This window comes from Allomuricauda sp. d1, assembly GCF_039592695.1.
GTDB lineage: Bacteria > Bacteroidota > Bacteroidia > Flavobacteriales > Flavobacteriaceae > Flagellimonas_A.
The window spans coordinates 1,150,860-1,208,530 of the sequence record NZ_JBBUTK010000001.1 but is presented as its reverse complement, the minus strand read 5'-3'; the positions used below and the strand labels follow the sequence as shown (position 1 = coordinate 1,208,530).

49 protein-coding genes and 1 tRNA gene (2 of these 50 cut by a window edge) are annotated in these 57,671 nt (G+C 42.5%); 34 read left to right on the top strand and 16 right to left on the bottom strand.

Features of this window, described 5'->3' with window-relative positions; translation table 11 throughout:
* Both AAAH86_RS05605 and bshB1 read left to right on the top strand, forming a co-directional pair.
* Nucleotides 1–788: the 3' portion of a PLP-dependent aspartate aminotransferase family protein gene (locus AAAH86_RS05605; RefSeq protein WP_343486532.1), read on the top strand. Its footprint begins 379 nt before the window's first position; only the last 788 of its 1,167 coding nucleotides appear in the window; the start codon falls outside the window, past its left edge; it ends in the stop codon at nucleotides 786–788.
* Nucleotides 788–1,504, top strand: a complete 717-nt coding sequence (bshB1, locus tag AAAH86_RS05600; protein ID WP_343486531.1) for a bacillithiol biosynthesis deacetylase BshB1 — start codon at nucleotides 788–790, stop codon at nucleotides 1,502–1,504. The genes AAAH86_RS05605 and bshB1 overlap by 1 nt, the downstream gene beginning before the upstream one ends.
* Here the strand turns inward: bshB1 and AAAH86_RS05595 are convergent.
* Nucleotides 1,501–3,468: a tetratricopeptide repeat-containing sensor histidine kinase gene (locus AAAH86_RS05595; RefSeq protein ID WP_343486530.1), complete on the bottom strand. Its 1,968-nt coding sequence runs from the start codon at nucleotides 3,466–3,468 to the stop codon at nucleotides 1,501–1,503. The genes bshB1 and AAAH86_RS05595 overlap by 4 nt on opposite strands.
* A gap of 446 nt (nucleotides 3,469–3,914) precedes the next feature.
* Here AAAH86_RS05595 and AAAH86_RS05590 point away from each other — a divergent pair.
* Nucleotides 3,915–3,990, top strand: a tRNA-His gene (locus tag AAAH86_RS05590).
* A 53-nt stretch (nucleotides 3,991–4,043) separates the two neighbouring features.
* Here the strand turns inward: AAAH86_RS05590 and AAAH86_RS05585 are convergent.
* Nucleotides 4,044–5,609 carry a M28 family peptidase gene (locus AAAH86_RS05585; RefSeq protein WP_343486529.1) on the bottom strand — a complete coding sequence of 522 codons (1,566 nt, stop codon included), beginning with the start codon at nucleotides 5,607–5,609 and terminating at the stop codon, nucleotides 4,044–4,046.
* Between the two features lie 119 nt (nucleotides 5,610–5,728).
* On the opposite strand from AAAH86_RS05585, the gene AAAH86_RS05580 reads away from it, so the two are divergent.
* The 5 genes from AAAH86_RS05580 (at nucleotide 5,729) to AAAH86_RS05560 (ending at nucleotide 11,519) form a co-directional block, all read left to right on the top strand.
* Nucleotides 5,729–6,643: a dihydrodipicolinate synthase family protein gene (locus AAAH86_RS05580; protein ID WP_343486528.1), complete on the top strand. Its 915-nt coding sequence runs from the start codon at nucleotides 5,729–5,731 to the stop codon at nucleotides 6,641–6,643.
* On the top strand, nucleotides 6,640–8,223 hold the full coding sequence (locus AAAH86_RS05575; protein WP_343486527.1) for an aldehyde dehydrogenase (NADP(+)): 1,584 nt from the start codon (nucleotides 6,640–6,642) through the stop codon (nucleotides 8,221–8,223). The genes AAAH86_RS05580 and AAAH86_RS05575 overlap by 4 nt, the downstream gene beginning before the upstream one ends.
* A 10-nt stretch (nucleotides 8,224–8,233) precedes the next feature.
* Nucleotides 8,234–9,244 (top strand): 4-hydroxyproline epimerase, encoded by a 1,011-nt coding sequence (locus tag AAAH86_RS05570; RefSeq protein ID WP_343486526.1) that lies wholly within the window; start codon nucleotides 8,234–8,236, stop codon nucleotides 9,242–9,244.
* A 1-nt stretch (nucleotide 9,245) separates the two neighbouring features.
* Nucleotides 9,246–10,496, top strand: coding sequence for an FAD-dependent oxidoreductase (locus AAAH86_RS05565; RefSeq protein ID WP_343486525.1), 1,251 nt, complete (start codon nucleotides 9,246–9,248; stop codon nucleotides 10,494–10,496).
* A gap of 87 nt (nucleotides 10,497–10,583) precedes the next feature.
* Nucleotides 10,584–11,519, top strand: coding sequence for a hypothetical protein (locus AAAH86_RS05560; protein ID WP_343486524.1), 936 nt, complete (start codon nucleotides 10,584–10,586; stop codon nucleotides 11,517–11,519).
* 155 nt (nucleotides 11,520–11,674) lie between these two features.
* On the opposite strand, the gene AAAH86_RS05555 is transcribed toward AAAH86_RS05560, so the two are convergent.
* Nucleotides 11,675–12,319 carry an esterase gene (locus AAAH86_RS05555; protein WP_343486523.1) on the bottom strand — a complete coding sequence of 215 codons (645 nt, stop codon included), beginning with the start codon at nucleotides 12,317–12,319 and terminating at the stop codon, nucleotides 11,675–11,677.
* A 55-nt stretch (nucleotides 12,320–12,374) separates the two neighbouring features.
* Between AAAH86_RS05555 and AAAH86_RS05550 the strand changes: the two genes are divergently transcribed.
* The 9 genes from AAAH86_RS05550 to AAAH86_RS05510 all read left to right on the top strand — a co-directional run bounded on the left by AAAH86_RS05550 (nucleotide 12,375) and on the right by AAAH86_RS05510 (nucleotide 22,011).
* Nucleotides 12,375–12,797, top strand: coding sequence for a PaaI family thioesterase (locus AAAH86_RS05550; protein ID WP_343486522.1), 423 nt, complete (start codon nucleotides 12,375–12,377; stop codon nucleotides 12,795–12,797).
* Nucleotides 12,778–13,839, top strand: a complete 1,062-nt coding sequence (locus tag AAAH86_RS05545) for a chorismate-binding protein (RefSeq protein WP_343486521.1) — start codon at nucleotides 12,778–12,780, stop codon at nucleotides 13,837–13,839. The genes AAAH86_RS05550 and AAAH86_RS05545 overlap by 20 nt, the downstream gene beginning before the upstream one ends.
* Nucleotides 13,791–15,611: a 2-succinyl-5-enolpyruvyl-6-hydroxy-3-cyclohexene-1-carboxylic-acid synthase gene (menD, locus tag AAAH86_RS05540; protein ID WP_343486520.1), complete on the top strand. Its 1,821-nt coding sequence runs from the start codon at nucleotides 13,791–13,793 to the stop codon at nucleotides 15,609–15,611. Before AAAH86_RS05545 ends, menD begins: the two co-directional genes overlap by 49 nt.
* Nucleotides 15,612–15,640: 29 nt before the next feature.
* Entirely contained in the window at nucleotides 15,641–15,985 is a 345-nt protein-coding gene (locus AAAH86_RS05535) for a DUF2853 family protein (protein ID WP_343486519.1), read from the top strand.
* Between the two features lie 146 nt (nucleotides 15,986–16,131).
* Nucleotides 16,132–16,962, top strand: coding sequence for a S1-like domain-containing RNA-binding protein (locus AAAH86_RS05530; protein WP_343486518.1), 831 nt, complete (start codon nucleotides 16,132–16,134; stop codon nucleotides 16,960–16,962).
* Between the two features lie 154 nt (nucleotides 16,963–17,116).
* On the top strand, nucleotides 17,117–17,716 hold the full coding sequence (locus tag AAAH86_RS05525; protein ID WP_343486517.1) for an SPOR domain-containing protein: 600 nt from the start codon (nucleotides 17,117–17,119) through the stop codon (nucleotides 17,714–17,716).
* A gap of 1 nt (nucleotide 17,717) precedes the next feature.
* Nucleotides 17,718–18,626 (top strand): 1,4-dihydroxy-2-naphthoate octaprenyltransferase, encoded by a 909-nt coding sequence (menA, locus tag AAAH86_RS05520; RefSeq protein WP_343486516.1) that lies wholly within the window; start codon nucleotides 17,718–17,720, stop codon nucleotides 18,624–18,626.
* A gap of 34 nt (nucleotides 18,627–18,660) precedes the next feature.
* Nucleotides 18,661–19,419: a response regulator gene (locus AAAH86_RS05515; RefSeq protein WP_343486515.1), complete on the top strand. Its 759-nt coding sequence runs from the start codon at nucleotides 18,661–18,663 to the stop codon at nucleotides 19,417–19,419.
* A gap of 627 nt (nucleotides 19,420–20,046) precedes the next feature.
* Nucleotides 20,047–22,011, top strand: coding sequence for a histidine kinase dimerization/phosphoacceptor domain -containing protein (locus tag AAAH86_RS05510; RefSeq protein ID WP_343486514.1), 1,965 nt, complete (start codon nucleotides 20,047–20,049; stop codon nucleotides 22,009–22,011).
* On the opposite strand, the gene AAAH86_RS05505 is transcribed toward AAAH86_RS05510, so the two are convergent.
* A complete protein-coding gene (locus AAAH86_RS05505; RefSeq protein ID WP_343486513.1) occupies nucleotides 21,998–22,807 on the bottom strand; it encodes an SDR family oxidoreductase in 810 nt (269 codons plus the stop codon). The genes AAAH86_RS05510 and AAAH86_RS05505 overlap by 14 nt on opposite strands.
* Nucleotides 22,808–22,856: 49 nt before the next feature.
* Between AAAH86_RS05505 and AAAH86_RS05500 the strand changes: the two genes are divergently transcribed.
* The 8 genes from AAAH86_RS05500 to AAAH86_RS05465 all read left to right on the top strand — a co-directional run bounded on the left by AAAH86_RS05500 (nucleotide 22,857) and on the right by AAAH86_RS05465 (nucleotide 33,999).
* On the top strand, nucleotides 22,857–23,909 hold the full coding sequence (locus tag AAAH86_RS05500) for an o-succinylbenzoate synthase (RefSeq protein WP_343486512.1): 1,053 nt from the start codon (nucleotides 22,857–22,859) through the stop codon (nucleotides 23,907–23,909).
* Nucleotides 23,900–24,838, top strand: coding sequence for a CPBP family intramembrane glutamic endopeptidase (locus AAAH86_RS05495; protein ID WP_343486511.1), 939 nt, complete (start codon nucleotides 23,900–23,902; stop codon nucleotides 24,836–24,838). Before AAAH86_RS05500 ends, AAAH86_RS05495 begins: the two co-directional genes overlap by 10 nt.
* Nucleotides 24,819–25,889 carry an AMP-binding protein gene (locus tag AAAH86_RS05490; RefSeq protein ID WP_343486510.1) on the top strand — a complete coding sequence of 357 codons (1,071 nt, stop codon included), beginning with the start codon at nucleotides 24,819–24,821 and terminating at the stop codon, nucleotides 25,887–25,889. Before AAAH86_RS05495 ends, AAAH86_RS05490 begins: the two co-directional genes overlap by 20 nt.
* A gap of 33 nt (nucleotides 25,890–25,922) precedes the next feature.
* A complete protein-coding gene (locus AAAH86_RS05485) occupies nucleotides 25,923–27,266 on the top strand; it encodes a M24 family metallopeptidase (RefSeq protein ID WP_343486509.1) in 1,344 nt (447 codons plus the stop codon).
* A gap of 168 nt (nucleotides 27,267–27,434) precedes the next feature.
* The gene (locus AAAH86_RS05480) at nucleotides 27,435–29,150 is read left to right on the top strand and encodes a carboxypeptidase-like regulatory domain-containing protein (protein WP_343486508.1); all 1,716 of its coding nucleotides are present in this window, start codon (nucleotides 27,435–27,437) and stop codon (nucleotides 29,148–29,150) included.
* Between the two features lie 11 nt (nucleotides 29,151–29,161).
* Nucleotides 29,162–30,868 (top strand): DUF2135 domain-containing protein, encoded by a 1,707-nt coding sequence (locus AAAH86_RS05475; RefSeq protein WP_343486507.1) that lies wholly within the window; start codon nucleotides 29,162–29,164, stop codon nucleotides 30,866–30,868.
* 139 nt (nucleotides 30,869–31,007) lie between these two features.
* A complete protein-coding gene (locus tag AAAH86_RS05470; protein ID WP_343486506.1) occupies nucleotides 31,008–32,795 on the top strand; it encodes a DUF2135 domain-containing protein in 1,788 nt (595 codons plus the stop codon).
* Nucleotides 32,776–33,999, top strand: a complete 1,224-nt coding sequence (locus AAAH86_RS05465) for a carboxypeptidase-like regulatory domain-containing protein (RefSeq protein ID WP_343486505.1) — start codon at nucleotides 32,776–32,778, stop codon at nucleotides 33,997–33,999. Before AAAH86_RS05470 ends, AAAH86_RS05465 begins: the two co-directional genes overlap by 20 nt.
* A 1-nt stretch (nucleotide 34,000) precedes the next feature.
* Here AAAH86_RS05465 and AAAH86_RS05460 read toward each other — a convergent pair whose 3' ends face one another.
* The gene (locus AAAH86_RS05460) at nucleotides 34,001–35,629 is read right to left on the bottom strand and encodes a carboxyl transferase domain-containing protein (RefSeq protein ID WP_343486504.1); all 1,629 of its coding nucleotides are present in this window, start codon (nucleotides 35,627–35,629) and stop codon (nucleotides 34,001–34,003) included.
* Between the two features lie 109 nt (nucleotides 35,630–35,738).
* Between AAAH86_RS05460 and AAAH86_RS05455 the strand changes: the two genes are divergently transcribed.
* Together AAAH86_RS05455 and ettA are read left to right on the top strand one after the other, a co-directional pair.
* Nucleotides 35,739–35,915 carry a CAL67264 family membrane protein gene (locus AAAH86_RS05455; protein WP_343486839.1) on the top strand — a complete coding sequence of 59 codons (177 nt, stop codon included), beginning with the start codon at nucleotides 35,739–35,741 and terminating at the stop codon, nucleotides 35,913–35,915.
* 120 nt (nucleotides 35,916–36,035) lie between these two features.
* Nucleotides 36,036–37,727, top strand: a complete 1,692-nt coding sequence (ettA, locus tag AAAH86_RS05450) for an energy-dependent translational throttle protein EttA (RefSeq protein WP_343486503.1) — start codon at nucleotides 36,036–36,038, stop codon at nucleotides 37,725–37,727.
* A gap of 131 nt (nucleotides 37,728–37,858) precedes the next feature.
* On the opposite strand, the gene AAAH86_RS05445 is transcribed toward ettA, so the two are convergent.
* The 3 genes from AAAH86_RS05445 to AAAH86_RS05435 form a co-directional block, all read right to left on the bottom strand.
* Entirely contained in the window at nucleotides 37,859–39,247 is a 1,389-nt protein-coding gene (locus AAAH86_RS05445) for a pitrilysin family protein (protein ID WP_343486502.1), read from the bottom strand.
* Nucleotides 39,248–39,257: 10 nt separating this feature from the next.
* Nucleotides 39,258–40,652: a pitrilysin family protein gene (locus tag AAAH86_RS05440; protein ID WP_343486501.1), complete on the bottom strand. Its 1,395-nt coding sequence runs from the start codon at nucleotides 40,650–40,652 to the stop codon at nucleotides 39,258–39,260.
* A 72-nt stretch (nucleotides 40,653–40,724) separates the two neighbouring features.
* Nucleotides 40,725–41,435, bottom strand: a complete 711-nt coding sequence (locus tag AAAH86_RS05435; RefSeq protein ID WP_343486838.1) for an MBL fold metallo-hydrolase — start codon at nucleotides 41,433–41,435, stop codon at nucleotides 40,725–40,727.
* 197 nt (nucleotides 41,436–41,632) lie between these two features.
* Here AAAH86_RS05435 and AAAH86_RS05430 point away from each other — a divergent pair, with 197 nt between their 5' ends.
* Complete coding sequence (locus AAAH86_RS05430; protein WP_343486500.1) at nucleotides 41,633–42,520, top strand: hypothetical protein; 888 nt, start codon at nucleotides 41,633–41,635, stop codon at nucleotides 42,518–42,520.
* Between the two features lie 53 nt (nucleotides 42,521–42,573).
* Here the strand turns inward: AAAH86_RS05430 and fumC are convergent, their stop codons facing one another.
* Nucleotides 42,574–43,980 carry a class II fumarate hydratase gene (gene fumC / locus AAAH86_RS05425; protein ID WP_343486499.1) on the bottom strand — a complete coding sequence of 469 codons (1,407 nt, stop codon included), beginning with the start codon at nucleotides 43,978–43,980 and terminating at the stop codon, nucleotides 42,574–42,576.
* Between the two features lie 117 nt (nucleotides 43,981–44,097).
* On the opposite strand from fumC, the gene AAAH86_RS05420 reads away from it, so the two are divergent.
* Complete coding sequence (locus AAAH86_RS05420) at nucleotides 44,098–44,277, top strand: hypothetical protein (RefSeq protein ID WP_343486837.1); 180 nt, start codon at nucleotides 44,098–44,100, stop codon at nucleotides 44,275–44,277.
* A gap of 30 nt (nucleotides 44,278–44,307) precedes the next feature.
* Here the strand turns inward: AAAH86_RS05420 and AAAH86_RS05415 are convergent, their stop codons facing one another.
* The 5 genes from AAAH86_RS05415 to AAAH86_RS05395 all read right to left on the bottom strand — a co-directional run bounded on the left by AAAH86_RS05415 (nucleotide 44,308) and on the right by AAAH86_RS05395 (nucleotide 49,280).
* Nucleotides 44,308–44,718, bottom strand: coding sequence for a hypothetical protein (locus AAAH86_RS05415; protein ID WP_343486498.1), 411 nt, complete (start codon nucleotides 44,716–44,718; stop codon nucleotides 44,308–44,310).
* Between the two features lie 104 nt (nucleotides 44,719–44,822).
* A protein-coding gene (gene prfB / locus AAAH86_RS05410; RefSeq protein ID WP_343486496.1) for a peptide chain release factor 2 occupies nucleotides 44,823–45,918 on the bottom strand; the annotation gives its coding sequence in 2 pieces (ribosomal slippage) (nucleotides 44,823–45,854 and nucleotides 45,856–45,918; 1,095 coding nt in all).
* Between the two features lie 41 nt (nucleotides 45,919–45,959).
* Nucleotides 45,960–46,817 (bottom strand): transglutaminase family protein, encoded by an 858-nt coding sequence (locus AAAH86_RS05405; protein WP_343486495.1) that lies wholly within the window; start codon nucleotides 46,815–46,817, stop codon nucleotides 45,960–45,962.
* Between the two features lie 39 nt (nucleotides 46,818–46,856).
* Nucleotides 46,857–47,804, bottom strand: coding sequence for an alpha-E domain-containing protein (locus tag AAAH86_RS05400; protein WP_343486494.1), 948 nt, complete (start codon nucleotides 47,802–47,804; stop codon nucleotides 46,857–46,859).
* A gap of 3 nt (nucleotides 47,805–47,807) precedes the next feature.
* Entirely contained in the window at nucleotides 47,808–49,280 is a 1,473-nt protein-coding gene (locus AAAH86_RS05395; protein ID WP_343486493.1) for a circularly permuted type 2 ATP-grasp protein, read from the bottom strand.
* Between the two features lie 181 nt (nucleotides 49,281–49,461).
* Between AAAH86_RS05395 and AAAH86_RS05390 the strand changes: the two genes are divergently transcribed.
* Nucleotides 49,462–51,864: a zinc-dependent metalloprotease gene (locus AAAH86_RS05390; protein ID WP_343486492.1), complete on the top strand. Its 2,403-nt coding sequence runs from the start codon at nucleotides 49,462–49,464 to the stop codon at nucleotides 51,862–51,864.
* 72 nt (nucleotides 51,865–51,936) lie between these two features.
* Nucleotides 51,937–52,959, top strand: a complete 1,023-nt coding sequence (locus AAAH86_RS05385; protein WP_343486491.1) for a GntG family PLP-dependent aldolase — start codon at nucleotides 51,937–51,939, stop codon at nucleotides 52,957–52,959.
* 3 nt (nucleotides 52,960–52,962) lie between these two features.
* Here the strand turns inward: AAAH86_RS05385 and AAAH86_RS05380 are convergent, their stop codons facing one another.
* The gene (locus AAAH86_RS05380) at nucleotides 52,963–53,274 is read right to left on the bottom strand and encodes a YegP family protein (RefSeq protein ID WP_343486490.1); all 312 of its coding nucleotides are present in this window, start codon (nucleotides 53,272–53,274) and stop codon (nucleotides 52,963–52,965) included.
* Between the two features lie 35 nt (nucleotides 53,275–53,309).
* On the bottom strand, nucleotides 53,310–53,636 hold the full coding sequence (locus AAAH86_RS05375; RefSeq protein WP_343486489.1) for a YbaB/EbfC family nucleoid-associated protein: 327 nt from the start codon (nucleotides 53,634–53,636) through the stop codon (nucleotides 53,310–53,312).
* A 64-nt stretch (nucleotides 53,637–53,700) separates the two neighbouring features.
* On the opposite strand from AAAH86_RS05375, the gene AAAH86_RS05370 reads away from it, so the two are divergent.
* The 3 genes from AAAH86_RS05370 to AAAH86_RS05360 form a co-directional block, all read left to right on the top strand.
* Entirely contained in the window at nucleotides 53,701–55,839 is a 2,139-nt protein-coding gene (locus AAAH86_RS05370; RefSeq protein ID WP_343486488.1) for a S9 family peptidase, read from the top strand.
* 70 nt (nucleotides 55,840–55,909) lie between these two features.
* Nucleotides 55,910–56,950 carry a cysteine synthase family protein gene (locus AAAH86_RS05365; RefSeq protein ID WP_343486487.1) on the top strand — a complete coding sequence of 347 codons (1,041 nt, stop codon included), beginning with the start codon at nucleotides 55,910–55,912 and terminating at the stop codon, nucleotides 56,948–56,950.
* A gap of 121 nt (nucleotides 56,951–57,071) precedes the next feature.
* On the top strand, nucleotides 57,072–57,671 hold the 5' end (the start) of the coding sequence (locus AAAH86_RS05360; protein WP_343486486.1) for an aminotransferase class I/II-fold pyridoxal phosphate-dependent enzyme. 660 nt of this gene lie beyond the right edge of the window; 600 of the gene's 1,260 nt are visible here — the first part of the coding sequence; its start codon is at nucleotides 57,072–57,074; its stop codon lies off the right edge, out of view.

The window sequence follows — 57,671 nt, the reverse complement described above, 5'->3', positions numbered from 1 at the left end:
CTGCGGATTTCGAACGTGAAATAAAGCCAAACACAAAAGTCATTTATATTGAGACGCCATCCAATCCGCTGTTGACCATCACCGATATGCAGGCTGTCGCTGATTTGGCAAAAAAACATGGGCTCGTGACGATGATTGACAATACTTTTGCAAGTCCTATAAACCAAAATCCGATTGATTTTGGGATTGATATCGTCATCCACAGTGCTACAAAATATATGGGCGGCCATTCCGATTTGTGTGCTGGTGCGGTGGCCACATCCAAAGAGAAGATGGAAAAGATATGGCAATCTTCCATTTGCTTTGGCGGTAGTTTGAGCGACCAGACCGTTTGGTTGCTAGAGCGCAGTCTAAAGACCATGGGGCTGCGAGTTAAAGCCCAAAGTGAGAATGCGATGGACTTGGCAAAGCATTTGGAATCACATTCAGATATAGAAAAAGTGTACTATCCGGGGCTTGAAAACCATCCTGATCATCAATTGGCCAAAAGCCAGATGCATGGGTTCGGGGGCATGCTCTCCTTTGAATTGAAAGAAGGGCGTGATGCCTCGCAGTTCATGAAGTCATTACAATTGATAAAGCCTTCGATGAGTTTGGCGGGGGTCGAGAGCACAGTGACTTCGCCCGTATTGACATCCCACGCACTGATGAGTGCAGCAGATAGGGAAAAACAAGGAATAAAAGATGGGCTGATTCGTTTTTCCGTAGGAATTGAAGAAGTTGAGGATTTGGTTGAAGATATTGAACAGGCGCTCAAAAAAGTAAAATCAAATACGGTTTTGGTTTGATGAAATTGGATCTATTGGTTTTCGGGGCGCATCCTGATGATGCAGAACTGGGCGCAGGTGCAACCATTGCAAAAGAAGTAGCTACTGGTAAAAAAGTGGGTATTGTCGATTTGACACGAGGAGAGTTGGGTACACGTGGTTCTGCCGAAATCCGTGATGAAGAAGCAAATAAGGCAGCACAGATTTTAGGGTTGGCAGTACGGGAAAACTTAAAGTTTGCCGATGGTTTTTTTGTAAATGATAAAACGCATCAATTAAAGGTCATCGAAGTCATCAGAAAGTACAGACCTGAAATAGTATTGTGCAACGCCGTTGAAGACCGGCATATTGATCATGCCAAAGGTGCTGAACTGGTCAGTGATGCCTGTTTTTTAAGCGGATTGGTCAAAATCGAGACCACTTTTGACAAGCAGCAGCAGCGAGCATGGCGACCCAAAGCGGTGTACCATTACATTCAATGGAAAAATCTTGAACCTGACTTTGCTGTCGATGTCTCAGGATTTATGGATAAAAAAATGGAAGCCATAAAAGCGTATTCCTCTCAGTTTTATGATGAGAAAAGTGATGAGCCCGAAACCCCCATAAGCAGCAAAAACTTTTTTGACAGTGTTGATTATCGTGCCAGAGATTTGGGAAGGCTTATCGGAACCAAACATGCCGAAGGCTTTACCATTGAACGAAAAATAGGGGTAAGGGGTGTTTTTGACCTGATTTAACCCGCTTTTTTGTATTTTTTGCAACCTTTTGGGATGGTGAAATAAAATGTAGAGCCTTTTTTCAATTGGCTCTCGACCCAGATTTCTCCTTTGTTCTTTTCAACCATTTCTTTGCATAGCGAAAGTCCTAGACCGGTACCTTTTTCATTGTTTGTGCCATAAGTTGTATGGGTGCTCAATTCGGTGAAAAGTTTTTCTTGGGTTTCCTCATCCATACCGATGCCTGTGTCACGAACTGAAACCTGCCAAACGTTCTTTAACTCTTTTGCCTCTATGGTCACCAAACCATTTTCTGGGGTAAATTTCAACGCATTGCTTATCAGATTTCGAACCACAATGTCTATCTGGTTCAAATCAGCCCAGACGGTCACATTTTCGGGCATTTGATTGAGAAGTTTGATTGATTTTTTGTTTGCGATTTCTTTGAGCAGGTTGATATTTTCATCGACTATGGTTTCCAAAGTGATGCTCTTTGGCTTGGTCACGACACCGTTCATCTGGGTTTGGCCCCAAGACAAGAGATTGTTCAATGTGAAGTGTATATGGTCAATATCTGATTTCAGTTTGGGTAAAAGACCAAAGAACTCTTTTTCGTTGATCTCTTTGGAAAGGAACATTTTCAATAAGCCCTGCAATGCACCCACGGGCCCTCTCAAGTCATGGCCTATGATCGAAAAAAGTTTGGTCTTGGTCTTGTTGTTTGTGCTTAATTCTACCTCTCTCTGTTGAAGTACCTTTGACTTTTCTTTCAACTCTTTATTGAGCTTCTTCTGTATTTTTTCATTCCGGTATACTAAGAGGGTTACGACCCCTAAAATCAACAGAATGACAAAGGCAAGATAGATGTAGTTACGTTGCTTGGCCAGCGCTTTTTGGTTTTCCGCTATAAGGTTTTGCTGTTGTTTCTCATACTCAAGTTTTGCTTCAAGTAGCGAAAGACTTCGACGGTTTTTGTCTTTTGAAAGTGAATCAGACAATTCTTTGAAAAACTCTAAATATTGGAGTGACTTATCAAATTGCCCTTGCTTTTTATGAATGTGGTACAGTGTTTCAGAGCAATCTATTTGGCCCTGTATGGAATTCAGTTGCTGGGCAATGGTGTAGCCTCGTTTTGAAAGAGCCAATGAAATAGAGTCGTTGCCAAGCTTGAAGTGTGTCTTGGCCATACCGTTCAGCAAATCAATCTCCCCCCTTTTGTCATCTAAATTTTCATGCAATCTTGAGCTTTCATTGTACCAGTACAGCGCCCAATTGTATTTTTCTTGTTGAAGATAGATTCGTCCTTTTACCTCATAGGCAAAAGCCAACCAATCAAGAATTTGAAGCTTTTCAAAGATTCCGATACTCTTATTGATGCTGAACATCGCATAATCAAATTGTTTAGTATCGGTATAAAGACTGGCTAGGTTGCTCAATGTTTCGGCGATATAAATTTCATTGCCTAGTTCTTCGTTATACTTTTTGGCTTTTTTGTAAAACTCAAGAGCTTGGTCATAGTCTTTTTGTGATGCATAAATGCTACCAATATTTTCATTGATTATCGACAACATATCTTTGTTATCGTATTTTTTGGCGAGATCTATACCTTTCAAGAAACTTTCAAGTGCCTGTGCATAATCACCTAAGTAGTCGTATTCTTTTCCCAAATCATTTAAGAGCGATAATTCAAGATCCAAATGGCCGATTTTTCTGGTAAGTGGTAGGGCCTCTTGGTAATATTTGATGGCCTCTTTTGAATCTCCCCGATCAGAGTAAAAATCCCCTAAATTGTCCATGGCCTCACACTGGCCATACTTATAGTCAATTTGTTTGCTCAACTTTAAAGTGACTTTAGACATTTGGTAAAGGCTATCGCTGTTCACAAAACGATAACGATCTGCCAATAGATTGCTTAAGTTGATGTAGAGTGTATCAGTAGGTTTGAAATCAGGCTTGGCTTTAACTTCTTGGATTTCGTAGGCCAAGCTATCCCTAAGATTCTTTTGGGCGTTTAGAGAAATTGATGATAATAACAGTGTGCAAGAAAAAATCAGAACGCTTTTCTTGCGATAGCATAGTAAATTCTTAAAGGTTTTAATTTGGGGCATTGACCTTTAAATCATTAGGTTGGTAAAACTACGGATGCAATCACTCAAAGACCAATTAATGTTGTGAACCATCATTTTTTGTCGGTTTATCTAAGAAAACGTACCGTTCATCGATATATTTGAGAAAATATAGCAACAAAGAAGCCAGGGATAAAATATCGGTTTTGATATGAAAAGAAAATTTAAACATCCAATTATTTGGAATGAAGGTCTAAAAAAAATTACCTTTGCATCCGCTTTAAATGGTGGTTATAGCTTCCCGAATCGCTTTGCTCTCGGGATAAGCAACTTCGCCGCACAGTGTTTGTGGCAAAATGAGACATGGTGGTTGTAGCTCAGTTGGTTAGAGCGCTAGATTGTGGTTCTAGAGGTCGCCGGTTCGAACCCGGTCTTCCACCCAATGAAAAGGGCTCTGAAAATTTCAGGGCCCTTTTTTGTAAGCTAGTGCTCGACTATTTTGTTGCCCTGTCGACCATCACTTTACTCGCTCTGTTGGCCACTTCCCAAGCAGTATAAAACACCAATTGTGTTCTGTTTTTGAGTAAGTCGTACTCAATTTTGTCAGGAGTGTCGCCTGGCTTGTGGTAATCGGCATGGGTGCCATTGAAATAAAAAATAATCGGAATATTATTTTTTGCAAAGTTGTAATGATCGCTACGATAGTAAAATCGGTTTGGGTCATTTTCATCGTTGTACTTGTAGTCAAGTTCGATGTTCGTGTGCTTGGCATTGATTTCTTCTGAAAGTTCATGGAGCTCAGTACTCAATTTATCTGAACCAATGAGGTAAATGTAATTTCTGTCGCCCTCACGTTTGGGGTCTATTCGACCGATCATGTCAATATTCAAATTGGCCACCGTGTTCTCTAATGGAAAAATGGGGTCATGGTCTGTATAGTATCTCGAGCCCAACAAACCCTTTTCCTCACCAGTCACATGTAGAAACACTATAGAACGTTTCGGGCCATTGCCCTCATCCATCGCTTTTTTAAAGGCCTCGGCCATTTCCAATAAAGCCACACTGCCCGATCCATCGTCATCGGCACCGTTGTTGATTTGTCCATCGGCTGTAACTCCAATATGGTCTAAATGTGATGAAATGATCACATATTCATTGGGTTTTTCTGATCCTTTGATGACAGCAGCAACATTTTCGGTATCCACAGCCTCATTGCTGCTTTTGACATTGAGCTTTAAATCGGCCTTTATTATTGATGGTTCGTTGGTCTCATCAATATTTGGTATCAAAGCTGTTGCGGCATCTAGGTTGAGCAAAATCACAAAGTTTTCGGTGGCCTCATCTGAGAGTGCCATGCGACCACTGTTGTTGGTCTTCATGAATTCAAAATAGCCCTTGTATCGATTAAAATTGGTTGGGTCAAAATACAGCAGCCCTTTGGCTCCTTTTGAAATTGCCAATTCTGTACGTTTACCCAAAGATTCTGACCTATTGCTCCAAAGAGATTTTTCAGAAGTACCCGAAATGACATAAGTGCCATCGTCTTTTTTAGGTTCGCCATATTTTGCGAAAACCACTTTTCCAGAAACGTCCAAACCCGAATAGTCAGAGTATTCACCTTCTTCAATGCCATATCCTACATAGACAACTTCGTCAACAGATGCTTCCGCTGCCGAAAATGTCAAAATGTCTTCGCCCAACTCGAATGTCTTTTCGCCGATTGCAATGTTCCCCACGGGAACTTTACCCACTTCTAAAGGCACTTTTTGAAAATAGTTTCCATCGGCTTTAGCTGCCGGAATGTTCATTTCTTGATACTGTTTTTTCAAATATTCAACGGCCTTTTTTTGCCCTGGTTCCCCAGTTTCCCTTCCCTCAAAATCATCCGAAGCATATATAAAAAGATGTTCTCTGAGCTCTTCTTCGGTGATGGTCTGTGCATAGGTCACAGGGTCGACCATCTTCTTTTGAGGAGTCTCATTCTGGGCCTCGCCCATCGTTTTCTGTGATGAATTACAGGCCAATGTGAGCCCCAAAGCCAGTAGAATTATTTTTTTCATGCTATGTCTAAATTTAATGGGTCTAAAATAGGTAAAAGATTATGAATGTGTGAGTTGAAACCAGACATACTTTTACTGCGCTTTTACATATCTTAGATATTTAATTGTAAAATCATTTTATGAAAGTGGAATGGAAGGGGGTCATGCCCGCGGTCACCACAAAGTTCACTGATGATGACCGTCTTGACCTGAACATGTTCTCGGTCAACATCAAAGCACAATTGGATGCTGGCGCGAATGGAATAATTTTAGGCGGTACCCTTGGTGAGGCAAGTACCTTGATACAAGAAGAGAAAAAAATTCTTGTTGAGCTGACTGTTGAAATTGTTGGGAAAAAAGTACCTGTTGTCATCAATATCGCTGAGCAATCTACCAAAGATGCCATTCGTGCTGCTCAAAATGCCCAAGAATATGGGGCGGATGGTTTGATGGTGCTCCCGCCGATGCGCTACAAATCCACTGACCATGAAACTGTTGAGTATTTCAAAGCGATTGCAAAAAGCACCGACCTGCCCATCATGATCTACAACAACCCTGTGGACTATAAAATTGAGGTCACCCTACCGATGTTTGAGGACCTTTTGAAAATCAATACCATTGAGGCCGTTAAAGAATCCACGAGGGATATTTCCAATGTTACCCGAATAAGAAACGCTTTCGGAAACCGATTAAAAATTCTTTGTGGGGTCGATACCCTGGCTCTGGAGAGCCTTTTAGTTGGGGCTGATGGCTGGGTGGCCGGTCTTGTATGTGCATTTCCTGCTGAAACGGTGACCATATATAAATTGGCAAAGGCAGGACGAATTGATGAGGCCGTTGAAATTTACCGTTGGTTCATGCCGTTGTTGGAGTTGGATATCAATCCACAATTGGTGCAGAACATCAAGTTGGCCGAGGTGGCAACTGGTATTGGCACCGAAAATGTACGCCCACCACGGCTGCCATTACAGGGAGATGAAAGACAACGGGTATTAAAAATCATTGAAGCGGGTGTCGCTGCACGACCAAACCTTTCAGATTATAAAATAGTATGATTACAGGAAAAAATTATATCGGAAATCATTTGTCTGCGGAAGGAAAAGAAACGTTCAAGACTTTCAATCCGCAGCTGAACATAGAAACGGAACATACTTTTTTTGAGGCCTCTGAAGACGAGATACGGCTGGCAGTAAACTTGGCGTGGGAAGCCTTCCAAAAGTTTAAGGAAGTCTCGGGCGCAAAAAAAGCAAATTTCCTAAGGGAAATTGCCCATCAAATTGAAAATTTGGGCGATGAACTGGTCAAAACATACTGCCAAGAATCGGGCCTGCCCGAAGGCAGGGCAAAAGGCGAGCGTAACCGCACCTGTTTTCAACTGCGTACTTTTTCAGATTTGGTCGAAGAGGGGTCTTGGGTGAATGCCACAATAGATACGGCCATACCCGATAGAAAACCACAGCCCAAATCAGATTTACGGAAAATGTCAATTCCACTTGGGCCGGTGGCGGTTTTTGGGGCCAGCAATTTTCCATTGGCATACTCGACGGCCGGTGGCGACACGGCGAGTGCTTTGGCAGCTGGATGCCCTGTGGTCGTGAAAAGCCACCCCATGCATGCAGGCACGGGTGAATTGGTGACCTCGGCCATTATCACCGCAGCCAAGAAAACAGCCATGCCAAATGGTGTGTTTTCAAATTTGAACAGCAGTGGCATCGAAGTGGGGCAGCAGTTGGTCAAGCATACAAAGATAAAGGCGGTCGGCTTTACAGGAAGCATTAGAGGAGGGCGAGCTCTATTTGATTTGGCTTCTCAGCGCAGAGAACCGATACCGGTCTTTGCAGAGATGGGCAGTATCAATCCCGTTGTACTGCTTCCCAAGGCGTTGAAGAAAAAAGGCACGGTATGGGCAAAAACGTACGCCTCGTCCATCACTTTGGGCACGGGGCAATTCTGCACCAATCCTGGATTGTTGCTGGCCTTAGATGGTGACGGCCTGGATGGATTTATTCAAACCCTATCCGAAGAAATCCTGAAAATTGCACCTTCCAGTATGCTGCATCCAAACATCCATACCAAATATCACGAGCATAAGCGCATGATGTTTGATCAAGGGGGATTGTCCGTTACCGCAAATTATGAAGCCGCTGTTGCCGAAAATTATGCGCAACAGACTGTAGTTTCAGTTTCAGGGAGTGACTTTTTGAAAAATTCAAAACTGCACCAAGAAGTTTTTGGGCCATTTTCAATGGTGGTGAAATCTAAAGATGTTGATGAGTTGGCAAATATCATCACACAACTGGAAGGACAGTTGACAGGCACCATTATCTCCGAAGAAAGTGAAATTGAAAGCTATGACAATGTGGTCAACGCTTTGCAGGGCAGGGTTGGGCGGTTGATTTTCAATGGTGTTCCCACGGGTGTTGAGGTATGCCCAGCGATGCAGCATGGGGGGCCGTACCCTGCTTCCACCGACAGCCGTTTTGGTGCCGTGGGCATCCATGCCATTCAGCGTTGGGTACGGCCAGTAAGTTTTCAAGATTGGCCCAACACATTGCTGCCCGACGAATTGAAAGATGAAAATCCGTTGAATATTTCACGTTTGGTCAATGGGGCTCAGACCAAAGAATGTCTTTAAACCTTTTTTGATGGCCATTCATACGTTCAAATGCATCGATGCCCATACTTGCGGAAACCCCGTTCGGTTGGTGGTTGAAGGTGGCCCCCAATTGGTGGGCAAGAACATGAACGAAAAGCGCCTTCATTTTTTAAAGGAATTTGATTGGATACGAAGGGGGCTCATGTTCGAACCTCGGGGCCATGATATGATGAGCGGTAGTATTTTGTACCCTCCCCACAATCCAGAAAATGATGTTGCCATCTTGTTCATCGAGACCAGTGGCTGTTTGCCCATGTGCGGCCATGGTACCATTGGCAGTGTGACAATTGCGTTGCAAGAAGGCTTTTTGCAGCCAAAGGTGGAGGGAAGAATAAAAATGGAAGCCCCTGCGGGATTGGTGGAAATCGAATACCAAATGACCAAGGGCAAAGTGGATTGGGTCAAATTGACCAATGTAAAAAGTTATTTAGCGGGCGAAGGTCTGCAGGTTGAATGCCCCGAATTGGGACTATTGAATTTTGATGTGGCCTACGGCGGAAACTTTTATGCCATTATCGATCCACAAAAAAACTTTTCGGGTATTCAAGATTTTTTAGCGATCAAGTTGATACAACTGTCCAAAGAAGTAAGACATCGCATAAATAAAAAACATCCGAACCAATTTGTGCATCCAGAAAATGATTCCATACGTGATGTTTCGCATATTTTATGGACGGGCGATGTACTTGATTTGAACGCCCATGGAAGAAATGCGGTGTTTTATGGGGATAAAGCCATTGACCGCTCGCCATGTGGCACCGGTACTTCCGCAAGAATGGCACAGCTTCACGCAAAAGGGTTATTGAAGGTTGGGGAGGATTTTATCCACGAAAGTATTATTGGCTCCACTTTTACGGGAAAAGTTGAGGACGAAACCCATATTGGCAATATAAAGGCAATCGTGCCAAGCATCAAAGGTTGGGCCAAAGTATTTGGTAATAGCACCATTACGATTGACACCGAAGATGACCCTTTCGCCCACGGTTTTCAAGTAATCTGACATGGCAAAAAATGTACTGGTTATCGGCGGCGGCATCATCGGTTTGTGTTCTGCCTACTATCTTCAAAAAGAAGGTCACAACGTTACGGTAATCGACAAGTCTGATATGACTGGTGGCGCAAGCTATGTGAATGCCGGATATCTGACCCCAAGCCACATTGTTCCGCTGGCTGCCCCTGGAATGATTTTGAAAGGATTGCGGTACATGTTCAATTCCGCTAGTCCGTTTTACATGAAACCAAGGCTTGATGCCGATTTTCTGAAGTGGGCATGGGCGTTCAAAAAATCCGCTACGAAACAAAAGGTTGAAAAGGCAATGCCCATCATCAAAGACATCAATATTTTAAGCCGTGAACTTTTTGAGATGCTAAAATCAAATGGCGATTTGGGCGATTTTCATTTGGAACGCAAAGGACTTTTGATGTTTTACCAAACCGAAAAAGAACGCGACCATGAGCTTAAAATAGCCGAAAAGGCAAATTTTTTGGGTTTAGAGGTCAATCTGCTTGATGAAAATGGAATCAAAAAAGTGGAGCCCAACATCAAGATAAATGCAAAGGGCGCCATTCACTATGAATGCGATGGTCACACCACTCCCACTGAATTTATGGAGCGGATGAAACTGTATCTTCAAAAAACCAATGTCAAAGTGTTAAAGAATGAACAGGTCATTGATTTTGAGGTTTCCGAAGGAAAAATCAAATCGGTCAAAACGGACAAGGCCAATCATTTTGCAGATGAAGTTGTTTTTGCAGCGGGAAGCTGGACATCCACAATGGCAAAGAAATTAAACATACGATTGCTTCTTCAGGCAGGTAAGGGGTATCGCATTGATGTTGCAGCGTGGACAGGAATCACGATGCCCGCAATTTTGATGGAAGCCAAAATGGCCGTCACCCCCATGAGAGGTTTTACACGATTTGCAGGTACTATGGAGTTTTCGGGAGTCAATTCAATAATCAGGAAAGAAAGGGTGGCCGCGATAGCAAAGGGCGCTGAGAACTTTTACGAAGGTTTGAAGATTCAACAAGACGATATTGCCAATGCCCAATGCGGTCTTAGGCCCGTAAGCCCTGATGGATTGCCATACATCGGCCGTACCTCGAATCTTAAAAACCTGATCTTTGCAACAGGTCACGCGATGATGGGGTGGAGTTTGGGCCCCATAACGGGGAAACTGGTTTCAGAAATCATTTCAAATGAAAAAACATCATTACCATTGCTCCCTTTTTCGCCTGACCGTAAATTTTAATTGCTTTCAAGTTTATATTTAGGTCATTTTCGATGTCTGGCACTCAATTTGTTGACTGTTTGTAGGAAAATGGACTAATTTTGCGGCATGATAAAATTTTACCTCAGACTTCTTATTCTTTTTACATGTTTTCATCCGATGTTCTTGACATCGCAAGAGCCCGATATTTTTACCATCAGCGATTTTGATTTGAAGGGCAATGTCAAAACTTCAACGGTCATCACTGATTATGGCAAGGAACTATTTGAATTTGATACTGAGGGTAGATTGGTAAAATTGGTGACAAAATACAACGACACCGATGAAGACATCACATTTTACAAGTACGAAGACGGCATGCTTGCTGAAAAGCGAATGGAGAGCTACAAAAATGGCAAACTCGATGTCAAGACATCCATGGCGAGTTTTTACGAGCTAGATACCATCAACAACCGTATTGTGGGAGAAAAAGTGGTTTCGTACGATAAAGAATTTGCTGAAAACCAATTGTACAACTACGGCGGTGATGGTCGATTGCAAAGTATCATCACATCACATCAAGATGCTGTCGATGAGACAAAAATTGAGTACGAAATGTACAAGAATGAGCGAACCGTCAATTTTTTCACCAATGGAATTATAGATAAATCCATCAGAAATTCTGAAAAAGTTAAAAAGAACGGTGATACCCTAAAAATCGAGCTGACCAAAAAATTTGTGGATGGCGACCCGAATATGGCTGTTGAAAAGGTTACGGATCCCAAGGGATTATTACAATCTGAAAGCACCTTTTTTTACAATCCGAAAGAAAACCAGTTCATGGTTGATGAGGAAAGAAAATATACGTATGACGAAAACGGAGTGCTAAAGAGTGTTACCACCAAACAGGGAAACAACACATCTACCGAAGAATTTATCTTTCAATTTGATGACAGTAAAGCCAAAAACTGGGTAAAGAAAATCGTTACGCCGCAAAATGCATATACCACTAGAAAAATAACGTATTATCCCATAGCGTTGGCCCAGCAGGATGAAGAACAATGAATACGTTACATATTGTCAGAGCAAGCCCGTGAGATATTAAAATTCCAAGCACTAAATTCAAAAATTGCCAAAAATTTGTGTTAATTTGAGGAATTCGTGACCAGAACTTCCATTAAGAAGATAGGGTAAACCCAAAAAAATCAAATCCAAAGCGATCAAAATAGGCTATTCAGAACGTCGGGATGGATTTCATGTCCGCCATTGTAACGTACGATTTCTGCTTTTTCTTGGAATAGTTTCTTGATTTTTTGCCCTTCTGATTGCACTCTTTCATCAGTGATATACTTGTCATCATCACCATAGATGATTTTGACCGAAGTTTTGTTCAAATCCAGAAAATCAAAATCTTCTTGTTGCAGTTCATTGGGAATGCCCCCTGCATAGAGCAAAAGACTGTCACAACATATTTTTCTACGGGCCAGCCAGCGGGTTGCGATGGAAACTCCTTGTGAAAAGCCAAAAAGGATGAGATTTTTATCATCAGAAAGGTTTTCTGCTTCAAAAACACCATCCACGTAGGTCAAAACATTGGATAGTTCGAGCTGCAAATCCTCTCGTGTCAACCAGCTGGCACCCACATGTTTGAATTTTTCATCCAAATAATATTTTGAAGGAGCTTGGGGTGAAATGAAGTAATTTTCGGTGGCATCTAGCCCCATGAAAGGCTTAAAAAAGTACCGGCTTAAAAATCCCATACCATGAAAGACCAGCCAAATATTCTTGGTTTCAGAAGTGAGGTTGTTCAGGGTATAGTAGGGTTTGGTGCTTTGGTATGAAATGGTATGGCTTTTAAGCGACATCACACGTATTTTATGTACGTTGCAAATTGCATCGTAATTTTACAAAAAACAAGGAATGCAAGAACAGAAAGAAGAAATACTGAAAAAGTGCAATGCCATTTGCAAGAACACATTGATGCAGACGCTAAATATTGAATACATTGATGTGGGTAATGATTACTTGACCGCACAAATGCCAGTGACGCCAAAAGTACACCAACCCGATGGAGTATTGCACGGGGGCGCCACTGTGGCCCTTGCAGAGAGTGTGGGCAGCGCAGCTTCCTTGATTTTTCTCAACGGAAAAGAGGTGGCGGTCAGGGGGATAGAAATTTCTGCAAACCATGTAAAAAGTATTCGCTCTGGCCATGTTTTTGCGAAAGCAAAAATCATCCATAAAGGGCGCACCACACAACTTTGGGAGATCAAGGTGACCAACGAAGCAGGTGAACTCATTTCTAACTGTAAATTGACCACCATTGCCCTACCAAAGAACTGATTCATTCCATACCCTGCTTGCAAAGGCAAAAGGACATTTTAAAGACCGGCTGCCCTTTGTGTTGTACCGAAAACCATTTAAAAATACGGTCACGGCGATTTTTCAGAAAACAGACCGACTCTTTCATGTGGATAATTTCACGGAAAGTGGATTCATTTTCGTACCCTTTGATTGGCAGGGTGAAAAAGTGCTTCTGTGGCCTGATGAAATCAATACCGCAGTACTGTATCAAGACTTCAAAGTAGCGTCGAAAGAAGTTGTTTTATCTTCCGAAGGAAAAGCAACGTATGAAGCGCTCTTTCAAAAAGCAAAGCACCAAATTGAAAGAGGAGAATTGAGAAAGGTGGTGCTTTCAAGAAGGGTGGAAGTGCCCATTGTTAAAAATGGCCTTGAACTTTTCGGAAAAATGTTGGCCAAATATCAAAATGCATTTTGCTATGTGTGGTACCATCCCAAAATTGGCCAATGGATGGGGGCCACACCAGAAGTGCTTCTAGAGGCCAATGGGGACAATATCGAGACAGTCTCTCTTGCGGGTACACAGAAAGTGACATCGACAAGTCAACCCACATGGACAGAAAAAGAATTGGAAGAGCAGCGACTGGTGACCGATTTCATCAAAAATTGTTATTCTGAAAATTTGGAATCGGTGAGCGTTTCAAAGGCAGAATCCATTAGGGCGGGTACTCTTTGGCATCTTAAATCAAGAATTAGTGGAGTAAAAAGCACTGAATTTTCAATGGATGATTTGCTACGTCAATTGCACCCGACCCCTGCGGTTTGTGGACTTCCGAAGGCAACAGCATTTGAGTTTCTACAAAAGCATGAAGGCTATGGCCGACAGTATTACACTGGGTTTTTAGGAGAGTTGAACCTGACTTCTGATGATAACGCCCACCTTTTTGTGAACCTACGCTGTCTGCAAATCAAAAACAAAAAGGCCATGATTTATGTTGGCGGCGGCATTACGTCAAAATCAGAAGCAGCTCAAGAATGGACAGAGACCCAGAACAAAAGCCTGACCATGCTCGAATTGCTTTGATAGGCACGTTCATATTGGTATTTTTGTACCTCATGAAATACTCTAGCATACCTTCTGCACAGACAGTCGCACTACACTTTAAGTCGAGAGGTATTCAAAACATCGTCATTTCTCCAGGTTCTCGCAATGCACCCTTGACCATTGGGTTTACGGAAGATGAGTTTTTTAATTGCTATTCCATCGTTGATGAGCGCTGCGCCGCTTTTTTTGCGCTGGGCATGGCATTACAGTTGCAACAGCCTGTCGCCGTGGTCTGCACCTCTGGCAGTGCATTGTTGAACTACTATCCTGCCGTTGCTGAAGCTTTTTACAGCGATATTCCGTTGATTGTGGTCTCTGCGGATAGGCCCCCCTACAAGATTGATGTCGGTGATGGTCAGACCATCCGTCAAGAACATGTCTTTAAAAAACATATCGGCTATGAAGCCAATTTGAAATTGGATGTTTCGCATGCGACAAAAACCGTGGCCCATTTTGCCCCGGATTATGTGAAATCTTCACAAGAGGAAATCCAGAAGTATAACGATGGGGAATTACACAAAGCTTTGAGCTTGGCCATTGGCTCAAAATCACCGGTTCATATCAACGTTCCGTTTGAAGAACCACTGTATGAAAAGGTGGGAGCCCTTTCGATTCCTCAAGTTTCAGCGAAACAAACTTTTGAGGGCGATTCCGAAAGCGAGGATGTTGCAAGCTTCGCCGAACTGTGGAATAAAAGCGAACGAAAAATGGTATTGGTGGGCATGATGTTTCCAAATTCCATTGACCAAGAACTGCTGGAAAAGTTGGCAAACGACCCGTCGGTATTGGTGTTTACCGAAACGACTTCTAACCTGCACCATCCCGATTTCTTCCCGAGTATCGATAGCATCATATTTCCTATTGAAAAATCCATAAACCCAGATGCATTGTTCAAAGCATTGCAACCCAACTTGCTGTTGACCTTTGGGGGAATGGTTGTCTCAAAAAAAATAAAGGCTTTCCTTAGAAAATACAAGCCGGCACAGCACTGGCACATTGATGCAGTTAAGGCTTACGACACGTATTTCAGTGAGGTCAAGCATATTAAATTGGCGCCCAACATCTTCTTGAAACAACTTCTGGGTAAACATGGCGTACAAGAGAGTGCCTACGACCAAAAGTGGCAAAAGGTGAAGTCGTTGTATCAGGCCAAAAGGACCGAATATCTTGACCAAGTTCCTTTTTCAGATTTTTGGGCGTACAGTGCTTGCATTGAGCATATTCCCCAAAACTATCAAGTACATTTTGCGAATAGTTCAGCCATTCGCTACGCCCAGCTTTTTGACATGCACGAATCATTGGGCGTTTTTTGCAATCGCGGCACCAGTGGTATCGATGGCAGTACATCAACGGCAATCGGTGCAGCGGTTCACGAAGAAAGGCCCACGTTGCTCATCACGGGCGACCTCAGTTTTTTCTATGACAGCAATGCGCTGTGGAATGACTACATCCGCCAGGATTTTAAAATCATTTTGGTGAACAATGGCGGGGGTGGCATCTTTCGTATTTTACCGGGAAAAGAGAACTCTGAAAACTTCAATCGCTTTTTTGAGACACAGCACCAACTTGATGCAAAAGCACTTTCTGCAATGTTCGGTTTTGAGTATAAAAAAGCTGCTTCAAAGAGTGAGCTAAAGTCTCGCTTACAGGAATTTTTTAAGGAATCTGAGCGACCCCGCATACTCGAAATTTTTACCCCGACAGATATAAATGACGAAATTTTGCTCGCTTATTTTGATTTCATATCTTAGACCGCATAACCCTAAAGAACACTAACATTATGAGTAGCAAAAGAGATGAGTTGGTACAAAAGTACGCAGCCGACATCAAGGAAAAATTTGGTGAGTCACCAGACATGGATTTATTGAACAAAGTTGCAGTTGGCCTTGGCCCAGCAATCTACAATCTGGATGCCTCAAAAGTATCTGGCTCCGATGATAAAGAACTGGAGACCGTAAAAAACAATTTTCTGATTAAAAAATTGGGCCTTTCAGACAGCCCCCAATTGATGGACGCCATCAAAAGTGTGGTCGAGAAATACGGCAGCTCTGTCAAGAACAAGCATAGAGCGGTTGTGTATTATATGTTGGCAAAGCACTTCAACAAAGAGTCTGTGTACAAGTAAATGACATGTACAAACAAGCTTAAAACCGTCTTTAGCAAAAGGCGGTTTTTTGTTTCACCCGATAATCGGGGTTTATAGTATTCCAATCCCGAAGCTTCGGGACTGTCGAAACCCAAGAAAGTTCACCAATAGACAACACTATTTATATGATAGCTCTTGGCAGATACAATTCACTTGAAATAATGCGCAGCACCCAAGTCGGGCTTTTTCTGGGGGACGATGACGGCGCAGAGGTGTTGTTGCCGAACAAGTATGTTCCCAAAGGCTATGAAATTGGCGATTCAATCGAAGTATTCTGCTATCTTGACCATCAAGAGCGGCCCGTGGCCACTACGTTGCGACCCAAAGTGACCAGAGATGGGTTCGCCTATTTGAAGGTGGCAGATATTACCGATTTTGGTGCTTTTATGGAATGGGGACTAGAAAAGCATTTGCTGGTGCCATTTCGAGAGCAATCCGTGAAGATGAAAAAGGGCTACCAATACTTGGTGCATTGCTATTTGGATGATGAGACGTTCCGTTTGGTAGGTTCTACACGAATTGATCGCTTTCTTGACAATGACAACCACGACTTGTCAAAAGGGCAGCGGGTGGCATTGGTGGCCCATAGAAAAACTGATTTGGGCTGGGAAGTCATCATTGAAAACAAGTTCAAAGGGTTGGTGTTTTTCAGCGATATTTTCAGGGAAATCAAAACGGGTGACAAGTTCGATGGATTTGTCAAGAATGTGCGGCCTGACCATAAAATTGATGTGATATTGCACCAAGAGGGAGTTGATGTGTTGGAACCTTCCGCCAATTCAATATACGAGAAATTGAAAATGTCTGATGGATACCTGGCACTGCACGACAAATCTTCGCCAGAACTAATTTATGAAGCATTCCAGATGAGCAAGAAAACGTTCAAAAAAGCCATTGGTGTACTGTATAAGAAGGAAAAAATAGTGATCAAAGACGATGGTATTTATATAAAATGATTCATCTAAACGGCTAAATTGTTGCAAATCAGCGGTAGAACCTTACGATTATCCGAAGTTTGTTTCGTTCTTTTAGCAAAAATTTTACATTTGCAGATATAGGCTTTCCAACTCATTGATAACTAGCTGCCATGCAGTAAAAAAATCCCGACCTATGCCATTTATTGAAGAAAATGATTTGCTGGATTTGCACAAGGATATTGAAAAAGCGCAGATAATTAATGAGCGTTTGCTCGACCAGATAAAATTTAAGGGAAAAGACATCAAGCGTTTGAAGTTGCAGCGAAACGTTTTGATGGGCCTTGTCGGGCTTTTCGTGCTAAGTATTTTGGGCATTACAAGTTACACAGCTGGTTGGAGCAATTCAAAAAGGTTGGATAACGATCAGTACATCTTGGCTTCCATTGACAGCCTTGATGCGGTCAAAGCGCGAATCGATAACCTAAAAGAGCAAAACGAAGAATTGAGTTTGGTCAAAGAGTTTTACTTGGCCAAAGAGTTTTTGGAAAAAGAAAAGATATACTCGGTTCAGGTCAAATCTTTCACAGACAACAATATGACCTTGGCCTCAGAAGCGTTGACGAACACCCTTTTTGTAAAGACCAATCCATTTTATGCCTATTCGTTGGGCAACTTTGAAACGTTGAACGAAGCTCAAAAATTCAGAAAGCAATTGGTCGACATGGGTTTTAAAGATGCTTTCGTGGCCTCATACAAAGAGGGAAAGCGAGTAAAAATAGAAGACCCTTATTAGATTGGCCACCTTTAAGTCATGGCTGTACGCTGCAAGGTTGCGTACACTTCCTTTGTCAATTTCTGGCATTGTTGTGGGCACGGCTATGGCCCATGCCATGGGATTTACCAATTTTGGGATACTCATACTTTCATTGTTGACAACCGTTGCCTTTCAAGTAACCTCAAATTTTGCCAACGATTATGGTGATGGGGTAAGGGGTACCGATAATGAACTTCGCATAGGGCCAAAAAGGGCATTGCAATCTGGAATGCTCTCGCAATCGGCATTGAAAAATGGAATTTTTGTTTCTTCGGTTATCAGTATTTTGTTGGCAATTGCACTTATTTACAGTGCTTTTGGATTGGACAAAATACCGTATGCGGTCTTCTTTTTGGTCTTGGGCGCTCTGAGCATCTGGGCAGCAATTCGTTACACAGTGGGCCAATCTGCTTATGGTTACCGAGGTCTGGGCGATTTGTTTGTTTTCCTTTTTTTTGGACTTGTCTCTGTTTTGGGCAGCTTTTTTCTTTACGTTGGCCATTTCAAAACAGCAGCGGTCTTTCCAGCAATCTCAATCGGTCTTTTGAGTGTTGGTGTTCTCAACCTAAACAACCTTAGAGATGTTGATTCGGATAAGATCCACGGTAAAAATACGTTGATTGTCAAAATGGGATTTGAACGGGGAAAGGTATATCATGCCATTTTGGTGGTGATTGCATTTATCTCGTTTATCGTGTATGGTATGGTCGAAATACTGCCATGGCAAGGCTTTATGTATTTGCTGGCCTTTGTGCCCATTTTTATGCATTTGCGAAGAGTACTTACCATAAAACAGCCTTCACAAATGGATCCTGAACTCAAGAAACTGGCATTGAGCACTTTCCTGTCATCCGTATTGTTCTATATTTCAATCAATTATTTTTTTTAATTTTGATTTCTATAACAATTTAAACCAAACCATTTTGGAACACCCCATTAAGATTCTTATTGTTGAGGATAATGTCATCATTGCAGATGATATGCAATCCATGCTCGAGGAAATAGGTTATGAGATTGTTGACAATGTCATCGTCTATGAACAGGCCGTTGAGGTCCTGAAGAACAACCACGTTGATTTGGTGCTTATTGATATCATTCTGGCATCTGACAAAACAGGTATCGATTTAGGGAAGCATATAAGAGAGGTCTACAACATTCCTTTCATATTTGTAACTTCAAACTCAGACCGTGCTACCGTAGAAAATGCCAAAACGGTAAAACCTGATGGGTATTTGGTGAAGCCTTTTGAACAGCAAGACCTATACACGTCAATTGAAATAGCCCTTTCAAATTTTAGTTATTCAAAAAAGAGCGACGGCTCTGTAAACGTAGATGCTGAAGAAGGCGAGGGATTCGTTTCCAACTCTGTGTTGAAAGATTCGATATTCGTGAAGAAGCAACACCTGTACTACAGGATCCAGTTTGATGACATCCAATTTATCAAAGCTGATAATGTCTATTTAGAGGTCAATACGGTAGATAAAAAGTTTTTGGTTCGGTCACCCTTGAAAGACTATCTTGAAAAACTTCCAAAGAACAAATTCTACAGGGCCCACAAATCATATATCGTGAATGTCGATCACATTGATGCCATCAATTCAAGAGACATTATGATCAATGAGACGTTGATACCCATATCCAAAGATTTCAAGGAATTTATCATATCATCCATGAATTCATAAATGGATTTTCACAAACAAAAAAAGGCGCTTTAAAAGCGCCTTTTTTGTTTGTACCTATTGCCAATAAAATCTCACAACAGATTTTAAGCAGTTCACAACAATATTTTCTGTGTTTGTGAACCGCTGGCTACTTTAGCACTATAATTAAAAAGGTAATTTTTTCATTTTCATATAGTGTTCTCGTAGAAGGGTCTTGCCATAATCGGTGAGACCTTTTTTTATGTGCATAACATGCCGTAGTCTCCAATTCCACGAAATGCATTAAAAACCGATAAAATACAGTTTTACATTGTGCTGCAACCATTTCACAACATAAAACAACTGTTTCACAACAATTTTGAATGAAGGTCTAATTTTGATTTTACATTTGATGGCAACATGATTGTACCGAACTCTTACCTTTTATGATAAAGTAGAAAGACTACGATTCAAACACGTGGTCTTTTTTAATTTAATGGGTGAGTGAAGTTTTTGGCCTACATCCACCATATTTTTTTTTGGATGCGACCTTTCTTCACGGTGTACAACAAAATGAAAAAGAAGTTGTTATACTATTGATTTTACAGCTGTTGGAATAGCAGCGAACATCTGAATATTCATTCTTCAAAAAACAAACCAAAGGGCGTAATGCTTAAATATTACAAAGAAATATTGATGCTTGCCATAGCGTGTCTGGCGCTGAACGGCCTGTACGGTCAAAGTACGGATACAGAGGTCGAAAACCCTTTACTTCAGTTTCAAGATATTGCAAACGACGAAAAAAGATTCGACTATTTTTTTGGCACTCCAAATCGTTACTCTGACAATTCTGCCTATGATTGGCAAGAAGTGGTGAACGTATATTTGACCAATGCACAAAAAACAAAGGATTCAAATGCCATTGAATCTTACCAAATCATACAGGCAGGCATTTTCAGTGATATTGGGGATTACGATAAAAGTGTGGCACTTGCCAACGAGATATATGCAGCGCTAGATTCTGTGGATTCTAAAAAACTGAAGGTCGTGATGAATATCCTCGATACCAACTATGGAAACCTTCAGTTGTTTGACAAGCAAATAGAAATTCGCCAAGAAAAACGCGAAAGGGGCATTACAGAAGGAGTCACGTTTTATGATATCTATGCCAAGTTGGGGATGAATCGAAAGGCCATGACACAATATATCATGGAGGTGAAACCCACCATTGCCGATGATGATGAATTTTCTTTGGCCAAATTCCATAACCAAGTTGGTAATTATCTAAGGCTTGATAATTCTGCCCAGACCGCGATAAGTGAGTATAAAAAAGCAAACGGGTATTTATTGGTTTACATCAATGATTTGACTGCACAAAAAACGCCTCAAGAAGAACTGGAAAGTGAACTTCTAAAGGCTGAAATCGAAGGAAATATCGGTAAATGCCATGTGCAGCTTGGTGAGTTCGAGGAAGCCGTACCGCTATTGGAAAATAGTATCAAAGTATTTGAAGAAGTTGAAAGTGCTGGCATGGGGCACCGTATTGTAGAAAACACCTTGAGCTTGGCCGATGCCCATTTGCAGCTTGAAAATTTCAGTGCTGCAAAAAGAAGGTTGGATGTAGATTTTGAGAATGTCGATTTACAACAGCGGATGAACAAAAACCGGTTGTTGGCAGCATATTATGACAAAACTGAAAACTTTAAAAGTGCCGCTACGTATTATAAGAGAAACAATTATCTGAAAGATTCCATTGAAAACAAAGAATCTTCCATTATGAAGCAGCAGTTGGTGGCCATCGTTGCGAATGAAGATCTTGAGAATTCGAGGCGCATGATCGATGAGCAAAAAGCAGCCATCGAACGTACCCGAAGCGAGATGCAGGCAAAAGATGAGCGTATCAACCTTGTTTTTATCTCATTGATTTTCACGCTATTGGGATTTGCAGGTCTGGTATATGCCTACCTTAAGAGTATCAAAAACCAACGATTGATCGCACAACAGAAGCATATCATTGAAGATTCGCTCATCGAGAAAGAATCGCTGCTGAAAGAAATACACCATCGGGTAAAGAACAACCTCCAGATGGTATCGAGTCTTTTGAGCTTGCAGACAAAGAACACGAGAAGCAAGGCTGCAATCATTGCTTTGGAAGAAGGAAAGAGTAGGGTGAAGGCCATGGCATTGATCCACCAAAAACTATATCAGAACGATGATCTCTCGGTCATTGAGATGCAAGGATATATTGAAAGTCTGATCAACAGTGTACAATCGGTGTATAAAAAAGGAGGGCACAACATCAGCATCACCATTGATGCCGAGGGTACCGAATTGGACATTGACCGAGCCATTCCGTTCGGGTTGATATTGAACGAGTTGGTGTCGAACTCATTCAAATATGCATTCCCGGAAGGGGATGATGACGGAAAAATATACATCCACCTTAGAAAAAATGGAGAGCAGGGCTACTTTGAGTACGCTGATAACGGGGTAGGTTTGCCAGAAGATACCGATGAACGCAGTTTGTCTTCGATGGGCCTTCGTTTGATCAATAGGTTGGTCAATCAGTTGCAATCCAAACTAAATATTGACAAAACCAATGAGGGTGTTCGTTTTTGGTTCAACTTCGCTTGATTTTATCTGTTTGTGACTTGATTACCATTCGATGCAATAGCTTGGGAAAAAATCTTTTCACGTAGACACCCATTACTTCTTTACCACCCATGTAGGCCTCAAATTTTTGCTTCTCGATGGCATTGATCATCTTTTTGGCAAAAACCGCAACAGGTAGTCCATTATTGTTTTCAACATCATCTGTTCCTTGCGGAGTACCGTCTTTGGTCAGGGCATTTTTGGCGATGTCGGTCTGCACAAAACCAGGGCATATCATAGTGACCGAAACGTTATCTTTTTCATGCTCCATCCGAAGTACATCAAAAAAGCCATGCAAAGCATGTTTAGACCCACAATAGCCTGAACGGGGCAACGCCCCAAATTTTCCCATAAGGCTGCTCACGACCACAAAATGCCCCTTTTTGCTGGCAACGAAATGAGGTAACATTGCTTTGCTCAGGGCAACGGTTCCCAAATAATTCACATCGACCAATTTTCTATAGACCTCAAAATCAGTGTCAATGATCAGTGACCGTTGGCTGATACCGGCATTGTTTATCAAAATATCGATAGTACCAAAGAACGAAAGTGCTTCACTCACTTTTTGTTGCGTACTCCCAAAATCTTCTAAATCAAGGGGCAGAATGGCTATGGTATTTGTAGAGCCGCACTCATTCCTGACCTTTTGGAGTGCCTTTTCATTTCTGGCCGATAGAATCAATTTACATCCTTTTTTGTTCAGTTGAAGTGCCAATTCGCGCCCGATACCCGAAGAAGCACCCGTGATCCAAATGGTTTTGCCGTCGACATATTTCATTTATTGATGGATTTTAATCGTGCAGAATATACTTAAATTTGGTCGCTGCATGAAAGCCCAGTACAAAAAATACATACTCAACTTTAAGCGACCCAGCGGTACTTCGCGCGGAGTGCTCACCCAAAAAGAGACATGGTTTTTGATACTGAATGAAAACGGCAATTTTGGCATCGGTGAATGTGGGTTGCTTCGGGGTCTGAGCTGCGATGATTTAGATGCTTATGAAGAAAAGCTAAGATGGGTCTGTGAAAACATCCACTTGGGCGAAAGTGTTTTACTGGAAGCACTTAAAAGGTTCCCATCCATCCAATTTGGGCTAGAGCAGGCGTTTCTTTCCCTGAAAGCCAAAAATCCTTTTGAGTTGTTTTCGTCAGATTTCGTGGAAAACGAAGCTCCAATCCCAATCAACGGATTGATTTGGATGGGCGATGAACAATTCATGCTCGAGCAGATAGACCAAAAACTACAGGAAGGCTTTTCTTGCCTGAAGATGAAAATAGGGGCTTTGGATTTTGGGAAAGAACTGGCCGTATTGAAATCCATCCGAAAAAGATTTTCCGCTAAAGAAATTGAATTGCGTGTCGATGCCAACGGTGGATTTGGACTGGACCATGCTGCTCTGAAATTGAAAAAGCTGTCAGAACTAGATATCCATTCCATAGAACAGCCCATCAAACCCAACAACTGGCAAGTGATGTCGACACTTTGCAAAACGTCTGATATTCCCATAGCCTTGGATGAAGAACTGATCGGTGTTTTTGATGTAACAAAAAAGGCTGAATTGCTACAAACCATTCAACCACAATACGTCATTTTGAAACCAAGTTTGTTAGGTGGAATCCATGGCTGCAACGAATGGATTGCTTTGGCAGATTCGAATCGAATCGGCTGGTGGGTCACCAGTGCACTAGAGAGCAATATTGGGCTCAATGCCATTGCACAGTTTACGTATGCACTGAACAGCACCATGCCACAAGGTTTGGGCACCGGCAGTTTGTTCGTCAATAATTTTCAATCTCCGCTAGAGGTCGAACAAGGTAAGCTCTTTTACCGAAAAGATCTATCTTGGCAAGATGATTTAATTCAAAGTTTATGTACATAGAACAGGGATACAAAGGCGATATAGGGTTGTGGAAATATTTCATTCTTCCCATAGGTTTCATTGCTTTCATGGCGTTCAATTATGTGGCAACCATAATGTCTCCTGTAAGTGTTGAAGAGACCATGCAACAATTGATAGCAAAATTGGGGTCAAACATCGTTTTGATTATTTTGTTGGCCCCTTTGGCCGTGGGTCTGTTTGTTGTCTTGGGATGGACAAAAATTGTCCATCGACAATCCATCACCACTTTGACAACCTCTAGAAAGAAAATTGATTGGAAACGGGTTTTCTTTGCTTTCTCTTTCTGGGGTGGGTTAACAGTTTTGCTCACTGCAATCGATATTTATTTTTCTCCAGATGACTATGTTCTGAACTTTGATTGGCAGAAATTTTTAGTGTTGGCTGTCATAGCGATTGTTTTGATTCCGTTGCAGACAAGTTTTGAAGAGTACCTGTTCAGGGGTCACATGATGCAAGGGCTGGGTATTTTGGCCAAGAATAGATGGGTGCCCCTTGTGGTGACTTCAGTTTTGTTTGGTTTGATGCACATCGCCAATCCTGAGGTCGAGAAATTGGGTTACGGTATCATGGTCTATTATATCGGCACCGGATTCTTCTTAGGGATTATCACTTTGATGGATGAAGGTTTGGAACTGGCCCTGGGCTTTCACGCTGCAAACAACCTTATAACGGCGCTGTTGGTCACTGCGGATTGGACAGCATTTCAAACACATTCCATTTACAGGGATGTTTCTGAACCTGGTCTTGGTTGGGATGTGTTGATTCCCGTATTTGTCGTTTTCCCAATTTTATTATGGATTTTCTCCAGAAAATACGGCTGGAAAAATTGGAATGAAAAACTTTTCGGAAGTGTGATGACCAAAGAAGAATTTGCTGCAACCCAAAGTGATGTCAAAAACTTGGCGTGAGATACATCCTGATTTTCGGCTGAACCGTGTTCGGTATTCTTTTGATGACTTATGGGACATGGGCTATAGTCTGGTCAAAGAGGGGGAAGCCTTTGAGAGGCATATCGGTAACTTTTTATTGGATTGGATTGGGGAAAAAGATACTATTGCCGTTCAGACCTCAGGATCAACAGGCACCCCTAAAACCATTCAGCTCAAAAAAGAACATATCGTCAACTCGGCTTCGGCAACAGGCAGCTTTTTTGACCTAAAATCTGGCCAATCGGCGTTGCTTTGTTTGCCATGTGGGTTCATTGCTGGCAAAATGATGTTGGTAAGGGCACTGGTTCTGGGATTGCACCTAGAATATATTGAACCGATTTCGAACCCTTTGGCTGGTATGGATAAATCGTATGGTTTTTGTGCCATGGTGCCACTTCAAGCAGAAAATTCGTTGCCGAAATTGACCAGCATCAAAAAATTGATTGTAGGGGGTGCACCTATATCTCATGTGTTGGGTGAAAAATTGAAGTCCTTACCGACACAAGTTTTTGAGACGTACGGTATGACGGAGACCATCACCCATATTGCTGCTAAACGTATGGATGACGAAGGTTCGTTTTTTAAAGTATTGCCAAACGTGACCATTTCTAAAGATAAGAGAGGCTGCCTCGTCATTGACGCCCCAAATATTGGCGTGCATCAGCTAGCGACAAACGATTTAGTCGAATTGCATGGCGACGACAAGTTTGTTTGGTTGGGCCGCTACGACAATGTCATCAATTCAGGCGGTATAAAACTGATTCCCGAACAGATTGAGGAAAAACTGAACGATATTTTAGATTCCCGATTTTTTGTTGTGGGCATACCGGATGAAAGGTTGGGTGAGAAATTGGTTTTGGTAGTGGAAGGTACTTATGACACTGAAAAGCTCAATGAGGATGTAAAGAAACTGGAATCTTTGAGCGAATATGAGGTGCCAAAAGAGATTTTGAGGGCGCATAAATTCATAGAAACGGGCAATGGCAAAATCAAAAGGGCAGCAACCTTAAAAGAAGCACTGCAAAACTGATATTTTGTATTTTAAAACCAAATCTTTGAATGAATGAAAAAACTAGCATTTTTCCTGTTCTTTGTAATATCCTGTTACTGTTTTTCCCAGCAAATCCTTCCCGAAAAAGAACGGGCGCGTGTGGTCGATGAAATCTTGGAAGAACGTTTTGAAAAACTCCTTCCAAAATTGATGGATGATACGGACATCGATATGTGGATATTGATTTCACGCGAGTACAACGAAGACCCAGTGCTCAAGACCATGCTACCAGCGACTTGGTTGAATGCCCGAAGAAGAACAATCCTGCTTTTTTATCGAGACAGCACTAAAAAAACCTTGGATAGATTGGCAGTGGCTCGTTACAATGTGGGCAAGAGCATCGCATCGGCCTGGGACAAAGAAAAGGAGCCCGACCAATGGAAGCGACTTATGCAGCTGATAGAAGCACGAAATCCGAAGAAAATCGGACTCAATTTCTCGAAAGACCACAATATTGCTGATGGACTCGACAAAACCGATTATGACGAATTCATGGCGAACCTCCCCGAAAAGTTCAAAAAAAGGGTAGTCTCGGCAGAACAACTGGCCGTGCGATGGATTGAGACCCGAACCGAGCGCGAAATGATTGTGTATGACCAACTGGTCGACATCACCCATGATATCATTGCTGGAGCATTTTCTGAAAAAGTCATTACTCCTGGAGTCACCACAACCACTGAAGTCGAGTGGTGGATGCGCCAAAAAGTGACCGATATGGGCCTAGAGACTTGGTTTCATCCAACTGTTGATGTACAGCGTACGAGCGAAGAACTTGTTGGCCATCTGTATTCGTTCTCAGGCAGACCGGATGATATGGTGATACTTCCAGGTGATTTGCTGCATTGTGACTTTGGCATCACCTATTTGCGATTGAACACCGATTGTCAAGAGTTGGCCTATGTGTTAAAACCCAATGAAAGAGAAGCTCCAAGTTTTTTAGTGGACGCGTTAAAAAAGGGAAACCAAGTGCAAGACTTTCTCACCTCAAACATGTTAAGGGGAAGAACAGGCAATGAAATTTTGGCGAAATCCTTGGCTGAGGCCAAAGCTGCAGGATTGCGTCCCGCAATCTATACCCATCCGTTGGGTACGTACGGCCATTCAGCTGGCACCACTATCGGCATGTGGGATGCACAAAGTGTAGTGATGAAAGACGATGGCGAGAACTATCCCCTGAATCCGAATACGGTTTACGCTATTGAATTGAATACCACGATGAACATTCCTGAATGGAAACGCGACATCCGAATCATGTTGGAAGAAGCCGGATTTTTCGGTGAAGATGGTTTTCGATATGTCAACGGTAGACAGACAGAACTGCTGTTGATTCCAAGGATTAAAACCCATTTGGATTAAGATTAACTTTCCCGTTGATGAATTTCTGAAAACAGTATATAGGGGTTTTAATCTCAAAAATGATAGTATAACTATCTATTTTGCGTGATTTACACCTAAAATTTTGTTAATTTATGTTGAAGGATTATTCTTATTGAGTATCTTCAAGCAATTCAAAAAACCAAGACTATGAAAAGAATAGCGCCACTTCTATTGCTTGTAATTTCCCCACTCTTTTTGATTGGTCAGAACACCAAAATCATCAAGGGAACGGTGACGGATGGCAAACATCCACTTGCCGATGTTTCTGTTTCAAACTTGAGCTCCAACCAAATCTACATTACCGATGCACGGGGCAACTATACTGCAGAAGCCAAGGTTGGGGACTATTTGTTGTACTCTTTCAATGGAATGAAAGACGTTCAGATAAAGATTGAAGATGTGACCCGTACCCTCAATGTCACCCTGTATCCCGAAGCAAATATGCTCGATGAAGTAGTGGTAGAAGGAAATCGGACTTCACAGGAATACCTCGAAAAACAATATGTTGAGAATAAGAATATTATCAAAACGGCATATGGATATTTGGATCGTAAAAAATCTGCCGCCAATATTCGTGTGCTTGATATGGAAGAAAATAATTATACTTATGTCTGTATAGTTGAACTTCTAAGGGCTAGATTTCCTGAACTTACGGTATTTGGTTCTTGTGCAGATTCTTCGGTAAGTGTTTTTTTTAGAGGGCAGGGTTCAATAAATAATCCTCAGCCCATCATTTTTGATGTTGATGGGCAGCTTTTTACTGAGACCCCTGTTCAATTAGACATGAACGGTATCAAGAGAATTGCACTCATACGTGACTTGGCGACGAGAGTCAGGTATGGTGCTAAGGGCGCAGGCGGTGTGATGGTCATCAATACGTATTACCCTGTCCCAAATGATTCGGAAGAAAGCACCAATGGCCTGGAACAAGTGGCCCAAAAAGCAAGGCTATTACCAAATACGTCGGTAGTAAATGCGGAGCCGACCTATTTGAAGTCAATGAAAAACTCTGCTTCGATGGAAGCGGCCAAAGAGGTGTTCGGTATTTTTCAGGATAGCTACAGCAGTTCCCCCTTCTTTTATTTGGATGCCTATACCTTCTTTTACGAAAGGGGAGAAAAAGACTTCGCAGATCAACTTATCCAAAATAACCATTCCAGACTTTTCGAAAACAACGCGGTGCTGTTAAAGGCATTGGCCTATCTGTATCAAGAGCAGGAGCGCCATGAAAAAGCCAATGAAGCATTAAAACAAGTGTTTGTTCTCAGGCCAAATTACGCACAGAGCTACTTGGACATTGCCCGTAGCTTTAGGGACTTGGGCAAACCAAAACTGAGCGCAACCATGTATGCCAGATACGATTTTCTGTTGCAAGAACAGTTTTTAGAGCGAGACAGCATAGGTTTCGACCCCATATTGGAGCAGGAGGTCAAAAATTTGATGGCCTTGAACAAGACTCAGTTTGCTGATAATAAAAACGTTTCAAACATACCGAAGCCGACAGATGCCAGTGGTGTCACCCGATTGGTCTTTGAGTGGAACGATAGCGAAGCCGAATTCGACCTGGAGTTTCTCAAGGGCAGTGAACAGCACTATGTTTACAATCACACTTATGAAGAGAGTTCAGAAGATATTTTAAGGGAAAAGAACCATGGGTACAGTATAGCAGAGTACCTGATCGACAATTCTTCGGGCTACAAGCCCTGGCAGGTGAACATCAATTATTTGGGCAACAAGAGCCTGACACCGACCTATTTGAAGGTGACGACCTACAACAATTATGGATCGCGTTCGCAAAACAAATCGGTAAAGGTGTTCAAACTGACCACCAAGAACGTTAACCAAGAACTTTTGACCTTATAAATCAGCATCACATGAAAACCATTGTCACAACCTTAGTTCTCTCTTTTGCGCTTTTGGTTAGTGCCCAAACTGAAAGCAAGACGATTTTCGGCATCGTTACCGATGGCAATGAAGCCATTGTTGATGCCGAGATTCTGAACAAGAACAGCGGTCAGATTGCATTGACCGATTTGGAGGGAAAATATGAGATAAAGGCCAATATTGGTGACATACTGCAATATTCTTATGCGGGCATGAATACCAGGCAAGTGATTGTCGAAGATGTGACGCGTATACTCAATATGGTGCTGAAGTCCAAGGTCACCATGTTGAAAGAGGTAACGGTCACGGAACGGTTTCGGCCCCAAGAAAAATTGGAAAACAACTATCATGATAATCCAAGAATTATAAAGACGGTATTTGGCTATCTCAATACCAGAGTTAACTTTGGTCAAGTTGTTGATTTGGATAATATCAATACCACTTATGGCTGTTTGGTGGATTTGTTAAGAACAAGACTTCAGTTTTTAACTATTCGAGGTGGGTGTGGCGCATTCGAACCTGAGATATTTACGCGCGGCATAGGTTCATTCAATCCCCAAGGCGTCTTGTTTGATGTAGACGGTCAACTGATGTCAATAATACCAGAGATACCGATTTTTGACATAAAGCGAGTGGCCTTGCTACGAGACTTCGCAACTCGGGTAAAATACGGATCCCTTGGAGCGGGTGGTATTATTGTCATCAACACCTATGGGGGTGCTCCAAGAAGAAGAACTGTTTCAGAAAAATTGGGTCTTTCAGATGTTTATGAAAAGAGAAGCAGCTTAAAAGAAATAAATACGTTGGCCAGTGTACCGAATTATATCAGGGTACTCGAGAAAAGTGAATCCATTGAAAAGGCCAAGGGGGCTTACACTGAGTTGAACGGTAGATACACAAGTTCACCCTATTTTTTTCTTGACGCTTATGAGTTTTTCTTTGATAATGGAGAGACAGACTTTTCAGATAGTATTATTGAAGAAGACGGCTATAACTCTCTTTTCAGCAAAAATCCGGTCTTGCTAAAGGCCTTGGCATACATCTACCAAGAACAGGGGCGGTACGAAAAGGCGAACGAGGCTTTGAAAGAAGTTTTTATTCTGCGCCCGAACTATGCCCAGAGCTATTTTGATTTGGCGAACAGCTATCGCGATTTAGGCGATACCAAGTTTGCGGCCGAACTGTACTCCCGATACAATTATCTCATTCAAGAAGGGTTTCTTCAACCTGATACGGTCAGTTTTGGCAATCTCATCAAGAAAGAGGCGGCAAATCTGGTTGCTTTGGACAAGAAAGTAATTTCAAAAGATATCGAGGTGAAAAAATCGTTGAAGAACGTTGCTTCAAATACGACCAGATTGGTCTTTGAGTGGAACGACAGTGAAGCAGAATTCGATTTAGAGCTTTTACAGGGCAAGAATGAATACTATGTGTACAACCATACCGAAGAAGAAAGCCCTGAAGATATCGCCAGAGGAAAAGAATATGGGTACAGTGTTGCAGAATATGTCATTGATGAAAGGGCGGCCAGAAAACCATGGCAGATCAACCTGAACTATCATGGCAACAAGAGTTTGACCCCGACATACCTCAAGGTGACTATGTATAGAAATTACGGCACGCCATCACAATCAAAACAGGTTCAGGTATTTAAACTGATGTTCAAGGGTGCCAATCAAAAGTTGTTGACACTGTAGTTCAGATTGATGTTTTGCCTTTTGAACTTTTTAACGCCCTTACCGGTTTGAGAAAGATTCATAGTTTTTTTGTATTGCAAACTAACTTTGAGGTATAAATATGGTAAGATTTTTGTAGTGTAAAAAAAAAGATTTCCCGATGAGAACAGTCTTATTTACCTTGATTATTTTTCTGGTCGCTTTTACGTCCATAAATGCGCAACGTACCGTTACAGGCAAGGTTTCTGATGGCAAAAACCCTATAGAAGATGTCAATATTTCAATTGTCAATAAAGGCGAGAGTACCGTCACCAACGACGATGGCAGTTATAAGATCACGGCTGACATTGGGGATGTTGTATTTTATAGTACGGAGGGAATGGAACCAATTCAAATCAGGGTAGAAGATGTGACCAGAATATTGAATGTGGAAATGTTTCCAAGGGTGGAAAAACTAGATAATGTTACTGTAACCAGCAGCAGAAACAATTCGCAAAAAGAACTTGAATTGTTATATGCGACAAATCCAAATATTATCAAGACGGCATTTGGTTATTTAGATAGTGATAAAGTATCCTATTCTGCAAGAATACTCCAAGATAGGCAAATTCTGCCTGGTGAATTTGATTTGGCCAACGTCCTTAGAAATAGGTTTGCGGGGGTAAGGGTTTCGAACGGAATTGGTTTTGGTGTGAGAACGCCGCAAGCGTTGAGCTCTGGTTTTGGTGGTTCGGCAGGAACAGGTGGAAGAGCGGTTTTGCTTCGTAGTGGATGGCCTGCTCTATTTGACATTGATGGGCAATTGTTTACAGACTTTCCAGATTTTATCGATGTTCAGAATATTCAGAGGTTGGCGGTTATTCCCTCTGCGATTGGCACGGTCAGATATGGGAGTCTTGGTCGCGGAGGTGTTATAGTGATTAACACCAAGACAGGAGTCCCTGAACTGAGGGATGAGAATGGTTTACCTCTCGACATTGCAAGGAAGAAGGATAATTTTTATGCTGGTACAGCACTTTCAGAAGAAATGGTTCAAAAGAATGCACCGATATACCTGAAGGAGTTGCAATCTGCCACGTCTTTTGAAAAAGCGGTGGTGCTCTATGAAAACTTTGCTGAAAAGTACAGTAGTTCCCCGTATTTTTTCTTGGATGTATATCGCCATTTCTATTCGAGATGGAATGATGAAGATTTTGCCGACAACATCATTGAAAATAATTTTGGGCAATTTTCAGATAACCCGGTATTGCTGAAGGCCTTGGCCTATAGCTATGATGCACAAGAACGTTTTGTAAAAGCCAATGAGATATACAAAGAAGTATTCATCTTACGACCCAATTATGCCCAAAGCTATTATGATATGGCCAATAGCTATCGTAATGTCAAAGAGCTCAAAAGGGCTGCCGCTTTGTATACTCGATACGAGTACTTATTGAAAGAAGGCTTTATGTTGCCAGATACTGTCAGTTTCAGCCCCATGATGGCGCGTGAATTCAACAATCTATTGAAATTGGAAGGAAGTACAGTTGTAGATGCGAAGAAGTCAAAAAAACTATATGTGGCCGAAGAAGAATTTGAAGGCATGCGATTGGTGTTTGAATGGAATGACAGTGAAGCTGAATTTGAATTGCAGTTTGTCAATCCCACGGACCAATATTATGAGTGGAAGCACAGTCTTGCCAGCAACCGAGACATTATAGCGAACGAGAAATTACATGGGTATTCATCAAGTGAATATTTGATTGATGATTCCCTTCCCGGTACTTGGAAAGTGAACATCAATTATCTCGGCAACAAAAGTCTTACACCAACGTACCTGAAGACTACGATTTATCACAATTATGGTTCAAAAAACCAACGCAAAGAAATCTTGGTACATAAGTTAAGGTTAAAGAATAAAAAACAAGAATTGTTTAGCGTGATAACAAATGGTAAGGTGGTCCAGTGAAAATAGTACTCATGATAAAATCCATTTTTCGGTAATCCTTCTTCTTTTTTACCTGTGGACTGGATATGCCCAACATGATTTTAAAGGAAAGATTATCGATGCAGCAACCCAAGAACCCATTCCCTATGTCAACATCGGCATTGTAGAAGAAGGAGTTGGCACTGTAAGCAATGAGGAAGGGATTTTTCACCTTCCAATCGAGATCGATGCCTACGATCAAAGTGCCATAATCCAGTTTTCTTCTTTAGGGTATAAAACCTTGAAAATAAATGTTCAAGACATTCCGATGGTTTATAATGAATACCCTATTCTAAAACTGGTTCCTGAAGCTTTTCAATTGAATGAAGTGATTGTGTCGGATAAGAAAAATTGGACGATTCCTGAAAATGTAGGATACCATAATTATGGTGAAGAGGTTTATGGCTACTGGAAAGATGAAATAGCACTTGGTGGTGAATTGGCTACAAAAATTGTAGCAAAATCAGGAATTCGTAAACTGAAATCATTTGAGTTTGAAGTCTTTTACAACCCTTCTGACAGTCTCTTGTTGAGAGTCAACATCTATGATAACAAAAATGGCTATCCAAATGAAAATCTTAACAGGTCATCTGAGGCTATTCTGTACACATTAAAAAAGAACGAAAAAAATGTGGTCGTCGACTTGTCTGACAAGAACATTTATGTAAACGGTGATTTTTACGTAGCTCTAGAACTTCTAAAAGTATACGGAGATGAAGAATTGGGTTTGGTTTTGGCCGCAGTCAACGAATATGCCAGAGACACCTCAACTTTTAATAGAAGAGGCTGGGATTATCATCGAGAAGAAGGCCACGGTTCTTTTAGAAGATATGTCAGCCAAGACAAATGGAAACGAATCTCAGATTTGAACATGGCTTATTCCTTGACCACAGAGCTTTTGGTTTCTGAAAAAGTGGCTCAGCGCTTTGAAAAACGAAAGGCCAAAAAAGAGAAAAAACAACAAACCATATCAGGATTCGCCATTCACCAAGGGCGGATGATAGCCAATGTAAAGGTCATGAACAATAGGAGCAAAGATGAGGTGCTGACCGACCAAAACGGTAGATATCGCATTCCCATTGATGACGGTGATGTACTTACTTTTTCAAAAGAAGGCTATGCCCCCGTCAATTTAAGAATTGGTGACAAGCCCACATTAAATGTCATCATGAAGCCTGAACAATAGACTAAACCTGCAAAACCCCTAAATTAAACTTCTTCTCTATCGGCGCATGATTGGCCGCTTCGATACCCATTGAAATCCATTTTCGAGTGTCCAAGGGATTGATAATCGCATCCGTCCAAAGCCGTGCTGCAGCGTAATACGGAGAAATTTGATTGTCGTAACGGGACTTAATTTTGTCAAAAAGCTCTTTTTCCTTCTCTGGAGAAATCTTTTCTCCGTTCTTTTCCATAGAAGCTTTTTCAATCTGCAACAATACTTTAGCTGCAGAGTTGCCACTCATCACGGCGAGTTCGGCACTGGGCCAGGCAACAATCAATCTTGGATCGTATGCCTTGCCACACATGGCGTAATTTCCAGCACCGTAGCTATTGCCGATAACGATGGTAAACTTGGGCACAACAGAATTGCTGACTGCATTGACCATTTTTGCACCATCTTTGATGATACCGCCATGTTCGCTCTTGCTGCCCACCATAAATCCGGTGACATCCTGAAGAAAAACAAGTGGAATCCTTTTTTGGTTGCAATTGGCAATAAAACGGGTGGCCTTATCGGCAGAGTCGGAGTAGATGACCCCCCCAAATTGCATTTCTCCTTTTTTGGTCTTGACCACTTTTCGCTGATTGGCAACAATGCCCACTGCCCAACCATCGATACGGGCATAACCCGTCAACAAGGTTTGCCCATAACCTTCTTTGTATTGTTCAAACTCAGAACCATCGACCAATCGCTTGATGATTTCAAGCATATCATACTGGTCTGATCGCGATCTGGGCAGAATGCCAAAAATATCATCTTCCTTTTCTGAAGGAGGAGCAGGTTTTTCGCGATTGAATCCCGCTTTTTCAAAATCCCCGATTTTGCCCACAATGTTTTTGACGGTATCGAGGGCATCCTTGTCATCTTTGGCTTTATAATCAGTGACACCACTGATTTCGCAATGGGTGGTCGCACCGCCCAATGTTTCGTTGTCGATACTTTCGCCGATGGCAGCCTTGACCAAATAGCTTCCGGCCAAGAAAATGCTTCCCGTTTTGTCAACAATCAGGGCTTCATCACTCATAATGGGCAGATAGGCACCGCCGGCCACACAACTTCCCATAACGGCCGAGATTTGCGTGATACCCATACTGCTCATCACCGCATTGTTCCTGAAAATCCTACCAAAATGTTCTTTATCAGGAAAAATTTCATCCTGCATAGGCAGATACACTCCAGCACTATCCACCAAATAAATGATGGGCAATCGATTTTCAATGGCGATTTCTTGGGCCCTGAGATTTTTCTTTCCGGTTATGGGAAACCAAGCCCCTGCCTTTACAGTAGCATCATTCGCTACAACAATACACTGCTTGCCCTGAACATATCCAATCTTTACCACGGCACCGCCTGATGGGCAGCCACCATGTTCTTCATACATTCCATCCCCAGCAAAGGCACCTACCTCAATGTGTTCACTATCTGCGTCAAATAGATACTCGATACGTTCTCTGGCAGTCATCTTCCTTTTAGCATGGTGCTTTTCAATCCGCTTTTTGCCGCCACCCAGTTTTACCTCGGCCAGCCTTTTTTTTAGCTCCGAAAGTTTAAGTTTGTTATGGTCTTCGTTTTTGTTGAAGGTAATATCCATAGGTAAATGTTCTTCGATTGCTAAAGATAGCACTACAATATGTAAAGCGACAAAGTACTTTTTGCAAATTTTACGATATTTGGAGCACTACAAAACCGAAAGTATGGCGATGAACAAGAATACGGTGTTGGCATGGGCAACATTCATTATGATATTTGTTGGTGTGGGAATGATTGCGCTCGGCGCATTTAAATACGATGAGGTTGCGGGCTATGGTTTCGCTGCCGTGGGAATAGGCTTTTTCGCCGTGGCCTGGGTTTTCAATGCGCTTAAGGGCAGGGTATAGGAAAGTTCAAGAGCAAGACCAAGTTTCAAATACAAATTCAATTTGTACAGTTCGTGTCCTTTGAAAGCCCCAAAATCCAAATACCAAATTGTAAAAATTATTTAACCATTAACCAAAAATATGTCTGACGATAAAAAGGTCATCTTTTCAATGGCAGGGGTCACAAAGACCTACAAAAATGCCAATACCCCAGTACTAAAGAACATTTACCTCAGTTTTTTCTACGGGGCCAAAATCGGCATACTTGGGTTGAACGGTTCGGGTAAGTCCACTTTGCTGAAGATTATCGCAGGAATCGATAAAAATTATCAGGGTGATGTAGTCTTTTCTCCAGGATATTCTGTGGGATATTTGGAGCAAGAACCCGAATTGGATGAGAACAAAACCGTATTGGATGTCGTCAAGGAAGGTGTTGGTGAAACAGTGGCAGTTTTGGATGAATACAATAAAATAAATGACATGTTTGCCTTGCCTGAGGTCTATGAGGACGCCGATAAAATGCAAAAGCTCATGGACAAGCAAGCGGAACTGCAGGACAAAATAGACGCTTCAAACGCATGGGAACTCGATACCAAGCTCGAAATTGCCATGGATGCCTTGCGCACCCCTGAAGGGGATAAAAAAATAAGTGTGCTTTCAGGGGGTGAGCGCCGCAGGGTGGCCCTGTGCCGACTTTTGCTACAAGAACCTGATGTGTTGCTTCTCGACGAGCCTACCAACCATTTGGATGCCGAATCTGTGCATTGGTTAGAGCATCATTTGGCACAATACAAGGGCACCGTGATTGCAGTGACCCACGACCGCTATTTCTTGGACAATGTCGCGGGATGGATTTTGGAATTGGATAGGGGTGAAGGCATCCCCTGGAAAGGAAACTATTCCAGTTGGTTGGACCAAAAGGCCAAGCGATTGGCCCAAGAGAGCAAACAGGCTTCCAAACGGCAGAAGACTTTAGAACGTGAGCTGGAGTGGGTACGTCAAGGGGCCAAAGGCCGCCAGGCCAAACAAAAGGCCCGTCTGAAAAATTATGACAAACTGTTGAGCCAAGACCAGAAACAGTTGGAAGAAAAATTGGAAATCTATATTCCGAATGGCCCCAGACTGGGTACCAATGTCATTGAAGCGAAGGGGGTCAGCAAGGCTTACGGAGATAAGCTGCTTTACGAAGACTTGAACTTCAATCTGCCACAGGCAGGTATTGTAGGCATCATCGGGCCGAACGGTGCAGGTAAGACCACCATTTTTCGAATGATCATGGGCGAAGAGACTCCTGATAAAGGGGAATTTGTGGTAGGCGACACGGCAAAACTGGCCTATGTAGATCAAAGCCACAGCAACATTGACCCAAACAAAACGATATGGGAAAATTTCAGTGATGGACAAGAATTGGTGATGATGGGCGGCAAGCAGGTCAATTCACGAGCTTACCTGAGCCGGTTTAATTTTTCAGGGAGTGAGCAGAACAAAAAGGTGAACATGCTTTCGGGAGGGGAACGAAACCGCCTTCATTTGGCCATGACCCTAAAGGAAGAAGGCAATGTGCTCTTGCTTGATGAACCCACCAACGATTTAGACGTGAATACCCTGCGTGCCCTAGAAGAGGGATTGGAGAATTTTGCAGGCTGTGCAGTGATTATCTCACACGACCGTTGGTTTTTGGATCGTATCTGTACCCATATTTTGGCTTTTGAGGGCAACTCACAGGTTTATTTCTTTGAAGGGTCTTTTTCTGACTACGAAGAAAACCGCAAAAAACGCTTAGGCGAAGACATTATGCCAAAACGAATCAAATACAAGAAACTGGTTCGGTGATATCATAAAAGGCCCTCAACCTCACCAAAAGAAAGCATAAAACCCTTTGCCGCCTGTATACACGGGCGTCACCCCCGTTCATCCCGATAGCTATCGGGATGAACGGAGGAGCCACTAAAATTTAACTTGTCTTACTGTTTTAAAGGTTTCTGAATCGTTTCCTGAATCTGGTTTTCAATTTTTTGTTTGTCACCCACCACAATCAAGGTCATGTTTTCAGGGCGAATGTATTTTTTGGTCATTTCACTAACCTTTTCAGGCGTTACTTCAAACATGTTCTGTACCTTGTTTTTCAGGAAAGACTCATCCAAATCATGGACATCTAAAAAGACCAACTGCCCGATGATTCCGTTCGGGGTTGAATTCTGAAGCACGTAAATCCCCGATTCATAATTCAGAATACCATCCAATTCTTCTTTGGAAGGCGGTTCATTCTGCAGTTTTTCAATTTCGTTCTTTATCTCTTGTAATGATGCGCCTGTATGTTCGGTGGTCACATCGGCAGCCTCGTACCAAACCCCTGTTTTGTATTTGGTATCCAAGCTGCTGAAAGGAGAGTAGGTATAACCCTTGTCTTCACGAATGTTGCTGGTAATGCGTGAAGCAAAAGAACCCCCTAAAATGGAATTGGTCACATCCAGAGCAATGTAATCATCATCAGATGGACTAGGAGCTGGAATACCGTAATAGATGGTGGATTGGGGTGCACCGGGGCGGTCAATGATTTTTACTGTGTTGGAGGTCACTGCGGTGGCTACGGGATAGCTTGCGTCCTTGCCTTCCCTCCAGTCTGCTAAGTTTGTTTCCACTGCTTCCTTAACGGCATCTTTGTCAAAGTTTCCAGCGATATATACCGTCATGCGCTTGGCACCAAAATTTTCATCATAAAAGCGTTTGATATCTTCGACCGTATACGAATCTACCTGATCATCGGTCGGATATACTCTTCCATAGGGATGGTCAGGATAAATCTCTGCATAAAAATCGCGATAGGCCTGATTTTGTGGGGTTGATAAATCCACAGAAAGCCTTCTCTTGATATCATTTTTCAGACGCTCCAACTCTGATTCCGGCCATTTCGGATTTTTGAGTACATCGGCCATGACTGCAATTGCATCGGGGGCAAATTCATAAAGTACCGAACTGCTGATTGATGTGGTGTGCAAGCCGACACCGATATTCAGGTTACCACCCATACCGGCCATTTCATCAGCAATTTGTTTTGCGGTTCGTACTGTGCTGCCTTCCTCCAACAAATCGACCATCAGATCAGCAAGCCAGACTTGATTCTCGGCCTCATTGATATTGCCTGTCTTGAAATTGAACCGAATATTTGCCTTTGGTATAGAGCCGTAGGGAACCATCACCAGGGTCATGCCATTGTCAAATTCAACGACTTCTTTTTCAGGCAACGTGAAATTTTTGGGTTCACCGCCTTTTGGGGGTGTTTCTTTTTCTTGGCCCAGCACCAAGGTCAGTGAAAATAGGGCAATTGTTAAATATGAAATATATGTTTTCATCAGGATATTTTTAGGATTGGGATTTTTCATTTTCTGCCAACAGAGGGTTCACCGTGAGGATGCTTCTATTCGTCTTTCTCAAGTATTCGTCGATTGTCCTCGACAAGACTTCGGGAGTCACTTTTTTGAACTCTTCCTCTATGGAATTGATCCGCTCTGGATTGTCGTCAAAAAGTGCGAAGCTGCATAACAGGTCAGCACGGCCAAGACCAAAGAACCCCCCAATATCATCATAAAGCTCAGAACGTATTTTCACTAGTGCCTTATCTATCATTTCTTGGTTGACATTTTGTTTTAAATCGGTCATTACCTCATCCACAGAAGTCAGGATATCTTCTTTTGAGGTCTCTTTGTCATAGGTAAAATCATACATCCAGAGCATGGGGCCCTTGTAGTTGAACATGTTGCCCAAATAGTTGATACCCCCGTTCACGTCGGAAGAAAAGCCTTTTTCTTTTTCCAATTTTTGGACCAACATTCCGTTGTCGCCTTGCACCAAGATTTGATCTAACAACCCCATGGCATAGTATTCGGGCGTGTTTCTTTCTGGCATTTGATAGGCAATGGCAATGGCTGGCTTATTGGCCAATGGGTCATCTTTGACCGAATCTTTTTGCTGCTCTTGTCTGGGTTCTGAAATATCGGGTTGTGGTGGCAGTTCAGCAGAGGGAATGTTGCCAAAGTATTTCTCAATCCAAGCTTTGGTCTCTTCGATCTCAAAATCGCCCACTACCGATAGTGCGGCATTGTTGGGGGCGTAATAAGTTTTGAAAAAACTCGCTACGTCTTCGAGGTTGGCCGCATCCAAATCCTCCAAATCTCCATAAAAGTTGTGGGCATTGTACCAGTTGGTGTTGGCGAACTGGGGCATATCCAACCATGGGAACCCTCCGTAGGGCTGGTTCAACACATTTACCTTGACCTCATTTTTCACCACACCCTGTTGATTGGTGAGATTGTCTTGTGTGATATCAAGGCCCCGCATACGGTCTGCCTCTGCCCAAAGCATGGTTTCTAACTTGTGGGAAGGAACGATTTCAAAATAGTTGGTAAAATCAAATCGTGTGGAACCGTTCAGTACACCACCATTTTGCTGTACCAATTTGATGAATTCCATCTTTCCCAAATTGTTGGAGCCTTGAAACATCATGTGCTCAAAAAGGTGGGCAAACCCGGTTCGATCACGTGGCTCAATACGAAAACCAATGTTGTAGTACACTGCAACGATGGCGGTGGGCGAGGTTTTGTCTTGTGACAGGATTACTTTCAGGCCATTGTCAAGTTTGTAGTACTCAACAGGCACTTTGAATTCAGAGGCAACTGCGGCCACCTCCTCTTTTTTCTCTTTGCAACTTACAGCGAAAACCATGGCTACGAGCAGCAAAAGCTTAAAGGAATGTTTCATTCTCTGGTTTTAGATTACTAATTGAGTTGTTTGTATGTGTATAAGACTCGATTTTTAGGCAAATGTTACGGATTAGTAGGGTTGATTTGGGTACCAATCCAATTGTACGACTTCAATATCAGGATTTCCGTTTTTGACCAATGTCTTGAATTTACCAACATCACCTACATCGGGTTTGCCACGATAGTGATAGGGATATACTTGCTTGGGTTTGAATTCTAGCACGGCATCGGCAGCACTCGCAACGGTCATGGTATAGGGTAGGTTCATACAGACAAAAGCCTTGTCAATATTTTCAAGTGCCCTCATTTCAGGAATGTCTTCAGTATCTCCTGAAAAATAAATTCGATACCCGTCTTTTTCAAGCACGTAACCATTGCCACGGCCTTTCTCATGAAACTTCACGGCTTCCTTTCTCAAATTGTACATGGGGATGGCCTCCACAGTGATGCCATATCGTTCTTTGAAATCGCCATTATTGAGAACATCGATTTGTGGTGTGAATTCCTTTGGCATTTTGTCTGCGACCGCTTGGGGCATCATTAGCTTGGCCTTTGATGTGTTGAGTGCTTGAAGGGTCTTAAGGCTAAAGTGGTCGCCATGTATATCGGTAATCAAAATCAAATCAGGTGCATGATGGCCTACAAAGGCTTCCTTACCGCCTACGGGGTCTATATAAATGATGGTATCATCCCATTTCAAGACAGCAGTGGCATGTTGTATCGGAGTAATCGCCACATCGTGCTGGTTCGGGTTTGGCGTTTCCAAATGCACCCAATCCATAACGAAGAATACAATGAACAGGATACTGATTTTAGGGAGCGTGTACATTTATTATAAAAACTTTACCATACGTTAAAGATACCGTATATGGGGCTTGGCCAAGCTTTTTTAACAATTTTTCCCGAGTAAAAAATCCAAATAGAATCCCTGCACGTAGATAGTGTAATTAACAATTAAAAGAATCTAATCTTTTTATTATGACAGAGACAAAGAATAACAACGGATTGAAAGTTATCGCTGGTCTACTTGGTGTCGTTCTTTTAGGAACCATCATTTACACAGTTAGTCTTTACCAAGACAAGCAAAAGACCACCAAACAACTTCAAGGTGAAAAGGAAGTGGTCATCAACGATTTGAACAGCTTGAAGTCTGAGTATGATAAAGCTATCTTAGAGAGCAATGCCACTAACGAAGAATTGGTAGCGGCTCGTGATAACATTGCAAAGTATATCGATTCTGTACAAAACATGAAAGCTGATATTGCATCGTTATCTCGATACAGAAGACAAGTAAGCCAATTAAAAGCTGAAAGAGAAGAATTGCTGAAGCAAGTAGACTCTTTGACCAATTCCAATACATTGTTGGCCATGGAGCGTGACAGCACTTATGTGGAGCTTGAAAAACAAACCATGTTCAATGACTCATTGGTCGTTCAAAACACACAGCTAGCTGATGTTGTTGAAAAAGGTTCAGCTCTTAACCTCTCTAAATTCAGCGTTGATGCTGTAAAAGAGCGCAACAGCGGTAGATTGGTTTCTACTTCAAGGGCAAAAGCCACTGACAAATTCAAGGTTTGCTTTACTGTGGCTGATAACGTGATCGCTGAAGCGGGTGACAGGGAGTTCTTTATTGAAGTTCTTGACCCTCAAGGCAATGTATTGGGCGAAAGCATGACAAAGTCTAGTGAAGACGGTGCTTCGATCACCTACACAAAAGGAACCAGTTTTTATTATGACAATAGCTCTTTGGATGTCTGTGATTATATCAACAAGCCTTCAGGCGACTTCAAAGATGGTAACTACATGGTGAACGTATACGACGACAAATTGAAGTTGTTGGGTACTTCTAAGTTCACTTTGAAATAATAAGCACTATCCACTATAATATGGGGCGGCTCTTTCGGGCCGCCCTTATTTTTTTATTCATTTTGTTTAAAAGACCCCACCATGTCTTCTGGCTTCACCCATTTATCGTATTCCTCGGCGGTAACATAACCTAAATTAATTGCCTCTTCACGGAGTGTGGTGCCATTTTTATGGGCCGTATTGGCAATTTCGGCAGCCTTATAGTAACCAATCTTTGTGTTTAGGGCTGTCACCAACATCAACGAATTGTTCAAGAGTTTTTTGATGGTCTCATGGTTGGGTTCAATACCAACGGCACAATGTTCGTCAAAACTCACACACGCATCCCCAAGCAATTGGGCCGATTGTAGAATGTTTGCTGCCATGACGGGTTTGAAAACATTTAGTTCATAGTGACCTTGGCTGCCACCAACGGTCACGGCCATATCATTGCCCATGACTTGGGCACAGACCATCGTCAAGGCCTCACACTGGGTCGGATTCACTTTACCAGGCATAATGGAACTGCCCGGTTCATTGGCGGGAATGATGATTTCACCGATACCTGAACGTGGCCCCGAAGCCATCATTCGAATATCATTGGCGATTTTGTTCAATGAAACTGCCAATTGTTTCAGTGCACCATGGCTTTCAACAATGGCATCATGGGCGGCAAGTGCCTCAAACTTATTTTTTGCTGTGACAAAGGGCAGACCTGTGAATTTGGCGATGTATTTGGCCACCAAAACATCATAGCCTTCAGGAGTGTTCAACCCCGTACCCACGGCTGTGCCGCCAAGCGCCAGTTCACTAAGATGGTCAAGCGTATTTTTTAGCGCCTTCAGGCCATGGTCCAATTGCGAGACATAGCCTGAAAACTCTTGGCCCAGGGTCAAAGGGGTGGCATCCATTAAATGGGTGCGCCCAATTTTGACCACTTCGTTGAATTCCTTTGATTTTTTATCCAATGTATCGCGGAGTTGCTGTACACCTGGCAGGGTCACTTCAGCAATCTTTTTGTAAGCCGCAATGTGCATCCCCGTAGGAAAGGTATCGTTCGATGATTGCGATTTATTGACATCATCGTTGGGCTGTATGGTTTTTTCGCCCTCACCAATTATCTTCCCGGCCAATTCATGGGCCCTGTTGGCAATGACTTCATTGACGTTCATGTTGCTTTGGGTGCCCGAACCTGTTTGCCATATCACCAACGGAAACTGATCATCATGCTTTCCTTCCAAAATCTCATCGCAGACTTGCGCAATCAAATCCCTTTTGTCTTTTGTCAGCACGCCCAGTTCATGGTTGGCATGCGCCGCTGCTTTTTTGAGGTAGGCAAACCCATAAACGATTTCTATGGGCATTGAAGCGGCTGGGCCTATCTTAAAATTATTGCGTGAGCGTTCGGTCTGTGCGCCCCAATACTTTTCGGCGGGCACTTTGACCTCGCCCATGGTATCTTTTTCTATTCTGTATTTCATGGTGATTTTTTTGTCATTACAAAGTTAATCTTCTGTTCGGGATTTTCTTTTCGTTTCATTTGTTTGGATGGACATTTTAGATATATCTTTGTAATACAATTCAGGAAAATGGAGAATCTGGTAGAATTTGACCAATATTTAGGATTTTTAGCTTTTTTGACTATATTGACCATTGGCTTTTGGTTGATGATTTTCTTGATCACCTTCGTTGTGCCCTACTGGCTCACCGGAAACCTTATTGAAATGTGGAAAGAACGACGTGAGGCCAAACGTGCCGAGCGACTCGAAGAATCATAAAAAAAGAGGCTTTTGAGCCTCTTTTCTTTTTTATCCTTCTGATTTTTTATTTTTCTTCTTCTTTTTTCGCTTCGCTTTTTTCGCTTTCGATGGATTCTTCATCAAATCCAGATAAGTCTGGTATTTTTCTTCAGGAAGCCCGGCTTTCATTTCTTCATCTTGCTGTTGCTGCAGTTTTTGAAATTCTTCCTTCATCTTTTGGGGCTCCAATTGAAGAATCTGCAACTCCATCCTTTTCTGAACATATTTTGTGAAGGTTGATCTGACCACGGCTTGTTCAAAAGCATCCAGCTCTAGCGTCTCGGTGATTTGGGGCATCTGTTCCTCTACAAGCTCTTCAGCCGTTTTTGGCTCTGGTTCCTTTTGTGGAGTCTGGGCTTGGGGTATTGCGGTTCGTTGCCTTCCAAAAGGGTTGCCGTTCCTACCAATTTGGGCACTCACCGTTTCGGCTAGTAAAAAAATTAAAACAAAAAAGATAGTTCGTAAAAGCATCTTCATAATGTGCTGATTATAAAATTACTGGTTTATGGGCAAAATTCATACCATTAATCCTCTTTTTGGCCCATCATCATAAGATAGGCTTTCAGAAATTGGTCGATTTCCCCATCCATAACAGCATCAACATTGCCTGTTTCTTCAGCGGTTCGCACATCTTTAACCAATTTGTAGGGATGCATAACGTAGTTGCGAATTTGGGAACCCCATTCGATTTTCATTTTTCCAGCCTCGATTTCTTCACGGGCTTCTTGCCTTTTTCTCAGTTCGATCTCATATAGCTGTGATTTAAGCATACGCATGGCCGTGGCACGGTTGTCGTGCTGTGACCGTGAATCGGAACATGAAATCTGAATTCCAGTGGGTTTGTGCACCAATTGAACCTTGGTTTCTACCTTGTTTACATTCTGTCCGCCAGCCCCACTAGATCGTGCTGTTGTGATTTCTACATCAGCAGGGTTGATGTCAATTTCTATGGAATCATCTGCCAAGGGATATACATAAACGGAAGCAAAAGAGGTATGCCGTTTGGCATTGCTGTCAAAAGGTGAGATACGAACCAAACGGTGCACCCCGTTCTCACCTTTCAGCCACCCAAAAGCGTAGTCGCCCTCTATCTCAAGGGTGACCGTTTTGATACCGGCCACGTCACCGTCTTGGTAATTCAGTTCTTTGATCTTGAAGCCATTTTTCTCGGCCCACATCATGTACATGCGCATGAGCATGGCGGCCCAGTCACAGCTTTCGGTACCACCTGCACCCGCAGTAATCTGAAGAACAGCCGTGAGCTCATCACCTTCTTCGGAAAGCATGTTCCGGAACTCCAGATTTTCAATGGCTTCCTTTGCAGTGTCGTATTTTTTTTGGACTTCTGCCTCTGACACCTCACTTTCTTGAAGAAATTCGAGCAGTACTTCCAAATCGTTGATATGGGTCTTTGCATTGTTGAAGTCTTCGACCCACTTCTTTTTTGATTTGATGGATTTCATTTGGGCCTGTGCTGCCACAGGGTCGTCCCAGAAGCCTGGAACAAGGGTTTTCTCTTCCTCGTTCTCTATTTCGATAAGCTTGCCATCAATGTCAAAGATACCGCCTTAAAGAGCCCAAGCGCTCTAAAAGGTCTTTGTGTTGATCGGTGTTCACCATTTGTAAAAATTTGCGCAAAAATACACTTCTTTTGACATTATTCACTGTTGTTGCGAAGCTTGCACCTGTACAGTATGAGTGGTCTCGTTTTTTCCAGTGGTGTGAACCACACCTTTAAGCGGTGCACAATCTTTGTAATCTTTTCCGTGGGCGACTTTGATATGGTTTTGCGCCACCAAGATGTCGTTTGTAGGGTCAAATCCAATCCACTCACCCTGCGGCACATAGGCTTCAGCCCAAGCATGCATCTGCGAATCACCAAAATATCCGTTGCCTTGGTGCAAATACCCTGAAATGTATCGTGTAGGAACACCATTGGCTCTTGCAATGGCACAAAACAAATGTGTAAAATCTTGGCATACCCCATGTCGATTTTCAATGATGTGTTCCAATTGTGTGTCTACACCTGTGACCCCGGTCTTAAAATGCAGATGCATATAAACCCAATGGTTCAATCCCTGTAGATTATCAAAGATTGATTTGGTTTGGTCGAATACATACAGTTGCAAATGTGCAGTTGGAAGCCGGGTCAAGGTTGTCTTGCGTAGATAGGGTTCATGTACAACCTTAAAATGAAGCTGGTCGAGCACTTTATAATCATCTGCCACATCATGATTGGGAATGAATCCGTATGGGTTGACTTCCTCTTTCAAGACAGTACATCGAAAATCAAATTGGGCATCTTTAAGCGGCTTTTGCGCATGAACCCGAAGTGTTTGAAAACCAAAACCATTAATGGAAAGGTAACTTTTTGCATTTACAGTATTGGTGAAATCATAAACATGCAACTGCTGTGATGAATTTTCTTCCGGCAATATTAAAAATTGCCAGTGCGCTTGATTTACGTTATCCTCATAATGATTTTCAGCCTGATAATTTATGGTGTACTCAAGAGGCATTTTGTACTGGTTCAGTAAGCTAAATTACAGGAAAGAAAATCAATAATTGAAAAACTCTTTTTCCATTTTTTTTCCAATTTGCGAAAGATCCTCCAAGATGTACCCTATAAAACCTTTGATGTCGCCTTCAATGTCCTCGACCGACATAAAACGAATTTTGGATTGTAACTTTCCGACAAGAAATGCCGTGGAATCTTTATGAGGATGTTTTGCTTTGTCCAATACATTGATATGTGTGCAGATTTGATTTAAGCTGTTCATCACTGATCGTGGGCAATCACCATTCAATACCAAAAACTCTAATGTGGTGATGCTCGTTGGTGCTTTGCGGTAAAATCGCCGCATCATATCATAAGACTCCACACACTTGAGTAAGGTTGTCCATTCAAAACTATTTGCAAACACATTTCCGTAACTGCCCTTGGCCTTTTTGGCATCTTGATATTTTGCATTGATAATACGAATGACCTGGGTTGCACGCTCAATGTTGATGCCCGACATGATAATGGCGTAGACTTCATCATGTAGCAGAGTGCCCCGTATCTTGCCTCGAAGCACAGAAGTACGTTCTGCAATGTTGGTGGTATAATCATAAAGTCCTTTTTTGACAAAAAAATCCACATCGTAGTTGAGCACAAAATGGTAAAACCTATTGATAGCCTCGTATAGTTCGGTTGAAATGAGATCTCGCGCACTGTTGGCATTCTCTCTTGTGGCCTTTATATTATTGATAATTGCATATCCTTTATCAGGATTCAGGCCTATGTTATACAAAACCTTTTCTTCGTCCAAAATTTTTTCCTGGTCGTTTTCGGGTTCACCAACCATAAACAGCATCGAACGAAGCATGAACTGCCGTGATTGGGACAATTCATTGGGGGCATCTAAGGAAGAGAAGTAATTGACGCTCAAATACCGTGCTATATGCTCTGAGCGTTCAATATAACGCCCCATCCAAAAAAGGTTGTTTGCAACTCTGGCCAGCATAGGTTATGATCCATTTTTTAAGACCCAAGTATCTTTAGAACCGCCTCCCTGTGAGGAGTTCACCACTAGGTTTCCCTCTTTAAGAGCGACCCTTGTGAGGCCACCTTTCAAAACGAAATCTTTGTCCTTGCCAAGTAAAGTAAATGTTCTTAGGTCGATATGGCGCTGTTCAAAAGATTCTTTTGTCTCAATATAGGTGGGATGGACGGATAAGGATAATATGGGCTGAGCGATATATTTTCTCGGGCTTGCCTTTATTTGTTCTTTTACTGCTGCAATTTCTTTTTTTGTCAAACGATTGCCAATTGAGATACCATAACCACCTGCTTCATCCACTGGCTTGACAACCAACTGGTGAATATTCTCCAATACATATTTCAGTTCGTCGGGTCGGCTGCAATGATAAGTGTGCACGTTGCTAAGAATGGGCTCCTCATTCAAATAATATTTGATGATATCGGGCATGTAGGTATATACAGCCTTATCGTCTGCGACACCCGTACCTGGGGCATTTGCCAAACATACGTTCCCTTTTCGATAGGCTGCAAAAAGTCCGGGAACACCAAGGGCTGAATCTGGGCGAAACTCGAGAGGGTCTATAAAAAGGTCATCAATTCTGCGATAGATGACATCCACTTTTTCTGGGCCATCGATGGTCTTCATGTACACAAAATCGTTATCGACAAAAAGATCTCGCCCTTCTACCAGCTCAACGCCCATAGCTTTGGCAAGGTACGAATGCTCATAGTAGGCAGAATTGTACATGCCTGGTGTGATGACAACGCAGTTCGGATTGTCAACCCCCCGTGGTTTTACACTTTCAAGAATCTCCAATAGGTTTTCTGCATAGTCTGTAACTGTGTAAGCCTGATAATGGTTGAAAACCCCGAAAAGTGCTCTCTTGAGCGCGGTTCGGTTGCATATTACATAACTGACACCAGAGGGGCATCGAATATTATCCTCAAGAACATAATATTTACCATCTGAATGCTTGATGATATCAGTACCTGAAATATGATTATAGATTCCGCTGGGCGGATTTACATCCATCATTTGATGCAGATAATTGACCGATGAACTCAATAAATCTAGGGGTACTACCTTGTCTTTGATAATTTTTTTTTCGTGATAGATATCCCATAAAAATAAATTAAGTGCCCTGCTCCGCTGTATGGCCCCTTTTTCAATGACCTCCCATTCTTTTGGATGGATGATACGAGGAAAAAGGTCAAATGGAAAGATTTTCTCTTGGGCCTCTTTCTCACTATATACCTGAAAAGTGATGCCTTGATTGAAAAAAGAAGCTTTCGCTTTATTGTTCAGATTTGTATAATCCTCAATGGTATGTTCACCGTACAATTCAAAGAGTTTTTGATATATGGGCTTGACTTCACCACTTGTATCAAAGACTTCGTCGAAAAGATTTTCTTTGCGTTGATATGAAGAGAAAATAGGATGCTTTAATTGGTCAATCATTCTTCTTAAAATATAATCATTTTTTGCGGTTTTTCGAAATGGAAAAATCCAAAAAAATCCACTGCAATAATCGTATTTTGATAAATAATCGAGAAAAGAATGGCGATATGATATTTTGGGCCAAATCAATGTGGTCAACTGTATTTAGATATTGTTATTTTTAGGCACTAATCGATGAATTATGGCAAGAAGCATACTGTTAACAATGATTACGCTCATAGTATTTTCAGCTACAGCACAGACGTTTGAGAAAGCAAAGGATTTTCAAAAATTCAATGGCTATTTTGATTTTTACTACGATGATTCAAAAGATAAGATGTATCTGCAGATTGATGATTTGGAAAAGGAATTTCTGTACGTATATTCTCTGAGCAGTGGTATCGGCAGTAACGATATCGGTCTTGACCGGGGCCAATTGGGCAACGAACAAGTGGTCTTTTTTAAAAAAGCGGGCAATAAAATCTTATTGATACAACCCAACTTAAAATATCGGGCGCTGACTGATAATTCGCTGGAAAAAAAATCGGTTGAACAGGCCTTTGCAAAATCGGTGCTGCACGGCTTTGAAATTTTTGACAGCGCCAAGAGCAGTTATCTGGTAGACATCACCGATTTTTTGATGCGTGATGCACACGGGGTTTCGAATCGGCTGAAACGTTCAAAACAGGGTTCTTATAGTTTGGACACATCAAAAAGTGCCTTTGCTTTTGAGCGTACCAAGGCATTCCCAAAAAATGTGGAGTTTGATGTTTTGCTGACTTTTAAGGGAAAACCGGAAGGAGATTGGATTCGCTCCGTGGCGCCTAATCCATCTTTGGTCACGGTGGCGCAACACCACTCCTTTATCGAACTGCCTGATGACAACTATGAAAAACGGGATTTTGACCCTCGTTGCGGTTCCTATCCTTTTAGCTATTACGACTATGCCACTCCTGTTCAAGAGCCAATCTTGAAACGTTTTGTCACTCGGCATCGACTTGAAAAGAAAAACCCCAAAGCCGGCGTCAGTGAAGCCGTAGAGCCGATTGTATATTATTTGGACAATGGTACCCCAGAACCCGTGCGTTCTGCATTGTTGGACGGTGGTCGTTGGTGGAACCAAGCTTTTCAGGCCATTGGCTATAAAGATGCTTTTCAGTTGAAGATATTGCCTGATGACGCTGACCCGTTGGATGTTCGCTACAATGTGATCCAGTGGGTGCACCGCTCTACACGTGGCTGGAGCTATGGTAGCAGCATCACAGACCCACGAACGGGCGAAATCATCAAAGGGCATGTGAGTTTGGGAAGTTTGCGCATTCGCCAAGATTTTATGATTGCCCAGGCACTGATGAACAAACCCTTTGCCGAGCGTGACGACAATGATCAACCCATGCTCGAATTGGCCTTGGCCCGTATTCGACAGCTCTCGGCCCATGAAATCGGACACACCTTGGGCTTTGCCCATAATTTTGCGGCCAGTACGAATGACAGGGCTTCAGTGATGGATTATCCCCATCCACAATTCTCACTTGAGAACGGTGAAATTGACTTTTCAAACGCCTATGATGTTGGAATAGGCGAGTGGGACAAGGTCACCGTGGCGTATTCGTATGCTGATTTTCCCGACGGTACTGATGAGAGAGAGGCTTTGGATGCTATTTTGGAGGAAGCCCAACGCGATGGCCTACGCTATATTTCAGATCAAGATGCACGCCCTACAGGAGGGGCACATGCCTACGGACATTTATGGGACAATGGAAAAAGTGCAGCTGAAGAACTTGAAGAGGTACTGGAAATCAGAAAAACGGCCATCGATAATTTTTCGGTTGATAATATTCGTTCTGGCGAGCCACTTTCAGTGCTTGAGGATGTTTTTGTACCGCTCTATTTCTTCCACCGCTACCAAACGGAAGCCGTGTCGAAGATAATAGGTGGTCTCGATTATAATTATGCGGTAAAGGGCGATGGTCAATTGACGGTCGCTACCATTGGTAAGTCAGTTCAGGAAGCCGCGTTAAAATCATTGTTAAAGACTTTGGATGCCTCGACATTGGCCATTCCAGAGAACAAATTGAAATTGTTTCCGCCGAGAAGTATAGGCTATTCAAGAACCCGTGAATCATTCAAGAGCAAAACAAGCGTTGCCTTTGACCCTTTTGGCGCTGCTGAAACCGCTAGTGATATGACCTTGGGATTACTACTGCATCCTGAAAGGGCCAACCGATTGGTGCAACAAAAAGCCATGGATGCGAATCAATTGGGGCTGGAAGATGTGCTTCGTAAATTGATTTTAAGTACTGTTCCAATAAAAAAAGATGGAAATTATGATTATGAATTACGGCAGGTTATCAGGCATTTGACCATTGACCATTTGATGAAATTGGGTAGCTCAGATGTGGTTTACCCCCAAGTTACGGATACTGTCTTGAGATTTTTGGAAGAGATAAAGAATTCTTTATCTGAAAAGGACATTTTGTTGAAATCGAAATTACAAGCTTATATAAAAAAGCCACAGTCCTTTGAATCAAAATTTGAGATTCCAAAGATTCCAGACGGTTCCCCAATAGGTATGGATTGTTTTGAATATTTCAGTAATCAGTAATCAGTAATCAGTAATCAGTAATCAGTAATTCAGGATATTCCCTAAACCCTAAACCCTAAACCCTAAACCCACTTGAAAGTCAACCTAATCAGCGATACCGTTGCCCAACCCACAGCAGGCATGCTCGAGGCCATGATGACGGCCAAGGTGGGTGACGACGTATTTAAAGAAGACCCATCAGTCAATGCCCTGGAAAAAAAAGTAGCGGACTTGTTCGGAATGGAAGCTGCCCTATTTTTTCCCAGTGGTACCATGACCAACCAAACGGCCATCAAAGTGCATACAAACCCCGGGGAACAATTGATCTGTGATAAATATGCGCACGTTTACAACTACGAGGGCGGTGGCGTGAGTTTTAATAGTGGCGTTTCCTGCAAATTGGTCGATGGCCATCGGGGCATGATGACCGCGGAACAAGTGGAAGCTGCCATCAATCCGCCTGATTTCTACCACAGCCCGTTGACCTCATTGGTCTGTATTGAAAACACGACGAACAAAGGTGGGGGAGCGTGTTGGGATTTCTCGGAACTGAAAAAAATCCGTGCGGTCTGTGATAAACACCATTTGGGCTATCATCTTGATGGTGCCCGACTGTGGAATGCCTTGGTGGCAAAAAACGAATCCCCAGAACAATATGGCGCGCTTTTCGATTCTATCAGTGTATGTTTAAGCAAAGGATTGGGGTGCCCCGTAGGCTCACTGTTATTGGGCGACCAAGAATTTATTGACAAAGCATTGCGGGTGCGAAAAATTCTAGGTGGTGGTATGCGGCAATCGGGGTATTTGGCTGCCGCCGCACTTTTTGCCCTTGAAAAACATCATGAACGATTGGCAGAAGACCATCAAAAGGCCAAAGAATTAGGAGAGGTGCTTGAAACCCTACCATTTGTGCAAAAAGTACAGCCCATTGAAACCAATATCGTGATTTTTGAGTTGGATGAGACTTTGATGTCCACCGACAATTTCATTAAAATGTTGGAGAAAAAAGGCATTCTGCTCATCAATATGGGGCAGGGCAAACTACGCATGGTCACCCATTTAGATTATACCGATGAAATGCATGACTATACTTTAGAGGTGCTGAAGAAACTCTAGCAGTCAAGTACTGAGTTCAGATAAACGCTTTTTCAAGTTTTTGATACCGTTTTCCATGCCGGGTTCTGAGTCATAAGTCTGGCTTTCTGCAAGAACTTTGCCCGTTGCATTTTTCATTTGAAAAAAGAATTGGCCATCATGGTCGGTACGCCGCTCGAACCTGACAATCTTTTTGTTTCTGAACTGTTGTATCTCTGAAAAGGCTGTGCGGGCTTCCTCCTCATCGGAAAAAGCCACACTTTTTAGCAAGACCGCCCCTGCTAAAGAAGTGATTTCAAAACGAAATTTGTCATGGTACGACTTGATTTCAACCACCTTCGGAATTTTTTCTGAAGATACGAAAGCAGACCTTATTTAAAAAAGCCGTCCATTCCCGGAATATTGGGCATGCCCTCTTTGGCCACTGCCGCCAATTCAGCTTCATTGACCTTGGTCGCACGTTCAATGGCCTTGTTCAGTGTCAAAACGAGGTAATCTTCTAACTGCTCTTTATCGTTCAACAGAGAATCGTCAATTTCGATAGCTTTCAGTTCACGATTTGCCGTGATGGAGGCTTTCAAAAGTCCATCCGAAGATGCTTCCTCCAAAATCACCGTATTCAATCGTTCTTTAGTGGCTTCCACCCTTTTCTGGGCCTCTTTTAATTTACCCATCATTCCCATCATGTCTCCGAACATAATCTGTAAGTTTTATCGTTATCGATATGGACAAAATTACTAATATTGCCAAAATCCAGCCAAAATGAGATTCCATCTTATCCAATCGTACTTTTTTGCATTCTGTCTTATTTTTGTCGCCTCTTGCAAGAACACTGACCAAAACACCATGAAACATACCCCACCGATTGCCAAGAAAAAACCAAAAGAACTTGAGAAGCATGGCCATGTTCGCACCGACGACTATTATTGGTTGAACGATAGGGAAGACCAAGAAGTGTTGGATTATCTCACTGCTGAAAATGGGTACTATCAGGCCATGACGGCACATACGAAGGATTTTCAGGCAGCTCTCTATGAAGAGATGAAGTCGCGAATCAAAGAAGATGACTCATCGGTACCCTATAAACTGAATGGCTTCTGGTACATCACCAAGTACGAAACGGGCAAAGAATATCCGATTTATTCGAGAAAAAAAGGAACCTTGGAGGCCGAACCGGAAATTTTGTTTGATTGCAATAAAATGGCAGAAGGGCATGAATTCTTTAATCTAAGGGGCATTTCGGTGAGCCCAGACAATACATTGGCCGCCTTTGGTCTTGATACGGTCTCCAGAAGGCAATATTACATCCAAATCAAAAATCTGGAAACAGGTGAAATCTATCCCGATAAAATTGAGAACACCACGGGCAGTTCGGTTTGGGCAAATGATAACAAAACCCTCTTCTATACAAAGAAAGACCCTGTGACGCTTCGGTCTGACAAGATTTACAAGCACCGATTGGGTACACCGACCGAAGAAGACGAACTGATTTTTCATGAAGATGACGAAACGTTCAGCACTTTTGTTTACAAGACTAAATCGAAAAAATATATCGTCATCGGGTCGGTGAGCACGCTTACCTCAGAATACCAGGTGCTTCCGGCAAACACCCCTGATGGCAAGTTTGAGGTATTCTCACCCCGTAAAAGAGGATTGGAATATAGTATTTCACATTATGGCGATTCGTTCTATGTGTTGACCAATAAAGACGACGCGACCAATTTCAAGCTGATGAAAGCCAAAGAAGATCAAACCAATCACGAAAACTGGCAAGAATTCATTTCGCACCGAGAAGATGTGCTATTGGAGGATGTTGAGATTTTCAAAGACCACTATGTGCTTTCAGAACGTGAAAACGGCCTCAACAAAATGAAGATTGTCCGTTGGGATGATACCGACTCTTATTACCTGCCCATTGAGAGCGAGACCTACGTCATGGGCCCGACCACCAATCTTGATTTTGACACCGACAAGCTTCGATATTTCTACAATGCCATGACCTCGCCATACTCAATTGTGGAGTTTGATATGGATACCAAAGAGAAATCGGTATTGAAAGAGCAAGAGGTGCTCGGCGGAAAGTTTGATAAAGCCAACTACCGTTCTGAAAGGGTCTGGGCCACAGCCCGTGATGGGGTAAAGGTTCCGATTTCTTTGGTGTACCACAAAGATACGAAATTGGATGGTACAAGTCCGCTATTGCAGTACGGCTACGGTTCGTACGGTGCGACCATTGACCCCTATTTTTCTTCCACCCGATTGAGTTTGTTGGATAGGGGGTTTGTTTATGCCATTGCCCATGTCAGGGGTGGCGAATATCTGGGCAGACCGTGGTATGAAGATGGCAAATTGCTTACCAAGAAGAACACCTTTACCGATTTTGTTGATTGTTCCAAATTTTTGATAGAAAACAACTACACAAGCCCCGGACATTTGTATGCCATGGGGGGTTCAGCGGGCGGCTTGTTGATGGGTGCCGTGGTCAACATTGCACCAGAATTGTATAATGGGATTATCGCCGCTGTTCCTTTTGTGGATGTCATCACGACCATGTCAGATGATTCCATTCCGCTGACCACAGGTGAATATGACGAATGGGGCAATCCGAATGACAAAGAATATTACGACTACATGCTTTCATATTCACCCTATGACAATGTGGTGCAAAAAGCATATCCGAACATGTATGTATCCACTGGGCTGCATGATTCACAGGTGCAGTATTGGGAGCCTGCCAAATGGGTGGCCAAGCTCAGGGATTACAAAACCGATGACAACCTTTTGTTTTTGGATACCAATATGGATGCGGGCCATGGAGGTGCTTCCGGAAGGTTTGAAGCCATAAAGGAGACCGCAAAAGAGTTTGCCTTTTTATTGGATTTAGAGGGAAAAATCCCATAAAAAATAAAAATATTAATTTTGCCACGGCTAAATTGGGCCGAAAGCCCAACAGCCTTACCTAACACAAACTATGGAAAACAAAATCAATGCCTATAACAGCATTTTAGATTTAGTTGGCAATACCCCACTTATCAAGTTGAACAAGACAACCGAATCCCTCACCGGAAACTTTTATGCGAAGGTTGAGGCGTTCAATCCGGGCCATTCATCAAAAGACCGCATTGCCGTATACATTATTGAAGAGGCCGAGCGCAGGGGCATCTTAAAACCCGGCAGTACCATTATCGAGACCACTTCGGGCAATACAGGGTTCAGTTTGGCCATGGTAAGCATTGTAAAGGGCTATGACTGTATTTTGGCGGTAAGTTCAAAATCATCACAAGATAAGATTGACATGCTTCGTGCCATGGGTGCCAAGGTATACGTCTGTCCAGCCCACGTTAGTGCTGACGACCCACGTTCCTATTATGAAGTGGCCAAGCGGTTGCATGAAGAAACCGACGGCTCTATCTATATCAACCAATATTTTAACGAGCTCAATATAGAAGCCCATTACAAAACCACCGGACCTGAAATTTGGGAACAGACCAATGGGCAAATCACGCACTTGGTGGCCTGCAGTGGCACAGGGGGCACTATTTCGGGTATTGCCCGTTATTTGAAAGAGCAGAACCCCGACATTCGTATTCTGGGAGTGGATGCCTACGGTTCTGTATTGAAAAAATTTCACGAAACACAAGAGTTCGATCACAACGAGGTGTATCCGTACCGGATTGAAGGCTTGGGCAAGAACTTGATTCCTGCGGCCACAGATTTTGAAGCCATTGACTCATATACCAAGGTCACCGATGAAGAGAGTGCCCACATGGCACGTACCTTGGCACACACAGAAGGACTTTTCTTAGGGTATACCAGTGGTGCTGCCATGCAGGCCGTACATCAATTAAATGCAGAGGGAGAGTTTTCAGAAAACAGCAATGTGGTTATCATCTTTCCTGACCATGGATCACGTTATATGAGCAAAGTGTATAGCAATGAATGGATGGAGAGCCAGGGCTTTTTTGATACCAAGAATACTGAAGAGCCGCAACGCGTCGAATTCATAAAATAATCGGTAAAAATCCAAGGAAGTTGAAGCAGCGGCCATTCGCCGCTGTTTTTTTTATATGGGCAATGGGTTGTGGCACCTAGCCAAAAATGTATATTTTTGCAGATAATTCAGAACTTGGCAGATGAGAGATTTATTCGATAGAATTATTGAGAACAAAGGCCCTTTGGGCAAATGGGCCTCGCAGGCAGAAGGCTATTTTGTGTTCCCCAAATTGGAGGGACCCATCTCGAATCGAATGAAATTTCAGGGCAAAGAGGTCATTACATGGAGCATCAATGATTATCTAGGGCTGGCGAATCTGCCTGAAATCAAAAGAATTGACGGCGATGCCGCATTGGAGCATGGAACGGCCTATCCCATGGGTGCTAGAATGATGAGCGGGCATACCGACTATCACGAAAAACTGGAGCGAGAACTGGCTGATTTTGTCAACAAAGAGGCTTCCTATCTTTTGAATTTTGGCTATCAGGGGTTTATGTCGGTTATCGATGCCTTGGTTACCAAAGATGATATTATTGTTTATGATGTGGATTGCCATGCCTGTATCATTGATGGGGTGCGATTGCATGTAGGCAAACGCTTCACCTTTATGCACAACGATGTCGATAGCCTGGAAAAGAATCTGGAACGTGCCACCAAAATGGCTCAAGAGACAGGTGGGGGAATCCTTGTGATTTCTGAAGGTGTCTTTGGTATGCGAGGAGAGCAAGGCATTTTGAAG

Excerpts from the sequence above, each read along its gene's own strand:
- AAAH86_RS05490 (WP_343486510.1), top strand. The coding sequence starts at position 24,819 with ATGTCAAAAACTTGGCGTGAGATACATCCTGATTTTCGGCTGAACCGT.
- AAAH86_RS05370 (WP_343486488.1), top strand. The coding sequence starts at position 53,701 with ATGAGATTCCATCTTATCCAATCGTACTTTTTTGCATTCTGTCTTATT.
- AAAH86_RS05460 (WP_343486504.1), bottom strand. The coding sequence starts at position 35,629 with ATGGATATTACCTTCAACAAAAACGAAGACCATAACAAACTTAAACTT.
- AAAH86_RS05440 (WP_343486501.1), bottom strand. The coding sequence starts at position 40,652 with ATGAAACATTCCTTTAAGCTTTTGCTGCTCGTAGCCATGGTTTTCGCT.
- AAAH86_RS05560 (WP_343486524.1), top strand. The coding sequence starts at position 10,584 with ATGATAAAATTTTACCTCAGACTTCTTATTCTTTTTACATGTTTTCAT.
- fumC (WP_343486499.1), bottom strand. The coding sequence starts at position 43,980 with ATGAAATACAGAATAGAAAAAGATACCATGGGCGAGGTCAAAGTGCCC.
- AAAH86_RS05400 (WP_343486494.1), bottom strand. The coding sequence starts at position 47,804 with ATGCTGGCCAGAGTTGCAAACAACCTTTTTTGGATGGGGCGTTATATT.
- menD (WP_343486520.1), top strand. The coding sequence starts at position 13,791 with ATGGACAGAGACCCAGAACAAAAGCCTGACCATGCTCGAATTGCTTTG.
- AAAH86_RS05565 (WP_343486525.1), top strand. The coding sequence starts at position 9,246 with ATGGCAAAAAATGTACTGGTTATCGGCGGCGGCATCATCGGTTTGTGT.
- AAAH86_RS05555 (WP_343486523.1), bottom strand. The coding sequence starts at position 12,319 with ATGTCGCTTAAAAGCCATACCATTTCATACCAAAGCACCAAACCCTAC.
- AAAH86_RS05530 (WP_343486518.1), top strand. The coding sequence starts at position 16,132 with ATGATAGCTCTTGGCAGATACAATTCACTTGAAATAATGCGCAGCACC.
- AAAH86_RS05465 (WP_343486505.1), top strand. The coding sequence starts at position 32,776 with ATGGTAAGGTGGTCCAGTGAAAATAGTACTCATGATAAAATCCATTTT.
- AAAH86_RS05495 (WP_343486511.1), top strand. The coding sequence starts at position 23,900 with ATGTACATAGAACAGGGATACAAAGGCGATATAGGGTTGTGGAAATAT.
- bshB1 (WP_343486531.1), top strand. The coding sequence starts at position 788 with ATGAAATTGGATCTATTGGTTTTCGGGGCGCATCCTGATGATGCAGAA.
- AAAH86_RS05430 (WP_343486500.1), top strand. The coding sequence starts at position 41,633 with ATGACAGAGACAAAGAATAACAACGGATTGAAAGTTATCGCTGGTCTA.
- AAAH86_RS05395 (WP_343486493.1), bottom strand. The coding sequence starts at position 49,280 with ATGATTGACCAATTAAAGCATCCTATTTTCTCTTCATATCAACGCAAA.
- AAAH86_RS05375 (WP_343486489.1), bottom strand. The coding sequence starts at position 53,636 with ATGTTCGGAGACATGATGGGAATGATGGGTAAATTAAAAGAGGCCCAG.
- AAAH86_RS05480 (WP_343486508.1), top strand. The coding sequence starts at position 27,435 with ATGAAAAGAATAGCGCCACTTCTATTGCTTGTAATTTCCCCACTCTTT.
- AAAH86_RS05435 (WP_343486838.1), bottom strand. The coding sequence starts at position 41,435 with ATGGATTGGGTGCATTTGGAAACGCCAAACCCGAACCAGCACGATGTG.
- AAAH86_RS05445 (WP_343486502.1), bottom strand. The coding sequence starts at position 39,247 with ATGAAAACATATATTTCATATTTAACAATTGCCCTATTTTCACTGACC.
- AAAH86_RS05585 (WP_343486529.1), bottom strand. The coding sequence starts at position 5,609 with ATGAAAAAAATAATTCTACTGGCTTTGGGGCTCACATTGGCCTGTAAT.
- AAAH86_RS05365 (WP_343486487.1), top strand. The coding sequence starts at position 55,910 with ATGGAAAACAAAATCAATGCCTATAACAGCATTTTAGATTTAGTTGGC.
- AAAH86_RS05455 (WP_343486839.1), top strand. The coding sequence starts at position 35,739 with ATGAACAAGAATACGGTGTTGGCATGGGCAACATTCATTATGATATTT.
- AAAH86_RS05535 (WP_343486519.1), top strand. The coding sequence starts at position 15,641 with ATGAGTAGCAAAAGAGATGAGTTGGTACAAAAGTACGCAGCCGACATC.
- AAAH86_RS05485 (WP_343486509.1), top strand. The coding sequence starts at position 25,923 with ATGAAAAAACTAGCATTTTTCCTGTTCTTTGTAATATCCTGTTACTGT.
- AAAH86_RS05505 (WP_343486513.1), bottom strand. The coding sequence starts at position 22,807 with ATGAAATATGTCGACGGCAAAACCATTTGGATCACGGGTGCTTCTTCG.
- AAAH86_RS05475 (WP_343486507.1), top strand. The coding sequence starts at position 29,162 with ATGAAAACCATTGTCACAACCTTAGTTCTCTCTTTTGCGCTTTTGGTT.
- AAAH86_RS05405 (WP_343486495.1), bottom strand. The coding sequence starts at position 46,817 with ATGCCTCTTGAGTACACCATAAATTATCAGGCTGAAAATCATTATGAG.
- AAAH86_RS05580 (WP_343486528.1), top strand. The coding sequence starts at position 5,729 with ATGAAAGTGGAATGGAAGGGGGTCATGCCCGCGGTCACCACAAAGTTC.
- AAAH86_RS05390 (WP_343486492.1), top strand. The coding sequence starts at position 49,462 with ATGGCAAGAAGCATACTGTTAACAATGATTACGCTCATAGTATTTTCA.
- AAAH86_RS05500 (WP_343486512.1), top strand. The coding sequence starts at position 22,857 with ATGAAAGCCCAGTACAAAAAATACATACTCAACTTTAAGCGACCCAGC.
- AAAH86_RS05470 (WP_343486506.1), top strand. The coding sequence starts at position 31,008 with ATGAGAACAGTCTTATTTACCTTGATTATTTTTCTGGTCGCTTTTACG.
- AAAH86_RS05575 (WP_343486527.1), top strand. The coding sequence starts at position 6,640 with ATGATTACAGGAAAAAATTATATCGGAAATCATTTGTCTGCGGAAGGA.
- AAAH86_RS05510 (WP_343486514.1), top strand. The coding sequence starts at position 20,047 with ATGCTTAAATATTACAAAGAAATATTGATGCTTGCCATAGCGTGTCTG.
- AAAH86_RS05570 (WP_343486526.1), top strand. The coding sequence starts at position 8,234 with ATGGCCATTCATACGTTCAAATGCATCGATGCCCATACTTGCGGAAAC.
- AAAH86_RS05550 (WP_343486522.1), top strand. The coding sequence starts at position 12,375 with ATGCAAGAACAGAAAGAAGAAATACTGAAAAAGTGCAATGCCATTTGC.
- AAAH86_RS05525 (WP_343486517.1), top strand. The coding sequence starts at position 17,117 with ATGCCATTTATTGAAGAAAATGATTTGCTGGATTTGCACAAGGATATT.
- ettA (WP_343486503.1), top strand. The coding sequence starts at position 36,036 with ATGTCTGACGATAAAAAGGTCATCTTTTCAATGGCAGGGGTCACAAAG.